This is a genomic window from Curtobacterium citri (genome assembly GCF_030362955.1).
Lineage (GTDB): Bacteria > Actinomycetota > Actinomycetes > Actinomycetales > Microbacteriaceae > Curtobacterium > Curtobacterium citri.
The window spans coordinates 57,672-114,097 of sequence record NZ_JAUCML010000010.1 but is presented as its reverse complement, the minus strand read 5'-3'; the positions used below and the strand labels follow the sequence as shown (position 1 = coordinate 114,097).

Here is a 56,426-nt window from a genome sequence, read left to right as displayed (position 1 = left end):
CGGACGGGAGGCCCGTGGCGGGCCCGCCACGGGCCTCCCGTCCGTCAGTCGGTGACGTCGACGGGCGGATGATCGCGCAGGGCGGCGACCATCCCGCGGAGCAGACGGAACGCCGCTGCGCGTCCCGCCTCGTCGAGGTCCCGGGTCATCCGCAGCTCGACCGCGCGCACGGCGGCGCTCGCCTGCTCGCGCTGCCGTCGGCCGGCGTCGGTGAGGGTCGTCGGCAGGACCCGGCCCGAGGTCGGGGTGGCGGGACGGCTGACGATGCCGTCGCGTTCGAGCTGCTGCAGGAGCGTGTTCATCGACTGCCGGGTCACGAAGGTGCCCCGGGCCAGCTCGGAGTTGGACAGACCGGGACGCTGTGCGAGGAGTTCCAGGCACGAGTAGTGCGTGATCGTCATGCCGAGCGGGCGGAGGGCGTCCTCCATCTCGAGCCGCAGGGCGCTCGCTGCCTCCTTCAGGACGTAGCCGACCGAGCTGTCGAGGTCGATCCGCTCTTGACGCATGTCAGGAGTCTGACACATACTGCTCATGTCAGGAAGCTGACACAGACAGAAGGAGCACACCATGCCCGCCACCGGGATCGACTTCACCTCGCTGCAGGTCCGTGACCTCGACGTCTCGCAGGCGTTCTACGAGCGGTACCTCGGACTCGTCCGCTCCCCCGCCGGCCCGCCGCACGCCGTCGTCTTCCAGACCGAGCCGATCGCGTTCGCGCTCCGCGACCTCGTGCCGGGGACCGACCTGACCGCCGGGCAGCCGGCGCTCGGCGTCGCGCTCTGGTTCCACGCGACCGACGTCCAGGCGGTCCACGACGCACTCGTGGCGGACGGCCACACGATCGTCACCGAGCCGTTCGACGGGCCCTTCGGCCGCACGTTCACGTTCGCCGATCCGGACGGCTACCCGGTGACGCTGCACGACCGGCGCTGAGGGGCGTCCCTTCGCAGGCGCACATCGGTAACGTCAGCGGCATGTCGACCCCATCGGAGACCGCGCCCGCGGACCAGGACGCCCTCCCGACCGAGCAACGGACGGCCGCCGTCGTCTACAACCCGGTCAAGGTGCACCTGGAGACCCTGAAGAGCACCGTCGCGAAGCACGAGCAGGAGGCCGGCTGGGCCGAGACGCTCTGGTTCGAGACCTCGGAGGAGGACCCGGGCGGCGGGATGGCGAAGGCCGCGCTCGAGGCCGGGGCCGACGTCGTCGCCGCGGCCGGTGGCGACGGCACCGTCCGCGCGGTCGCCGAGGTCGTGCACGGCTCCGGCGCCACGCTCGCCCTGCTGCCGAGCGGCACGGGCAACCTGCTCGCCCGCAACATCCCCGCGCCGATCGACGACCTGGGCGCGAGCGTCCGGACGATCTTCCGCGGCGAGGACCGGGCGATCGACTTCGGTGAGCTCGAGATCGAGCGTGCGGGCGGCGACCGCGAGCAGCACGGCTTCCTCGTGATGGCCGGTCTCGGGCTCGACGCCCGGATGCTCGCGAACACCAAGCCGGAGCTCAAGAAGAAGGTCGGCTGGCTCGCCTACGTCGACTCGCTGGTCCGGTCCCTCCGCGACGCCGACGCGTTCGAGTTCAAGTACAAGCTCGACGGCGAGAGCAACCAGTCCGTCCGCGCGCACTCCCTGATCGTCGGCAACTGCGGCATGCTGCAGGCCGGTGCCACCCTGCTGCCCGACGCCGAGATCGACGACGGCGTGTTCGACATCGTCGTGATGCGGCCGCGCGGCTTCTTCGGCTGGGTACGCATCGCCGCCCGCATGCTCTGGGAGAACGCGATCCTGCGCTCGTTCCGCCGCTCGAAGATGGGCCAGACCGCGGTCGGCAAGCGCATCACCACCGCCGCCCGCGAGGAACGCCCGCTGCGCTACATCCGCGGCCAGGAGTTCGTCGCACGCCTGGAGCGGCCGGACGAGTTCGAGATCGACGGCGACCCCGTGGGCGAGGTCGTCGCGTTCCGGGCACGGATCGACGCCGGCGGTCTGACCGTGCGCGTCGCCGGCCCCGACGACCAGACGCGGGCGACGCGCCGGGTCGAGGCCGAGCACAGCTGAGCCGTCCCTTCCTCGCAACACGCAACGAAGGCGGTTCCTCGCAGCGTCATCCCGCTGCGAGGAACCGCCTTCGTTGCGTTCTGCGGAACGTGCGCCAGCAGTCGGGCGGGCGTCAGGCCGGGTCGGGCTCGCCGGAGACGATGGCGCGGAGCCAGTCGCGCGCCTCGACGAACGCCTCGTCCGAGTAGCGCGCGGAGACCTCGGGGCGGAAGCCGTCGGCCCGCGGGTACGAGCCGAGGAACGTCACGCGCGGGCTGAAGCGCCGGAGGCCCAGCAGCGCGTCGGCCACCCGCTCGTCTCGCACGTGCCCGTCGAGGTCGATGACGAACCGGTAGCGACCGAGCTCGTCACCGATCGGGCGCGACGACAGCAGCCCCATGTTGATGCCCCGGGTCGCGAACTGCTCGAGCATGTCGACCAGGGCGCCCGGGTGTTCGCTCGGCAGCTCGACGATGACGCTCGTCTTGTCCGCGCCCGTGCGCTCCGGGATCGCGAGCGTGCGGGACACGAGCACGAAGCGGGTCACGGCCGAGGCGTTGTCCCCGATCGACGACGCGAGCACCGCCAGGTCGTGGTGGTCGGTGATGCCCGGCGGGGCGACCGCAGCATCGGCGACGGGGTGCTCGTCGAGGAGCGCGGTCGCGGCCGCGACGTTCGACGATGCCGGGATGTGCCCGTGCCCGCGGAGGTTCCGCTCGAGCCACCGGTGCGTCTGCGCGTACGCCACGGGGTGGGCGTTCACGGTCCGGACGTCGGCGAGCGCGGTGCCGTGCCGGGCGACCAGCACGAAGTCCACCGGCACGAGGTACTCGCCCACGATCCGCACGCCGGGGATCCGGGCGAGGGCGTCCTGGGTCGCGCTGACCCCGCCGTCGACGCTGTTCTCGATCGCGATGACCGCACCGATCGAGCGGCCGCTCACGACGTCGTCGAGCGCCTCGCCGACGTTGTTGACGCTGCGCCACGGCTTGCCGGCCGCCGCCTCGACGAGCTTGAGCGCCGCCTCGGTGAAGGTGCCGGCGGGTCCGAGGTAGGAGTACGTGTCGGACGGCGTGGCACGGTCGGTCATGCGCCGAGCCTACTGGTGTACCAGCGCTCCACCCGGTGCGGGTCGGAAGCGCACGAGCATGGTGTCCGAGTCGCCGTTCCGCCCGACGGTCCGGAAGCCGACGCGCTCGTAGAGGATGCGCGCGCCGGTGTTGCCGTCCTCGACGCTGAGGCTCACGCCGGGCCAGCCCGCCGTCCGCCCCGCGGCGAGCAGACGGGTCAGCAGCGCGTTGCCGATCCCGCGGCCCCGCCCGCGCGGCTCGACGGCGAGCGTCAGCTCCGGGACGTCCTCGGACACGAAGCCGTAGCCCGGGTCGTCGGCGGGCAGGGAGCGCACCCAGGCGACCCCGACCGGTCCGTCGCCGTCCACCGCGACGACGCCGTGGTCGCGCGACGGGTCGAAGCCGGCGAAGTAGTGGGCGAAGTCGGGACGGTCGAGCTCGGCGTCGGTGAAGGTCGGCGCCTGCCAGTTCATCGCGGCGAGCGTCGCGTGCCGCAGCAGCGCGGTGTCGTCGGCGGTCACCTCGCGGAACAGCACCCCCGTCGGGCCCGCCGCGGCGCCGCCCGCCGGCCCGGCACCCGCGGCCCCGGCCTCCGCACCCGTCAGCCGCGCCTCGCACAGCGCCGGGTCGTCCTCCTCCCGCGGGTAGGTGAGCGCGGCGAAGCGCCCCTCGGGGTCGAGTCGCTCGAGCAGCGCGCGGGTGATGCCGTCGAGCTGGCCGACCTGGTCGTCGTCGAGCGCGTCGATGACGAAGCGGCGTGCGGTGCGGACGTGGTCCGGGGCCGCGGCGACGATGGCGTCGTACCCGGCGTCCGTCAGCCGGACGTCGGTGGCGCGGCGGTCGTCCACGGACGGGCAGCGTGTGACGAGCCCGCGCTTCTCGAGTCGCGACACCACGTGCGACAGCCGCGGCAGGGACGCGTTCGTGGCGGCGGCGAGCGCCGACATCCGCAGGGTCCGGCCGTCCGTCTCGGACAGCATGGCGACCACCATGTAGTCGAAGTGCGTCAGGTCGGCGTCGCGCTGCAGCTGCTGGTCGAGCGCCGCGGGCAGGAGCTCCATGACGGCGACGAGCTTCATCCACGCCCGCAGTTGGTCGCGGGTGAGCCACGGCGTCTCGTCGGTCATGCGCCCATGCTACCCATTGGTTGTCGCTGCAACCAGTGGTCGTGGGGACCGCCGGGCGCGGACGACACCGACGACGAGGGCGACGACCACCACGGCGAGCAGCACCCCCTCGACCACGAGCAGTCGCGTCGTGTAGTCGAACGGCAGCACGGTGGGGTTCTTCTGCCCGTGGTGCCTGGCGGCGATCTCGGGCAGGACGACGAGCGCGAGCACGCTCCCGAGCACCACGGCGGCCTGCACGACGACCAGGACACCCACGCCGAGCCGCCGCCCCGCCCGGCGCAGCAGGAGCCCGACGGCGACGACGAACGGCGAGAGCACCGCGTCGTGCAGCACGACCGCGGCGAGCAGCCACGTCGCCAGCCCCCCGATGCGGTTCGGTCGGACGGTCGCGACGAGCACGTACGCACCGAACGCCATGACGAGCACGCCCAGCACGACGAGCACGATCCTCGTGGCCCTCACCGGATCACCTCGATCTTCCCGATCCACTTCGTCTGCAGCACGCCGGGCCGACCGGGTGCGATCACCCGGGCGGGGAACCCGTGGTCCAGGTCGAGCGTCTGCCCGTTCACCTCGAGCGCCAGGAGCGTCGTCGGGTCGGCGACGTACTCCGCACCCATCTCGGTCACGCGGTAGCCGCCGCTCTGCTCGAGGCTCGTGATCCGCACCGGCGTCTCCGGCTCCGCCTGCACCGAGGCGAGCAGGTCGCGCATCCGGACCCCCCGCCACGAGGCCGTCTGGCTCCACCCCTCGACGCACGAGATCGGCAGGTCGGCGGTCGCGGTCCCGAGGGCGACGAGCTCGGCGCGCGAGAACGTCCGCGTGACGTCCTTCCCGACGACGGTGAGCGTCCAGTCGGCGGCGGTGGCGGTCGCGAGGACCCCGGCGGCGCGCGCGGTCCGGTTCACCGGGAGGGTCTGGGGACCGACGTGCCGCTGGCGCGCCCCGAACACGTTGAGCGGTTCGAGCAGCCGGTTCGACTGCCCCGCGGTCAGGGCGACGACCCCGACGGTCGCGGCGGTGACGGCCGCCACGAACCCGCGTCGGGCGATCCGCTGGCGCGGCCCGCTGGTCGCGGGGTCCGCCTGCCCCGGCCGGGAGGCACGCCCCGCCCCCGCCCCGCCGGTACCGTCCGCGACCCTCGGCTCCGCGGACGGATCCGCGGTCTCGGGACCGCGAAACTGTCCGTCAGCCCGAGTCTCGGGAGCGCCCGCCGGCGCAGCCGGCGCAGCCGGGCCGTCCACCCACCGGAGCAGGCGGCCGGTCAGGCCGCGGGGGTACGAGCCGGCCGTCTGCGCGGCCGCGGCGCGCTCGCCCACCGCGGGGCGGGCCTCCCGGCCGTCCGGCAGCAGCTCGCTGCCCACCGTCGGGTCCGCGACGAACCGCCCCTCGGCGTCGTAGGCGTCCCGCGCCCGCCAGTAGCGCGTGATCACGGGCAGCTTCGACGCGATGTGCACGACGAGCGACCCGATGATGACGTAGGCCATCGCGTTGTGGGTCTGCCGGAACGGGAACGGGAACGGGTACCACTGGTACGTGTTGAGCAGCCCGGTGCCGACCTGCACGATCGACGCCGACACGAGCACGGCGATCGACAGCCGCTCGAGCAGGTGGAGCACCCCGCGCACGGGCGGGACCTGCGCCAGCGCGGGCATGACGACGTTCAGCTTCGCGAGCAGCAGCGGGATGATCGCGATGCCCGCGGTGATGTGCAGGCCCTGTGTGAACTGGTACAGCTGCGCCGGACGCGTCGGGAAGCGCATCCCGGGCAGCGGGTCCTGCAGGAGGTGGCTGTAGACGCCGGTGCCGAAGCAGACGACGAACGCGATGCCGAGCAGCCGACCCCAGACGACGGCCGACCGGGCGTTCCGGTTCGGGGACGCCATGGTCGCCCGTGCGTCCAGCAGGACCCGTCGCACGATCGGTAGCCTCGGGGAACCATGAGCAGACGACCGCGCGCCGCCTCCGTCCCGACGACCGCGGTCGTGTCGACCGTCCTGTCCGTCGTCGGCGTGGTGGCGCTGGCGGGCGTCATCGCCTTCGGCATCACGCATCTGGGGTTCCTCCGTGCCGGTCATCGTGCACCATTCGTTGCCTGGACGCTGATCGCTTGGGCGGTCTTCGCCGGGGCGGTCGTCGCGCTGCGCTTCGTGCCCCGTGGGTGGACGACCCGGATCGTCCTGGGCGGTGCGGTCGTGGTCGGGATCGCGGCGCTCGTCGGTCCGCCGAACACCAGCACCGACTCTGCCCGGTACGCCTGGGACGGGATCGTACAGCACGCCGGTACATCACCGTACGCATACACACCGCAGTCGAACGCGCTCGCCGACCTGCGCCCGGACTGGCTCTTCCCGGACAAGATCGACGGCACGTGCAAGCCCCTCGAACCGCGGATGCGCGGCCTCGGCGACGGCGCCGACGGGCACTGCGTGGCGATCAACCGGCCCGACGTCGTCACCATCTACCCGCCGATGGCGCAGCTGTGGTTCGCCGGGGTGCGGGCGTTCGTGCCCGCGACCGCCCAGTACATGCCGTTCCAGGTCGCCGGGCTCCTCGTGTCGCTCGGCGTCACCGTCGGCCTGGTGATGGTGCTCCGCCGCATCGGCCGTCCCACCTGGTGGGCCGCGCTCTGGGCGTGGTCGCCCCTGGTCGCCTCCGAGGCGGTCACGAACTCGCACGTCGACGTCGTCGGTGCCGCACTCGCCACCGCGGGTGTCGTGCTCGTCGCCTTCGGCCGGCCGGTGTGGGGCGGGATCGCCCTCGGTGCGGCGACCGCGACGAAGCTCATCCCCGCGATCGTGTACCCGCCGCTCCTGAACCGGTGGCGGCACTGGTGGGCGGTCCCGGTCGGCATCGGTGTCTTCGCCCTGCTCTACGTCCCCTACGTGATCACCACCGGCCCGAAGGTGCTCGGGTACCTGCCCGGGTACCTGTCCGAGGAGGGCTACGAGGACGGCTCCCGGTTCGCCCTCGTGTCGTCCGTCGTCCCGGGCGACGCGGCGACCGTCGTCGTCGGGCTGATCGTGCTCCTCGCCGCCGTGGTGTCCTGGCGCCTGGCCGACCCGGCCCGTCCCTGGTCCGCCGAGGTGTTGATGATCGGCGTGACGTTCCTCGCCGTCACCCCGCGCTACCCCTGGTACGCGCTGCTCCTCATCCCGTTCGTCGTGCTCTCGGGCCGCTGGGAGTGGATGGCCCTGAACCTCGCGATCGCCCTGCGCGGGGTGTGGCCGTCGGCGCCCGCCTTCCGCTGGTGGCTCCTGGCCGCGGTGCTCGTCATCCTCGTGGTCACGCTCGTCCGCACCCGCCGTGACGACTGGCTCCGGTGGGGACGGCGACTCGACCCCCGCGGGTGGCGGTCCGCGGACCCCCGCAGCCGCGACCGCGTCGACGCGGGGTAGCATCACCGGGATGACGGCGCGGATCCTGCCCTCGACCGGCCTGCTGCGCCGGGTGCGCAGCGAGTCGCCGGCCCTGCCTCCCCGACCCGGGGACGACCCCGGGCTGGTCGATCGGTTCGCCCGTCGCGCCGTCGACCTGCGGGTGTCGCTCACCGAGCGCTGCAACCTCCGCTGCACCTACTGCATGCCGGCCGAGGGCCTCCCGGTGATCCCCTCGGACGCGCTCATGACCGCGGCCGAGATCGAGCGGCTGGTCGGCCTCGCCGCGGACACGCTCGGCGTCCGGAAGGTCCGCTTCACCGGCGGCGAGCCCCTCCTGCGCGCCGACCTGGTCGACATCGTCCGCCGCTGCTCCGCGCACGACGTCGAGCTGTCGATCACCACGAACGCGATCGGCCTGGCGAACCGGGCGCAGGCCCTGGCGGACGCCGGTCTCCGCCGCGTGAACGTCTCGCTCGACACCGTCGACCCGGACGTCTTCGCCGAGGTCACCCGCCGCCCGTTCCTCGACCGCGTGCTCGAGGGCATCGCCGCGGCGGCCGACGCGGGCCTCGGGGTGAAGGTGAACGCCGTCCTGCTCCGCGGGATCAACGACCACCTGGCGGTCGACCTGCTCGCCTGGTGCCTCGAGCGCGGCCACGAGCTCCGCTTCATCGAGCAGATGCCGCTCGACCCCGGTCACGCGTGGGACGGCGCCACCATGGTCACGGCCGAGGAGACCCGCGCCGTGCTCGGCGAGCGGTTCCGGCTCGAGCCGGACGAGGCACCGCGGGACGGCGCCCCGGCCGAGCGCTACCGCGTCAGCACCCTCGACGGCACCCTGCTCGGCACCGTCGGCATCATCGCGAGCATCACCGAGTCGTTCTGCGCCGACTGCACCCGCACGCGCTTGACGGCCGAGGGGCACGTGCGCTCCTGCCTGTTCTCGGACGACGAGGTCGACCTGCTCGGACCCCTGCGCGCCGGCGCGGACGACGACGTCCTGCTCGACACCTGGCGGCGGGCGATGTGGGCGAAGCCCCGCGACCACGGCGACGACGCGGACGGCATCGTGCACCCCGCCCGCGGCATGAGCGCGATCGGAGGATGACGATGACGACGATGCGGTTCTTCGCGGCGGCCCGTGCGGCCGTCGGACAGGACGAGGTCACGGTCGACGCCGCGACCCTCGACGACGCCCTGCAGCGCGTCCCGGCGACGGACACCGACCGGTGGACGGCCCTGCAGGAGCGGTGCTCCTACCTGGTGGACGGCGTGACCACCCGTGACCGCTCGACGCCGCTGGCGGGCGTCGCGACCGTCGACGTCATGCCGCCCTTCGCCGGGGGCTAGGTCATCGCACCGGCAGGCTCGTAGACGCTGACCTCGTCCGCGTCGACCGCGATGCGCACCGGCAGGCCGGGCGCCAGTCCGACGCCGGCAGCGGTCGCGACGGTCACGTCCACCACCAGGTCGCCGGCGCGCACCCGGACGAGGCCGTCCCGCGGCTCGACCGCGGTCACGACGCGCGCCAGCCCGGCACCGTCACGGCTGATCACGGCTGCCGTCGGGTGGAGTGCGGCGACGGCTGCCCGGCCGGGAGCCACGGTGTGCGCCGCCGACGGCAGCTCGCCCCCGCCGTCGGGCGCGATCCCGGTCGCGGTGGCGGTACCCGGGACGAGCACCAGCCCCGAGAAGGACGCCGAGAACGGCGTGCGCGGTCGTCGCAGGACGGTGTCGGTGGGGCCCTCCTCGACGACGACGCCGTCCTGCAGCACGACGATGCGGTCGGCGAGCGCGACGGCCTCGAGCGGGTCGTGCGTGACCAGGAGCGTCGGTCGGCCGGACCGCGCGGTGCGGAGGGCGTCGCGGACCTCGGCGCGGGCGTCGACGTCGAGCGCCGTGGTCGGTTCGTCGAGGAGCAGGAGCGCCGGGTCGGTGGCGAGCGCCCGGGCGACGGCGACGCGCTGGGCCTGACCGCCGGACAGCGTGTCCGGCGACCGGTCGGCCAGACCGGACGCGCCGACGGCGGCGAGGGCCGCGGCGGACCGGAGTCGCGCCTCCCGGCCGCTCGCACCCGTGGCCCGCGGACCGAAGGCGACGTTGCCGGCGACCGACCGGTGCGCGAACAGGTCGGGGCGCTGCGCGACCAGGCCGACGCGTCGGCGGTGCGTGGGCACGGTGGTGAGGTCGCGGCCGGCCAGCACGACGCTGCCGTCGCGGGTGCCGAGGAGCCCCGCGAGGGCCTCGACCACCGTCGACTTGCCGGCCCCGTTCGGGCCGACCAGGGCGACGCACTCGGCCGGGCCGATGGTCAGGCGGACGTCGACGCCCCGTGACGGCACGACGACGTGGGCGTCGAGGCCGCCCGTGCCCCCGCTCACGCGATCACCGGCCGGTTCCGCAGGGTGGTCGTGCCGATGACGACGAGGGCGACCACGACCAGCACGAGCGCGAGCGCGACCGCCGTGTCCGGGTCGACCTCGCGCTGCAGGTACACCTCGAGCGGGAGCGTGCGCGTGACGCCCTCCAGGCTGCCGGCGAAGGTGAGCGTGGCACCGAACTCCCCGAGGGCGCGCGCACCGCAGAGCACCAGGCCCGACGTGATCCCGGGGAGCACGCGCGGTGTCGTCACGGTGAGGAAGGTCCGTGTCGGACCGGCACCGAGCGTCGCGGCGACCCGTTCGGCACGTCCCCCGCCGGTGCGGAGCGACCCCTCGATCGACGACACCAGGAAGGGCATCGAGACGAACACCTGCGCCATCACGACCGCCGTGGTCGTGAACGCGATGCGCAGGCCGTGCTCGTCGAGGAACGCCCCGAGCACGCCGAGCCGTCCGAAGGCCGCCAGGAGCGCGAGTCCCCCGACGACCGGCGGGAGCACGAGCGGCAGCAGGACGAGGGCACGGAGCACGCCCACCCAGCGGGAGGTCGACCGGGCGAAGAGCACGGCGAGCGGGTAGCCGAGGACGAACGACACCCCCGTCGCGGCGGCGGCGGTGCCGAGGCTCAGCCCGAGCGCGGTGGTCGAGGCGGGCGCGGTCACGAGCGCGACGAAGGACGACCAGTCGACGCGGCCGACCATGGCGAGCACGGGCACGACGACGAACAGGCCGCCGACGACGGCCGGCACGGGCAGCCACCACGGCACCGGGGTGCGCGGGGTCGGGGTGCGCCGGGTCGAGGTGCCCCGGGTCGGGGTGCGCCGTGGCGTGAGCGGGGCGGGCATCGTCAGGGGGCGCCGAACCCCGCGTCGGCGAGGACCTTCCGTCCGGCGTCGGAGCGGACGTAGGCGGCGAAGGACGCCGCGAGCTCCGGGTTCGTCGAATCCTTCAGGACACCGATCGGGTACGTGTTCACGGCCTTCGCGGACTCGGCGAAGGGGACGCCGTCGACCCCGCCACCGGCCCCCTCGACGTCGGTGACGTACACCAGGCCGGCGTCCGCCTCGCCCGACTCGACCTTGCCGAGCACGTCGGTCACGGACTGCTCCTCGCTCACCGGGTGGAGCTCGACACCGGCCGCCTGCTCGACCTCCGCCGTGGCCGCACCGCACGGCACGGGGGTCGCGCACGTGACGACCTGCACGCCGCTCGCGGTGAGGTCCCGCAGCCCGCGGATGTGTTCCGGGTTGCCCGGTGCGACCGCGATCTCGAGCGTGTTCGTGGCGAAGTCCCGCGGCCACCCGCTGGCGAGGTCCGTCGTCGAGAGCTTCGCCATGTTCGCCTCGTCCGCGGACGCGAACACGTCGGCGGGTGCGCCGTTCGTGATCTGGGAGACGAGGTCGCTCGAGCCCGCGAACGAGAACCGGACCGTCGTGCCCGCGTGGTCCTGCTCGTACTGCTTCCCGAGCTCCGTGAAGGTGCGCTGGAGCGACGCCGCCGCGAACACGGTGATCGTGCCGGTCGGCGCGGCCCCGGACGCGCTGCTGTTCGGCGACGCGCTGCTGTTCGGCGACGCGCTGCTGCTCGGCGAACCGGTGCCGCTCGCGGCCGTTCCTCCGGAGGGCGATCCGGCCGAGCAGGCGGCGAGCGTCAGACCGGCGGTCACGACGAGGGCGAGGGTTGCGGAACGCAGCAGCGGCTTCACGTGCTCATCGTAGCCGCACCTGCGGTCACTGCTCCGTCGGGAGCCCCTCGCGCCGCCAGGCGCTGATGCCCCCGTCGAGCACGACGACCGGGGCGGCCCCGCTCGGGCGTGCGGCAGCGGCGGTCCGGGCCCATGCGGTGGCGCGGACACCCGACGCGCAGACGACGACGAGCTCGGCGCTGCCGTCCCCCGCGTCGAGCGCGTCCGGGGTGCGGGACCCCGGCACGACACCGGTCGCGCGTTCCTCGTCGGTGCGGACGTCGACGAGGACCACGCGGTCGCCGTCCTCCCGCATCCGCCGCGCGAGCTCCGCCGGGGCGATGCGGGGCGGTTCGGCGAGGGTCGGCAGCGCCGGACGCACCGATCCCGGTCCGCGCCGCAGCGGACTCTCGGTCCACCGCCACCGGCGCGCGTCCACCGTGAGCACCCGGCCGAGCAGCGGCTCGCCCAGGCCGGCGACGAGCGCGGTCACCTGGGCCGCCATCACCGATCCGACCGCCCCGCAGAGCGCGGGCAGCACACCGTCCGCGGCGCAGGAGCCCTCGTCGGGCAGCGCCTCGGGGTGCAGGTCGTGGAAGTCCACCGGCTCCGCGGCCGCGTCGTGGAAGACCGAGACCTGCCCGTCGTAGCCGAGCGCCGTCCCCCACACGAACGGCACCCCCGCGGCGGCGCAGGCGTCCGACACGGCGCGGGTGACCTCGACGCTGTCCGCCGCGTCGACCACGACGTCGTGCCCGGCGACGTGCTCGGGCCGGAAGCGTTCGGCCAGCGCGACGACCTCGACGACCGGGTCGACGCCGCGGACCCGCTCGGCGGCGCAGACGGCCTTCTGCCGACCGACGTCGGCGGCCGAGAAGAGGGTCTGCCGCGCGAGGTTGGAGGTGTCGACGACGTCGTGGTCGACGATCGTGACGCGACCGAGTCCCGCGCCGGCCAGGTAGGTCAGCACGGGCGCCCCGAGTCCGCCGGCGCCGACGACGAGCACCCGTGCCGCGGCGAGGGCGTCGAGGGCGCGCTGCCCGGCACCGTCGAGCGCGGCCGTGCGGGAGGTCGTGCGGCGACGGGCGTCGAGCGACGCCTGGTCGGGAGCGTCGGCGGTCACTTCGCGCGCTCGGGCGAATCGGGGACCTCGACCGTCACCATGGTGGCCTTGACCGACGCCACCGCGACCGAGCCGACTTCGAGCCCGAGGTCCCGGACCGCCTCGGCCGTCATGAGCGACACCACCCGGTTCGGACCGGCCTGCAGCTCGACCTGGGCGACGACCCCCTCGACGACCAGGTCGGTGACGATGCCGACGAAGCGGTTGCGCGCCGAGCTGCGGACGCCGGACGGGTCGTCGAGCCCGCTGTCGCGCCCGCGGACGTACGCCGCCAGGTCCCGTCCCTCGACCACGGTCCGGCCGGCGGGGTCCTCGGCGCGCGGCAGGGTGCCGGCGTCCACCAGTCGCCGGACGGTGTCGTCGCTGACGCCGAGGTACCGAGCGGCGTCGCGGATGCGGAGTGTCGTCATGGTGTCCGTGACCCTACGGCATCGCGAACTCTCACGGAGGACCCGCTCGGCACGGGGCACCCGCCCAGCCCCGGGCGGTACCGTCGCGGGCGTGACTGCACCCCAGACCGGGACGATCCGTGTCCCCGCCTCGGCCGGCGCGACGCCGGTCCGCACCCGCCTCCGGTCCGCGTCCGCCGCGGCCCGGATCGCCGCCGTGCGGACGCCGGAGCTCACGATCGGCGCGCTCGGCGTGGTCACGGGTGCCCTCTTCGCCTGGGTCCCCTCGCTCTGGTACGACGAGGCCGCCACGGTCACGAGCGCGCAGCGGAGCTGGCCCCAGCTGTGGGCCGAGCTCCACACCGTCGACGCGGTGCACGGTCTCTACTACGCGCTGATCCACGCCTGGTTCTGGCTCGTGGGGTACACGCCGTTCACCCTCCGCTTCCCGAGCGCCCTGGCGATCGGCGTCGCGGCCGGACTGGTCGTCGCCCTCGGTCGGCGCCTCGGCGGTCGTCGGCTCGGGATCACCGCCGGGCTCGTGTTCCTGGCGTTGCCGCGCGTGCAGTGGGCCGGGTCCGAGGGCCGTCCCTACGCCACGATCACCACGCTGGCCGTCTGCCTGACCCTCGTCGGGATCACGGCCGTCCGGCGGACCCGGACGGGCTTCGGCCGACGCTGGTGGGTCGCCTACGGGCTGATCGCCGCGCTCTCCGTCACCTTCAACGTGTACCTCTCGCTGGCGGTCGTCGCGCACGCGGTGACCCTCGGCTGGACGCTCCTGGCGCAGCGGTCGCGGGCGGACGGACGGGCGCCGGTCCTCTCGCGCGCCGTTCTCGTCCGCTGGGTGGTCGCCGCCGGCGCCGCAGCCGTGGTGGTCTCCCCGCTCGTGCTCGTCGTCGTCTCGCAGTCGAAGCAGGTCGGGTGGATCACCGGCATCAGCGAGCGGACCTTCCCCCAGGTGTTCGCCACGTCGTGGTTCGGCGGCATCGACTCCTACGCCGCGGTTGCGTGGGCACTGCTCGTCACCGGGTCCGTCGTGGGCCTGGCGGCCGCCCACCGTCGCTCGCCCTCGGTGCGCGCGGTCCTGCGCGCCCAGGCCGTCCGCGTCGCCCTGCCCCTCGCCCTGCTGCCGACCGCCGCGCTCGTCGGTGCCACCGCGCTCGGCGAGCACCTGTACTCGCCGAAGTACGCGTCGCTCAGCCTGCCGTTCGTCGCACTCCTCATCGCCCTCGCGATCACGCTCGTGCGGCCGCGGGCGGTCCTGGCGGCGGCACTGGCCGTGTTCCTCGTCATCAGCGTGCCGAGCGCGATCGACGTGAAGACCCCCCGCTCGAAGCAGGACTCGACGTGGGCGAACGCCGCGTCGATCATCGAGGCCGAGCGGAGCGCGACCCCGGGTGCGAACGGCGGTGTCGTCTTCGGCAGCGTCTACGGGCACCCCGGCACGACCGCCGAGATCATCCGGGTGTCCTACCCCTGGGCGTTCACCGGGCTGACCGACCTCGGGGTCCGGAAGGACGGTGCCGAGTCCGGCGTGCTGTGGAACCAGAACGGCGACCTCGCGACCACGATCCCCGCCCGCCTCGGCGACATCGACACGGTGTGGTTCGTCGGCGGGACGCCCAAGGCGCGCAACATCCAGCCCGAGACCGCCTCCGTCCTCGCCGAGAACGGGTTCCACGCGGAGCAGCACTGGAAGACCGGCCGCGTCGTCATCACGGAGTACGTCCGCGGCTGACCGCGCCACGGCCGGACCGTTGACGGCCCGGCCGGTCAGTGCACGACGCGCGCGCCGTGCACCGGGCCGGTCGCCCGGAGTGCCACGAGCCCGGCCGCGCTGAGCTCGACCTGGAGCTCCAGTGCGGCGTCGCGGTCGGCGACCAGGAACGCCACCGTCGGACCGCTGCCGGAGACGAGCCCGGCGAGGGCCCCGGCCTTCTCACCGACCTCGAGCGTGGTCGCCAGGGCTGGCTGCAGCCGCATCGCCGGTGCCTGCAGGTCGTTGTGCAGGCAGTCCGCGAGCAGGTCGGGGTCACCGGCGCGCAGGGCCTGCAGCACGTTCGCCTCGACCACCGGGGTCGTCGGCGCGGGCCGGATGTCCGCACGGTACCGCTCCCGGTGCTCGTCGAGAGCTCGGTAGACCGCCGGGGTCGAGAGCCCGGAGTCGCTCAGGGCGAGGACCCAGTGGAACTCCCCCTTCGCCAGGGCCGGGCTGAGCTCGTCGCCCCGCCCGGTGCCGACCGCGGTCCCGCCGGCGAAGGCGAACGGCACGTCGGCGCCGAGACGGGCGGCCAGCCGCAGGAGTTCGTCGCGGCCGAGCGCCGTGCCCCAGAGCGTGTCGCAGGCGAGCAGGGTCGCGGCGGCGTCGGCGGATCCCCCGCCCATGCCGCCGGCGACGGGCACCTGCTTGTCGATCGTGAGCCGGACGCCACCCCGGTGCCCAGCGGCCTCGGCCACCAGCCGGGCGGCCCGGATCGCGAGGTTCGAGCCGTCCGTCGGCACCGCGCTCGTGTCGATCGGCCCGGTGAAGCGCACCGAGAAGTCGTCGGCCGGCTCGGCGGTGACGTCCTCGTACAGGGACACCGCCTGGTAGGCGGTGGCGACGTCGTGGTAGCCGTCGTCCTGCAGCGCGCCGACCGACAGGTACACGTTGATCTTGCCGGGAGCGCGCACCCGCACGCGGGTCGGTGCGGCCAGCGAGGTCATGCTCCCAACCTATCCTCCCCACGGCCGGGTCCTCCCCGCGACGGGTCCGCGCCGGGTCAGGCGCCCGACCGTGCGGCGGCCGCGAACCCCCGGGCGAGGTCGGCGAGGATGTCGTCGACGTGCTCGAGGCCGATCGACAGGCGGATGAGCCCCTCGCCGACGCCGGCCGCGGCACGCTCCTCCGGGGTCATCTGCACGTGCGTCGTCGACGCGGGGTGCACGACGAGGGACCGCACGTCGCCGAGGTTCGACACGTGGTCGAACAGCTCGAGCGCCGCGACGAAGCGCCGACCGGCCTCGACGCCGCCGGCCAGGTCGAACGCGAGCACCGCCGACGGGCCCTTCGGCACGTACCGCTGCTGCAGGTGGTGCCACGGCGAGGACGGCAGCCCCGCGTAGTGCACGTGCTGGACCTGCTCGTGGGCGTCGAGCCACGTCGCCACCGTCGCGGCGTTCGACACGTGCCGGTCCATGCGGAGCGACAGGGTCTGGATGCCCTGCAGCACCAGGAAGGCGTTGAACGGCGCGATCGCGGGACCGAGGTCGGCGGAGAGCTTCGAGCGGGTGCGCTGGATGAACGCGCGCCGACCGAACTTCGCGGCGAAGTCGGTGCCGGCGAACCCGGGATGCTCGACGCTCGTCAGCTGCGGGTACTTCTCCGGGTGCGCGGCCCAGTCGAAGTTGCCGCTGTCGACGATGACGCCCGCGATGGCGCTGCCGTGCCCGGCGAGGTACTTCGTCGCCGAGTGCACGACGATGTCCGCGCCGTGCTCGAACGGCCGGACGAGGTACGGCGTCGCGATGGTGTTGTCGACGATGAGCGGGACGCCGGCCTCGTGCGCCACGCCGGCGACCCCCGCGAAGTCGAGCACGTCGCCGCGCGGGTTCGGGATCGACTCCCCGAAGAAGGCCCGCGTCTCCGGACGCACCGCGGCGCGCCACGCGTCGAGGTCGGTCGGGTCCTGCACGAACGTGAACGTGATGCCGAGGTCGCGCAGCGTCGACGCGAAGAGCGTGTAGGTCGCGCCGTACAACGACGCCGACGCCACGACGTGGTCACCGGCACGGGCGACACCGAGGACGGCGAGCGACGTCGCCGCCTGCCCGGACGCGAGCGCGAGCGCCCCGACGCCCCCCTCGAGGTCCGCGATGCGCCGCTCGAGCGCGGCCGCCGACGGGTTGTTCACGCGCGTGTACGTGTGCCCCGGGGCGTCGAGCATGAACCGCGCCGCGGCGTCCTCGCCGGACGGGTAGACGTAGGCCGCGCTCTGCGCGATCGGCGGCACGTTCGCGCCGAAGCCCGGATCGGCCTTGTAGCCCGCGCGGATCTGCCGGGTCTCGAACGCCCAGTCGTCCTCGGCGGCCATCAGGCGACCGGCTCGGCAGACTCGGACGCGCCGACGGAGGCCCCGGCGGACGGCCGCACCAGCGGGATGACCTGCTCGCCGAAACGCTCCATCTCCTCGGCCTGCGGCGAGAACTGCAGCAGGAGCGTGTCGACCCCGGCGTCCTCGAACTCCCGGATGCGGTCGGCGACCTGCTGCGGCGTGCCGACGAACCCGGGGCGCAGACCGCGGTTCGACACCGAGTAGTCCTCGAGCGACGGCACGTGCTCGAGCTGCGACTTCGAGATGAAGTCCTGGTACGACTCGTACGCCTTGCCGTGCCGGACGTCGGTGATGCGGGCCAGCTCGGCCTGCGCCTCCTCCTCCGTCTCACGGACGATCACGTACGCGGCCATGCCGAAGGCCTCGAAGGGGGCGGCGCCGGCGTCCTCACGACGGCGCTTCATCTCGTCGATCTTCGTGCGGAGCTCGTCGACCGTGCCGCCGTGCGTCAGGTACGCGTCGGCGAAGCGGGTGATCGAGCTCTTGCCCGCCTCGCTCTCGCCGCCGGCGTAGATGCGCGGCGTGACGCGCGGCTTCGGCTCGAGGTGCGTGTTCTGCACGTCGTAGTACTCGCCCGTGAACGAGAACGGCGTCTCGGACCACAGGCCCTTGAGGATCGCGACGAACTCCTCGGTCCGCGCGTAGCGGTCGTCGTGCTCGGAGAAGATGCCGCCGTACTGACGGGCCTCCTCCGCCCACCACGCGCTCACCACGTTGAAGGTGAACCGACCACAGGAGATCTCGTCGATCGTCGCGGCCTGCTTCGCCGTCACCGCCGGCAGGTGGTAGCCCGGACGCATCGCGGCCATGATCTCGAGCCGCTCGGTCGTCGCGGCCAGCGCGGCCGCGAGCGCCCACGCCTCGAGGCTCGGCGCGGCCGTCCCCTTGATGTCGTTGAGGTTGAGCTCCGGCACGAGCGTCAGGTCGAAGCCGATCCGCTCGGCACGCTGCGCCAGCCGCTTCACGTAGTCGAAGGTGACGGGCATGTCCTCGTCCTCGACGTTGCGCAGCCAGCCGCCGAAGAGCGGGGTCCAGTATCCGAATCGCACGAGTGGTTCCTCAGGTGTGTCGTGACGGCCGGGAGGCGCGGGGCGGGCCCGCCCCGCGCCTCCCGGCCGGTGGGTGGTGTCGTCTCAGACCGTGGTCGCCGACGCGGCGTAGGCCTGCTCGAGGAGCGCGCCCGTGAAGCGCGCGATCGCGCGCGGGCCGGAGACCGGCGCAGCCGCCTCGACGGCGGGGTTGTAGTTCGTGTTCGTGTTCACGTCGTAGACGACCGTGCGGCCGTCGGTGGTCTCCATGAACTCGACGCCGGCGACCTGGATGCGCTGGTCGGCGAGGAACGTGCGGAGCTGCTGCACGAGCGGGTGCTCGGCCGTGACCTCGGTGCGCAGGCTGAAGGCCTCGGGAGCACCGGGTGTCTCGGCTCCCGGGACGTCGCAGACGGCGCCGGCGATGACCTGCGGCACCTCGCACGCGTCGGCCGGGCAGAGCTCGAAGCTGCCGGCGCTCGTGTCGACGCGGACCGCGTAGACGAACTCGCCGCCGACGAACTCGGCGCGGGTGATGAACGGCTCGCGGGCGGTCAGCAGCTCCTGGAGCAGCGTGATGCCGTCGACCGGGGCCTCGAACTCGGGGCTGTCGACGTAGGCGTCGAACTCGGCGAGGGTGTCGAAGCGGCGGACGCCGAGGCCCTTGCCGCCCTGGTTGTGCTTCGTGATGAACGGGACGTCCTGCCCGTCGGTGAAGGCCCGCGCGGCGTCCTGCAGGGCGGCCGACCCGAAGACCGCGGTCGTGCGGGGCACGTCGAAGCCGGCGTCGCGGAGGAGCCCGTGCTGGGCGACCTTCGACACCTCGAGCTCGAGCACGTGGCTGCCGTTGACGACCGTCGCACCGGAGCGCTCGAGCCAGCCGAGCAGCGCGCGGGCGTACTCCTTGCTGTGCTCGTTGCCGCGGGTGTGGGAGCTCGCGGACATGCGCGACCAGTAGACGCCCGGGGCCGGCTCGGCGCCCAGGTCGATGCTGCCGAGGGCGCCGCCGTCGGTCAGCAGGAGTTCCTCGACCGGCACGCCCTCCGCCTCGAAGGCAGCGGCGAACGGAGGGAACCACTCGGGGTTCTCGTGGATGACGTACACGCGCGGAGTTGTCACCCGGCCACCCTAGGCACGGTGACCCTGGGGGTGCCAGGTGTGTGACGTGGGGTTGCGCGGAGCGGTGTGCGAGGGTGGAACGCATGTCTAACCCCGTGCACGAGGAGACCCTCCGGCCCGGCCGCACGCTGACCGTCGTCGGGTGGGCCGTGATCGCGACCGCCGTCGGCATCGCGGCGCTCGTGCTCGCGGTGCCGACAGGGTGGCAGGACCAGCCGCCGACGGCGTCGGACGTCGGCGTCCTGGTGGTCACGCTCGCCGTCACGGTCGCGCTCGGCGTCGGCTCGCTGCTGATGCGGATGACGGTCCGTGTCGACGAGGTCCTCGAGGTCCGTGTCCGCCCGTGGTGGTACCGGCGGCGCATCGCCCCGGAACGGATCACCTCGGCCGAGGTCGTGCACGTGACGGGCGGCAACTCCGGCGGGCTGGGCATCCGGCTCGTCCCCGGCGGCACCGCGGTGTTGCTCGACGGTGGTCCCGGGGTGCAGGTCACGATCCGCGGGGCACGCTCGATCAGGTTCCGGTGCAACGATCCGGACGCCCTCGTCGAGGCGCTGCGGGCACGGGGCGCTGCTGTCGACTGACGCTCGGGCCGGGTGCGGGTCAGCGCGCCCGTGACTCGGCGCCGAAGTGCTGCGTGCCGAGGACGCCGAGCAGCTCGAGCTTCTGCGCGTCCTCGCTGCCGGGAGGCGCGGTGAAGAGCAGGAGGGCCTGCGCCTGGTCGTCGGTGTGGAGCACCTGGCAGTCGACGGTGATGCGACCGAGCTCGGGCTGCACGATGGTCTTGTTGTCGGACCACCGCGTGGACACCTCGTGGCGCTCCCACAGCTCCCGGAACGCGGGGCTCCGCTGCTGCAGCGCATCGACGAGCGCGGTCGCCCGACGGTCCCCCGGCCCGGTGAGACCGACCGCGGCCCGGAGCGAGGCGACGACCACCCGTCCGAGCCGCTCGTGCTGCTCGGGCGCGTACTTCGCCTGCTCCGTCCCCGCCACGAACCACCGCCACGCCTGGTAGCGCTCGTTCCCCGGCAGGTCGACCGACGTGCCGAGCAGGGCACGGGCGAGCCGGTTCTCGACGAGGGTCTCGCCGAGGTGGCTCACGACGATCGCCGGGGTGTCCTCGAGCCGGTCGAGCACCCGCAGGATCGCCGGGTCGACGTGGTCGGCACGGTGCATCCGGACCGGCGCGGTGTGCCCGGCGAGGTGGAAGAGGTGGTCCCGCTCGTCGAGGCTGCAGCGGAGCGCCCGAGCGATCGCTGCGACCATCTGCTCGGACGGCTGCGGCCCGCGCTGCTGCTCGAGCCGCGTGTAGTAGTCGACGCTCATGCCGGCGAGCGCGGCGACCTCCTCACGGCGCAGACCCGGCGTCCGGCGACGTGCGCCGTTGCCGAGCCCGACGTCCTCCGGGCGCAGGAGTTCGCGACGGCGGCGGAGGAAGTCGGCGAGGGCGGGGCGGTCCACCCGACCATCGTGCCCGTCCGGACCGGTCGGAGCCAGGGATCGGCGGTCCCCCGATGACCGCGTCCTGGCGACACCGGTGTCCGGGGAGCATCGTCGACGGCATGGACACCACGAACAGCACCGTCTTCGTCTCCGGCGCGACCTCGGGCCTCGGGCTCGCCCTCGCGCAGCGCCTGCAGGCAGCGGGCAGCACCGTCGTCATCGGCGGGCGCCGCCAGGACCGCCTCGACGCGCTCGCTGCCGAGCACGGCTTCGGTACCGTCGCGATCGACGTCGCCGACGCCGACTCGATCGCAGCCGCCGCTACCGACGTGATCGCCCGGTACCCGGAGCTCGACACCGTGGTCACGATGTCCGGGATCATGCGCAACGAGGACCTCCGCGACCCGGGCCACGTCTCGGACGCGCTCGAGACCGTGCAGACGAACCTGGTGGGCACGATCCTGCTCATCGACGCCTTCCTCCCCCACCTGCTGAGCCGACCGGCGGCGACGCTCATCACCGTCTCGTCCGGGCTGGCCTTCGTCCCGCTCACCGCCACCCCCACCTACAGCGCGACGAAGGCCGGCGTGCACTCGTACACGCAGGCGCTCCGCCAGCAGCTCGTGGGCAGCTCCGTCGAGGTGCTGGAGCTCGCGCCGCCGGCGGTGCAGACCGACCTGATGGGCGGTGCGGACTTCGGCGGGATGCCGCTCGACGCCTTCACCGACGAGGTCGTGGAGTTGCTCGACACCGGGGCTGCGCCGGAGATCCTCGTGGAGAACGTGCAGCCGCTGCGGTGGGCCGAGCGGGACGGGACGCACCAGCAGATCCTCGAGGCGATGGCGGGCCGGGGGCACTGAGCCACACCTGACCCGCCCGTCCTCGCGGGACGAGGGTCACCCGGCCTCCCGCAGTCGCCTACTCGACCTCGTCGCCCGCAGCACGCCGGCGGCGGTTCCCGGCCTCCACCGTCCGGTTCAGCGCCCAGAGCCCGAGGACGATCGCCGTGACGACCAGGGCCTCCGCGACGGTCCGGTCGAGCAACCCCCGGAGCACCCAGTACGCACCGCCGCCCAGGATGCCGGCCGTCGCGGCGACGCCCGTGACCGCGACCCGCGGACGACGATCCGCGTCGCCGCCCGACAGCGCGTGGAACCACAGGCCCCACGCCGCGACGGCAGCGCCGAGGACGAGTGCCGCCCACGCGGCGTCGTCTCGGACGTCGTGGACGAGGGCCACGACGGCGAGGACGACGATCGCGGCGCCGACGGCGGCCGCCGCGATCGTGACGACGAGAGCGGTCCGGGAACGAGGTGCGCGCACGGTGGCGAGCCTACGGGTCGCAGCGACCGGCCGAGGCGCCGGGCCGGCAGGCGGAAGCGCCGGGCCGGCGGGCCGGGAGGCGCGTGGGGACCAACCGCGAGCACGTCGCGCCACGCAAGTGCACGGCACGAAGTGCTCGCGGTTGTCCGGGGGCAGGTCGCGCCAGCGCAGCGGCACTCGCGGCACGCGACGCCGTCAGGCTGCGAGGACCGTCCGACCGAGCCGCACGAAGTCGTCCGGCGACAGGGCCTCACCCCGCGCCGTCGGGTCGATCCCGGCGGCGGTGAGCAGCTCGGTCGCGTGCGCACTGCTGCCGAGCACGCCCGACAGGCTCTGGCGCAGCATCTTCCGCCGCTGCTGGAACGCGCCGTCGACGAGCGCGAAGACCTGGGTCCGCAGCGCCTCGTCGCCCGGCTGCTCGTGCCGGTCGAACCCGACGAGCACGCTGTCGACGTTCGGCACCGGCCAGAACACCTGGCGGCTGATCTGTCCGGCGGTCGACCACGACCCGTACCACGCCGCCTTGACGCTCGGTGCGCCGTAGACCTTGCTGCCCGGGCCGGCCGCGATGCGGTAGCCGACCTCGGCCTGCACCATGACGAGCACTCGCTCGATGGTCGGGAAGGTCGCGAGCAGGTGGAGCAGCACCGGCACCGACACGTTGTACGGCAGGTTGGCGACGACGTGCGTCGGCGCCTCGGGCAGCTCGTCGGCGGTCACGGCGAGCGCGTCCTGGTGGACCACCTGCAGCCGGGCGTCGGGCTGCATCGCCGCGACGGTCGCGGGCAGCTGCGCCGCGAGCCGGCCGTCGATCTCGACCGCGGTCACCGAGGCGCCCGTCTCGGTGAGTCCGAGCGTCAGCGAGCCGAGTCCCGGGCCGATCTCGAGCACCCGCGACCCCGGGGTGACGCGGCCGGCCGACACGATGCGTCGGACGGTGTTGCCGTCGTGCACGAAGTTCTGCCCGAGCTTCTTGGTGGGGGTGACGTCGAGCTTCGCCGCGAGGTCCCGGATCTCCGCCGGGCCGAGCAGTGCGCCCACGGCTACTCGTCCACCGTGACGGGCTCGGCGTCCCACGCGCCGTACACGAGCTCGGTGTTCGACGCGATCTGCGCGGCGAGCATCGAGGCATCCGTGCCCAGCGTCTCCGCCATCGACCGGAGCGTGAGCGGGATCAGGTAGGGCGCGTTCGGCCGGCCGCGGTACGGGGTCGGCGTGAGGAACGGCGCGTCCGTCTCGACCATGACCAGGTGGCGCGGGGCGACCCGGAGGGCTTCGCGGAGGGGCTCGGCGTTCTTGAACGTCACGGTGCCGGCGAAGGACATGTACCAACCGCGCTCGGCGCAGAGCCGTGCCAGGTCGGGGCCGCCGGAGAAGCAGTGGAACACGGTCCGCTCGGGTGCGCCGACGCGGTCGAGGACCTCGACCACGGCGTCGTGCGCGTCGCGGTCGTGGATCGTCAGCGCGAGGTCGTGCTCCTTCGCGATGCGGATGTGCTCCTCGAACGACCGGACCTGGGCGGTACGGCCGTCCTCGCCGGTGCGGAAGAAGTCGAGTCCGGTCTCGCCGATCGCCCGGACACGGGGCAGCGCGGCGAGCCGCTCGATCCCGGCGAGGTGCTCGTCGAGCAGGCCCTGCTCGTCGAGGACGGGGGCCTCGTTCGGGTGCAGCGCGACGGCGGCGAGCACGCGGGGTTCGCGGGCCGCGATCTGCGCGGACCACTCCGAGGTCGCCAGGTCGGTGCCGACCTGCACGACACCGCGGACACCGACGCTCGACGCCCGGTCGAGGTGCTCGCGGTAGTCGAGCGGACCGTCGCCGCCCTCGCCGACGCCGTCCGCGATCTCCATGTGCGTGTGGTTGTCGTACACGGGCACGACGAGCGCCTGCGGCAGCGGCGGGTAGCTCAGGTCGCGCTTCGAGCCACCCGACGACCCGTCACCACGCGCCCGCACGTGCGCTGCGTCGGCCGCGTCGGTCACGCTGCGCCCTGCTCGGGCTGCTGCTCGATGCGCGGGAACAGCCCGGACCCGAGCGGCACGACCGTCTCCGCACCCTGCCACTCCCAGGCCCGGTCGACGCGCTGCTCGGCGACGGACCCGCCGGCCCCGATCGACGCCCAGAGCTTCTCGGTGGCCTTCGGCATGACCGGCGACACGAGGACGTTCACGGTACCGAGGCCGCGCAGTGCCGTCGTCAGCACGGTGCCGAGGCGCTCGCGCTGTGCGTCGTCCTTCGCCAGGGCCCACGGCTCCTGCTCGGTGATGTAGCCGTTCAGGGCGTCCACGAGCTCCCACACGGCGGCGATCGCCTCGTGCGGGGCGAAGGCCTCGACCGCTGCGTCCGCACGCTCGGTCACGGACACCGCGAGGGCGTCGATCGCCTCGTCCGACGCGGTGAGCGCCCCGCGCGTCGGGACGGCCCCGTCGAAGTACTTCTGCAGCATCGCGACGAGCCGCGATGCCAGGTTTCCGAAGCCGTTCGCGAGGTCGGCGGCGTACCGGGCGGAGATGTCCTCCCAGCTGAAGTTGCCGTCCTGCCCGAAGGTGACCGCGCGGAGGAAGTAGTAGCGGAACGCGTCCGACCCGAACGTGTCGGTGATCTCGGACGGGGCGATGCCGGTGAGCTTCGACTTCGACATCTTCTCGCCGCCGACGAGCAGCCACCCGTGGCCGAACACACGCTTCGGCACCGGCAGGTCGGCCGCCATGAGCATCGCGGGCCAGATGACCGCGTGGAAGCGGGCGATGTCCTTGCCCACGATGTGGACGCTCGGCCAGAGGCGCTGGAACGCCTCGTCGTCGTCGGAGCCGTAGCCGAGGGCGGTCACGTAGTTGAGGAGCGCGTCGAACCACACGTAGAGCACGTGGTCGTGGTCCCAGGGGATCTGGATGCCCCAGTCGAAGCTCGACCGCGAGATCGACAGGTCGCGCAGGCCCTGCTTCACGAACGAGACGATCTCGTTGCGGACGCTCTCGGGCTGGATGAACTCCGGGTTCGACTCGTACAGGTCGAGCAGGCGCTGCTCGAAGTCGCTCATCCGGAAGAAGTAGTTGCGCTCGGCCAGCACCTCGACCGGGATCGAGTGGATCGCGCAGACCTGCTGCCCCTCGTACGCACCGGTGCCGGGCACCAGGTCGCTCGGCTGCTTGTACTCCTCGCACCCCACGCAGTAGAAGCCCTCGAACTCGCCGGCGTAGATGTAGCCGTCGTCGTACAGCTTCTGCAGGAAGGCCGTGACGCCGCGCTCGTGGCGCTCGTCGGTCGTGCGGATGAAGTCGTCGTTCGCCACGTCGACGGTGTCGAGCAGCGGCTTCCAGGCGTCCGTGACGAGACGGTCCGCCCACTCCTTCGGCGAGACGTCGTTCGCGCTCGCGGTGCGCAGGATCTTCTGGCCGTGCTCGTCGGTGCCGGTCAGGAGCCACGTGTCGTCGCCCCGCTGCCGGTGCCAGCGCGCCGTGAAGTCCGCGGCGACCTCGGTGTAGGCGTGCCCGATGTGTGGCACGTCGTTCACGTAGAAGATCGGCGTGGTGATGCTGAACGAGGACCCGTCGGACATGCGGACCATCCTACGGGCGGCCGGCGAGCGCATGACGCGACCCGTGCCTCCCGGCCGGCGGGTGGTGGCGTCAGCGCGCCGCGAGCGCGCCCTCGTAGAGGTCGCGCTTCGACAGGCCGGTCGCGTCGGCGACCGCCGCAGCGGCCTCCTTCATCCGCGACCCCGCGGCCACCCGCTCGAGCACCAGCCGGACGCCGTCCTCGATGCTCGTCACGTCGAGCGCACCGGTCGAACCCTCGACGACGACGCAGATCTCGCCGCGGACGCCGTCCGCCGCCCACGCGGCGAGCTCGGCGAGCGTGTCGCGACGGACCTCCTCGTGCAGCTTCGTGAGCTCCCGGCAGACCACCGCTCGGCGGTCCTCGCCGAAGCCCGCGGCCATGTCGGCCAGGGTGTCCGCCAGCCGGTGCGGCGACTCGAAGAACACCATCGTGCGCTGCTCCCCCGCGAGCGACGCGAAGAGGCGACGCCGCTCGCCGCCCTTGCGGGTGGGGAACCCCTCGAAGCTGAAGCGGTCCGTCGGCAGACCGGAGACGGCGAGCGCCATGAGCACCGCGGACGGGCCCGGGAGGGCGGTGACCGTGACGCCGGCGGCGGCGGCGGCCTCGACGAGGGGGAAGCCCGGGTCGCTGATCGCGGGCATGCCCGCGTCGGTGAGGACGACGACGTCCTCGTCGCGGGCCAGCTCGACGACCTCGGAGGCCTTCGCCCGCTCGTTGTGCTCGTGCAGGGCGATGAGCCGCGGGCGGTTCTCGATGCCGAGCGCCCGCATGAGGTGGATCGCGGTGCGGGTGTCCTCGGCGGCCACGACGGTCGCGTTGGACAGGGTCTCGACGAGTCGGCGCGACGCGTCGCCGAGGTTGCCGATGGGCGTTGCTGCGAGGACGATCACCTCCCCATTGTGGTGGCAGGTCCCGCCACGGGGCGATCCGTAGGATGCTGCCGATGACCAGCGAGCTGACCGACGACCGCGCCGCCCTCGTCGACGGGCCGGTCGGCTCCCGCCTGGACGACTGGTGGGGCCGGGTCCTGTCGACGTCCCGGCGCGTGGCCGTGTGGCGGTGGACGGGCCCGCTCGCGGTGACGCTGCTCGCCGCCGTGCTGCGGTTGGCCGGCCTCGGTCACCCCCACTCGCTGGTGTTCGACGAGACGTACTACGTCAAGGACGGCTGGTCGATCGTGCACCTCGGCTACGAGGGCACGTGGCCGGCGAACCCGTCCGGCGACGGGGCACCGACCACCGACCAGCGGTTCGCCGACGGTGAGACCGACCTCTACTCGCGGGCGGCCGAGTTCATCGCGCACCCGCCGCTCGGCAAGTACCTCATCGGGCTCGGCATGCTGCTCTTCGGCGCCGACAGCTCGTTCGGCTGGCGCATCACCGTCGCCGTGCTCGGCATCGCGACCGTCTTCCTGACCGCGGTGATCGCGCGCTCGCTCTTCCGGTCGACCGCGGTGGGGACGCTCGCGGGCTTCCTGCTCGCCGTCGACGGGCAGGCGATCGTGCTCTCCCGGGTGACGCTGCTCGACGGCATCGTCACGTTCTTCGTCCTGCTCGGTGCGGGAGCGCTGCTGCTCGACCGCCGGTGGGCGCAGCGACGACTCGACGCCTGGGTGGGACGCCGGGCCGCCGCCGGACGGGACACGCTCTGGGGGCCGGTGCTCCTCTGGCGACCGTGGTTGGTCGCCATGGGGATCGCCCTCGGGCTCGCGTCGGCGACGAAGTGGTCCGGGCTGTACTTCCTGGCGTTCTTCGCGCTGTACTCCGTCCTCAGCGACATGCTGATGCGCCGTCGGGCCGGCGTGGCGTTCTGGTCGTCGAGCGCGTTCCTGCAGCAGGCACCGGTGTCGTTCCTCCTCACGGTGCCGATCGCCGCCGCGACCTACCTGGCCTCGTGGACCGGGTGGTTCCGCACGTCGGGCGGGTGGGACCGCGACTGGATCGCGAGCGGCGGCGAGCGGTGGACCGGTGTGCTCGCGTGGGTGCCGGACTCCCTGCAGAACTGGTGGCACTACCAGTCGGAGATCTACGGCTTCAACATCGGCCTGCACACCCCGCACTCGTACCAGGCGAACCCGCTGCTCTGGCTGCTCATGCAGCGCCCGACCTCGATGTACTACCAGGGCACGGACGCCGGCCAGGACGGCTGCTGGGCGGACCGCTGCGGCGAGGCGATCACCGGCATCGCGAACCCGTTCGTCTGGTACGCGTCGGTGATCGCGGTCGTGGCCCTGCTCGTGCTCTGGATCCTGCGCCGGCGGTGGGAGTACGGCTTCGTCCTGATCGGCGTCGCCGGCGGGTACCTGCCCTGGCTCATGTACACGGACCGGACGGTGTTCCAGTTCTACACGGTCGCCTTCGAGCCCTACATGGTGATGGCGCTCGCGGCGGCGATCGGACTCGTGGCCGGCTCCCGCGACGACCCGCGTCCCCGGCGCACGCGGGCGCTCGTCTGGATCGGCGTGTACCTCGGCGTCGTCGTGCTGGCCTCGGCCTACTGGTACCCCATGTGGACCGGCCTGCAGATGCCGTGGGACTTCGTCCGTTCCCACTACTGGCTGCCGAGCTGGCTCTAGGCGGGTCCGGCTGCCGGACGGGAGGCGCGTCGCGGCGCCGCCACGCGCCTCCCGTCCGGCTCCGCTCAGGTCCCGACGCGCCGCGGCAGCGTCAGGACGGGCCGTGCAGCGCGTGCTCGATCGTCGCGCGGTCCAGCGGCGCACCGAGCATCGGCTGCCGCCCCGTCGGGGGCAGGACGCCCTCGATCACGACCTCGGCGTAGCGCCGCCAGGCGTCCGGGTCGTGGTCGCGCGTCCGGTCCGCCACGGCGCCGACCATGACGGTGAGCATCGGCAGGTCGGACCATGCGAAGCCGGCGCGCACGACGCCCGCGGCGTGCGCCCGCTCGATGATCGCGTTGACCTGGGACTCGAGCCGGTCGCGCTCCTCGACCACCGACGGGCGGGCCTTGCCCGCGCGCACGATGGCGTCGGCGAGGGCGCGGTCACGCGCCCGGAACTCGAAGACGCCCATCAGGTAGACGCGCAGCCCCTCGCGGGGGTCGGACTCCTCCGCGGCACGGGCGGCGGCGGCGTTCATGGCCTCGAACTTGGTGGAGAGCAGCGCCTCGATCAGGGAGTCCTTGTCGGCGAACCGCCGGTACACCGTGCCGACGCCCACACCGGCCTCGTGCGCGATGTCGTTGAGGGTCACCGACAGGCCGCGTTCCGCGAAGCACTTCCGTGCCGTCTGCAGGATCAGCTCGCGGTTGCGCGCGGCATCGGCGCGCAGGGGGCGCTCGAGGTCGGGCGCGGAGTCGGTGGTGCTCACGGACCCGACCGTAGTTGAAGTTTCTGGGAACAAACGGATGCGACGACTCCGTTTCGGTCTACACTGACGACAACCGGATGCGACGCATCCGGTTCCACCTCCTCGCGAAGCGCTCGACGGCGCGTGCTCCGCCACCTCCACCCTTCACCGAAGGAGGCTGCCGTGACGGCAGAACAGACCGTGCCGACCCCCACCGGGGCCGCACCCGCGACGACGAGCCCGACCGGCTCGGGCGCCGCTCCCGAGAAGGCGAACCGCCGGTGGATCGCCCTCGCGGTCATCGCGCTCGCACAGCTCATGGTGGTGCTCGACGCCACCATCGTGAACATCGCCCTGCCCTCGGCCCAGGCCGACCTGGGCTTCGGCAACGACCAGCGGCAGTGGATCGTCACCGCCTACTCGCTGGCGTTCGGCTCCCTCCTGCTCCTCGGCGGGCGCCTCGGCGACCTCTTCGGCCGCAAGAACACGTTCATCGTCGGGCTCGTCGGCTTCGCGGCCGCCTCGGTCCTCGGCGGCCTCGCCGACTCGTTCGGGCTGCTCGTCGCGGCCCGCGCGCTGCAGGGCGTCTTCGGCGCGCTGCTCGCCCCGTCCGCCCTCGGCATGCTGACGACGACCTTCCGCGACCCGAAGGAGCGCGGGCGCGCCTTCGGCATCTTCGGGTCGATCGCCGGCTCGGGTGCGGCCATCGGCCTGCTCCTCGGTGGCGTCCTGACCGAGTACACCTCGTGGCGCTGGTGCCTGTACGTCAACGTCGTGTTCGCGGTGCTCGGCGTGATCGGCGCGCTCGTCTTCATGGCGCGGCCCCCGAAGGTCGAGCGACCCCGCATCGACGTCGCCGGGGTCCTGACGATCACGGCCGGTCTGGTCGGCATCGTCTACGGCTTCTCGAACGCCGAGTCGAACGGCTGGGACGCCCCGCTGACGATCGTCATGCTCACCGCCGGCGTCGTGCTCGTCGCCGCCTTCGTGGTCATCGAGACGCGGGTCGCACACCCGCTGCTCCCCCTGCGCGTCGTCCTCGACCGCGACCGCGGCGGGGCCTTCCTCGCGATCGGCCTGGTGGCGATCGGGATGTTCGGCATCTTCCTGTTCCTGACCTACTACCTCGAGCAGACGCTCGGCTTCAGCTCGCTGCAGACCGGGCTGGCGTTCCTCCCGATGCCGCTGTCGATCATGATCTCGGCGACGCAGATCGGCGGGCGCCTGCTCCCCCGGGTCGGGCCGAAGGTGCTCATCTTCGCCGGCGGCCTGGTCGCCGCGACGGGACTCCTGCTCCTCCTCCGCACCGACGTCGACAGCTCGTACGCGGGGACCGTCCTGCCCGCGCTCATCGTCATCGGTCTCGGCATGGGCACGATCTTCTCGTCCGCGATGAACACGGCGACCACCGGGGTGGCCCGGGCGGACGCCGGCGTGGCCTCGGCGACGGTGAACACGATGCAGCAGATCGGTGGATCGATCGGTACCGCACTGCTGTCGACGATCTTCGCCGACGTCGTGGCGGACAGCCTCTCCGGGCTGTCGGCAGCGCCGACGAAGCTGCAGCAGGCCCAGGCCGTCATCGACGGGTACCACGTGGCGTTCGGCATCTCGGCGGGCGTGCTCGTGCTCGTCGCCCTCGCCGGCGGCCTCCTGATCAACCGGCAGTCGGTGCGGCTCGCCAAGCTCGAGCACGCGTCGAGCGCGACCACGGGCAGCATCCCCGCGGCAGCGCACTAGCCCGGTCTCGCGGCGGGGCGACCGTCCTGCGACATCCCACGCGTCGATCGATGCGTGGGATGTCGTCGTTCCAGCCCCCTGCGCGCCAGATGACCGCGCCGTCGGGACAGTGGCGTTGCGCCCCGTGTCGGACACCCTCGCTCGCGTCAGGGGTGGCGGATATCGTGACGGCCATGGCCCCCGTCCTGACCTCGCCGCTCGTGTCGACGCAGTGGCTCGCCGACCACCTCGGCGCCGACGACCTCGTGGTCGTCGACGCCTCGGTGCGGACCGAGGGCACGGGGACCGCGACGCGCTGGCAGGGCGCCCACGACGCGTACGAGCAGCACGGGCACGTGCCCGGCGCGCGGTACGCCGACCTGCTCCACGACTTCTCGGCGCCCGACGCCGACCTGCCGTTCACCCGTCCGGGCGCCGAGCACTTCGAGGCCGCCGCACGGGCACTCGGGGTCACCGCGGCGAGCACGGTCGTGGTCTACGACGACGGCGTCGGCGAGTGGGCCGCACGCCTGTGGTGGATATTCCGCGCGTTCGGCTTCGACACCGCCGCGGTGCTGGACGGCGGCTTCACCAAGTGGCGGGACGAAGGGCGCCCCGTCCGGGTCGGACCCGTGCGCACGACGCCCGCCACCACCGGCGCGGACCCGTTCCTGGCCGGGGAGGAACGGCCGGTCTGGGCGGACCACGACCGCGTCCTGCGCGCCGTGCACGGCGAGGAACCGGCGGCGGTGGTGCTCGCCGCGCCCGCGTCCTCGCTCGGCACCGACCACCCGGGCATCGTGCCGGGCAGCACGGTCATCACCACGGACGACGTCGTCGACCCGGTGTCGAACACGCTCCGACGACGTCCGGCCCTCGCCGAGGTGTTCGCTTCCGTGCTCGGCGCCGACGAGGTCGTGACGTACTGCGGGGTGGGCAGCGCCGCGTGCGTGGACGCACTCGCCCTGACGGTGCTCGGGCACGACCGGGTGCAGGTGTACGACGGGTCCCTGGCGGAGTGGTGGCGGCTCGAGCCGGAGCTGCTCGCGTCCTGACGCTCCCACCGGGGACACCGCCGCGCACTAGCGTGGGCACCATGAGCAGCAGACGCGCGGTCGTCCTCGGCGGTACCGGCGGCATCGGTTCGGCGGTGGTCCGCGACCTGCTCGACGTCTCGGGTCGCGGCGGTGACGACTGGCAGGTGGACGTGCTCGCGCGCCGCGGCGGTCCCGCTGCCGACGCCCTGACCGCGGCGGGCGCGACCTTCGTCCCCGGCGACCGACGGGACACCACGGCGCTCCGTGACCTGCTGCGGCCCGGCGCCGACCTGCTCGTCGACACCGTGGGACTGACACGTGACGACGCCCTGCAGCTCCGCCCGTTCCTCGACGACGTCGGCTCGACGGTGTTCGTGTCCTCGAAGGCCGTGTACGTGGACGACCGGGGGCGGCACGCGAACTCCGTCGACCGTCCCGTGTTCGGCGGCCCCGTCTCCGAGCTCCAGCCCACCGTGACGGCCGGCGACGGCGACCCGACCACGCGCGACGGGTACGGCGCGGCGAAGGTCGCCGCCGAGCAGGTCCTCCTCGACCACGGCGCACCGGTCACCGTGCTGCGACCCTCGAAGGTCCACGGCGTCGGCATCGGGCGTCCGCGCGAGTGGTTCGTGGTGCGGCGTGCGCTCGACGGTCGGGAGCGCATCCTGCTCGCCGACCACGGCCGCGGCGTCGACCACACGACCGCGGCCAGCGGCATGGCGTCCCTCGTCCGGCTCGTCGCCGACGCACCGGACCGCCGCATCCTCAACGTCGCGGACGAGACCGCGCCGGACGTCCTCGAGATCGTCCGCACCCTCGCCGGGCTCGCCGACCACCGCTTCGACGAGGTGCTGCTCGACCAGGACGCCCCCGCGTTCGTCGGGACGACGCCGTGGAGCTCCCCGTCCCCGTTCGTCCTCGACACCACGGCGGCGCGGGCGCTCGGGTGGCAGCCGCCCCGGTACGCCGATGCCGTGCGCCCCACGGTCGAGTGGCTGCTCGAGACCGCCCACGCGGTCCCCGCCGGCGGCGACGTCCCCTGGGCCGAGGACCCGTTCTGGGACCGCATGTTCGACTACGGCCCCGAGGACGCCGCGCTGGCGCTCCTCTCCCTCGGCCGGGACTGAGGCGGGGATCGAGCCGGTGCCCCGGTCGGAGGTGCTGTTCGTCGGCGGCCGGTCGGGCGTCGGGAAGTCGACCGCGGCCGAGGCGCTCCACGACCTGCTCGTCGCCGCGGACGTGCCGCACGCCGTCGTCGAGGGCGACCTCCTCGACCTCGCGCACCCCGCACCGCACGTCGCGCACCCCGCTGCACACCTGGCGGAGCGGAACCTCTCGGCGATGTGGGCCGCCTACCGCGAGCTCGGGCACCACCGGCTCGTCGTCACGAACACCGTGTCCGTGCTGCGGACCGCCGAGCTCGCCGCGGCGATGGGCGACGACCCGCTGGTCACCGCCGTCCTGCTCCGCGCCTCCGACACCACCACCGCCGGACGGCTCGCCCGTCGCGCGGGTGGTGCCGTCCCGCAGGCGCAACTGGCCCACAGCACGGCGACGGCCGGGAGGCTCGACTCAGCCGTAGCGGACACGGTCACCCGGGTGGACACCGACGGGCGCACGCCGGCTGAGGTCGCGCGCGTGCTCGGTGCACTGACCGGCTGGTTGCCCGCCTGAGACTCCGTAGCCCGTGGCCCGTGGTCTGTGGCCGGTGGACTGTGTACGGCGTCGCTCCGTCCACGGATCCACACGCCGGGACCACCGTCCAGCGCGACCGGGGCAGGCTGGACGCATGAACGACAACCGGCTCGGGACCGCGGTCAGTCCGTACCTCCGCCTGCACGCCGACAACCCGGTGGACTGGCGGGAGTGGGGACCGGAGGCCTTCGCCGAGGCGCGGGAGCGTGACGTCCCCGTCCTCGTGTCGGTCGGATACGCGACCTGCCACTGGTGCCACGTGATGGCGCGCGAGAGCTTCTCCGACCCGGAGATCGCCGAGCTCCTGCGGCGTGACTTCGTCGCCGTCAAGGTCGACCGCGAGGAACGTCCCGACGTGGACGCCAGCCTGATGGCCTCGGCGAGCGCGTTCACGCAGCAGCTCGGTTGGCCGCTCACGGCCTTCGCCACGCCGGAGGGCCGCGTCTTCTTCGCCGGCACCTACTACCCGCCGACGCCGGTCGGACAGGTCGGCTCGTTCCGCCAGGTGCTCGCGGCGGTGCTCGACGCCTGGACGGAGCGTCGGCACGAGGTCGACGCGAACGCCGGTGCCATCGCGTCGGCGATCCGGCAGGGTGCCGAGGCGGACGCAGCCGCCCAGGGCGGCGAGGTGACCGCGCGGGTCGAGCCGCGCCTCCCGTCCGTCGGCGCGGTCCAGGGCGTCACCGCGCAGCTCGCCACGGCGGAGGACACGACCTACGGCGGGTTCGGTGGCGCGCCGAAGTTCCCCAGCGCACCGCTGCTCGAGTTCCTCGCCGACGTGGCGGCCGACGACACCGCCGATGCCGACGCCGACGTCGAGCGCGTCGCTGCCGGCCTGCTCGACCGGAGCCTGCACGCGATCCGGTCGACCGAGCTGACCGACGCCGACGGCGGCGTGTTCCGGTACGCGACCAAGCGGGACTGGAGCGTGCCGCACTACGAGCGGATGCTGTACGACAACGCGGGCCTGCTCGCGGTCGCCGACCGCGACCAGGCGAGGGGCATCGCGGACTTCCTCCGGGAAACCCTGCGGCGCCCCGACGGTGCGTTCGTCGCCGCACAGGACAGCGAGTCCACCATCGAAGGCCGCCGGGTCGAGGGCGAGTGGTACCGGCTGCCGCTCGACCAGCGGGGCCGGTACGCGCCGCCTCCCCTCGACGACCAGGTGCTCACCGGCTGGAACGGCCTGGCGATCCGGGGACTCGCCGTCGCCGGGGCGCGGCACGACGACGCGGAGGTGATCGCGCTGGCCCGCGCCGCCGCCGACGCCGTCCTCACCGCGCACGTGCGGGACGACCACGTCGTCGTCCGCTCGAGCACGGCCCACGGAACGTCGTCCGCACCGCCCACCATCGAGGACGTCGGACTGCTGGCGGAGGGGCTCCTCGAACTCGCACTCGTCACGGGTGCGGTCGGGTACGCCGTCACCGCCCGGAGCCTCGTCGACGACGGGCTCGCCGGGCGGTTCGAGGCCGATGCCGTCCTGGCGGCCGCCGGGACCGCGACGGGCGAACAGCCGCAGACCGCGATGCGCTCGGGGACCGTGGCGCTGGCGTCGACGGCCGCGGTGCTCGCGGCGCTCACCGGGGACCAGGACCTGCGGACGGCGGCGGCCTCCCTCGTGGCCGACCGCGCACGGACGGGGACGGAACGGCCGCTCGGGCACGCGGACGCCCTCGGACTGGCGCTCGCGCTGCAGCGCCCGTCGCGCGAGGTCGTCGTCGTGGCCGCCGTCGACGATCCCCTCCGCCGGACCGCGCGGCACGCCCGCCGACCCGGCACGGTGGTGGCGACCGTGACCCCGGAGCAGGCCCGCGCGTGGGCCGACGCCGGGTTCTCCTTGTTCGCCGGTCGCGACGGCACCGCTCCCGCCGCGTACGTCTGCCACGACCACGTCTGCGCCCTGCCGGCACACACGGACGCCGAGCTCGCCGACCAGCTCCGCTGATCGTCCCCGCTGGCCGACTCCGCTGGCCGACTCCGCTGGCCGTCCCCGCTGGCCGACTCCGCTGCCGGCGGACGACGATCCCACCGACGCCACTCGCTCCGCTATCCTGGAATGCTCATGTCTGCCACGCCCGTCATCACGTACCCGCCCGAACTGCCGGTGTCGCAGCGGCGGGACGACATCGCCGCCGCGATCCGCGACCACCAGGTCGTGATCGTCGCGGGTGCCACCGGCTCGGGCAAGACGACGCAGCTGCCGAAGATCTGCCTCGAGCTGGGGCGCGAGTCCATCGGGCACACGCAGCCCCGGCGGATCGCCGCCCGGACCATCGCCGAGCGCGTGTCCGAGGAGCTCGGCGGCGAACTCGGCGACCTCGTGGGCTACCAGGTGCGGTTCACCGACAAGGTGAGCGTGAACACCCGGATCAAGCTCATGACCGACGGGATCCTGCTCAACGAGATCCACTTCGACCGCGACCTGAAGCGCTACGACACGATCATCATCGACGAGGCGCACGAGCGGTCCCTCACGATCGACTTCCTGCTCGGGTACATCAAGCGGCTCCTCCCCCGCCGGCCCGACCTCAAGGTGATCATCACCTCCGCGACGATCGACCCCGAGTCGTTCTCGCAGCACTTCGGCGGTGCTCCGATCATCGAAGTGTCCGGCCGCACCTACCCGGTCGAGGTCCGCTACCGACCGCTCGTGGCCGAGGACGCCGGCGACGACACCACCGACGAGACCGATCCGCGCACGGACGACAGCGGCGACGGCGGGAACGCCGACGACCGCGACGTGCTGCAGGGCATCACCGACGCGCTCGACGAGCTGGCGCGCGAGGACCCGGGCGACGTCCTCGTGTTCCTCTCCGGCGAGAACGAGATCCGTGACGCGCAGGACGCCATCGAGGGCAGGCGCTACCCGGGCACCGAGGTCCTGCCGCTCTACGGTCGGCTCTCCGCGGCGGACCAGCACCGCGTCTTCGACAAGCGCACCACGCCGGGCGTCCGACGTCGCGTCGTCCTCGCGACCAACGTCGCGGAGACGAGCCTCACCGTCCCGGGCATCAAGTACGTCGTCGACACCGGCACCGCCCGCATCTCCCGGTACTCCCCGCGGGCCAAGGTGCAGCGCCTGCCGATCGAGGCGATCAGCCAGGCGAGCGCGAACCAGCGGTCCGGCCGCGCGGGCCGCACGAGCGCGGGCATCGCGATCCGGCTGTACTCCGAGCAGGACTTCGACCGGCGCCCGGAGTACACCGACCCCGAGATCCTCCGCACGAACCTGGCGGCGGTCATCCTGCAGATGATCTCGCTCGGGTTCGGCGACATCGAGTCGTTCCCGTTCCTCCAGCCGCCGGACTCCCGGGGCGTCAAGGACGGCCTCGACCTGCTCCGCGAGCTCCGTGCGGTCGACGCCGACGGCCGGATCACGAAGTCCGGCCGCCAGCTGACCCGCCTGCCGATCGACCCCCGCCTCGGTCGGATGGTGCTCGAGGCCGGCCGACAGGGCGTCGGGCGCGAGGTCATCGCGATCGTCAGCGCCCTGAGCATCCAGGACCCGCGCGAACGGCCCCTCGAGAAGCGTGCGCACGCCGACCAGCTGCACGCGCGCTTCGCCGACCCCACGAGCGACTTCCTGACGCTGCTCAACCTCTGGAACCACATCGAGGACAAGCAGGACGAGATGTCGTCGAGCGCGTTCCGGCGGCTCTGCAAGGCCGAGTTCCTGAACCACCTGCGCATCCGCGAGTGGCAGGACCTGTACCGCCAGCTCTCCCGCGCCGCGAAGCAGGTCGACGTCCGCGTGGGGCAGTCCCGCTCCGAGGACGGCGACGCCGTGCACCGGTCGCTCCTCGCCGGGCTCCTCAGCCAGATCGGGCTCCGCGACAAGGAGAAGCGCGACTATCTCGGCTCGCGGAACACCCGGTTCGTGGTGTTCCCGGGCAGCGTCCTGGCGAAGAAGCAGCCGGACGCCGTGATGGCCGCCGAGCTCGTCGAGACGAGCCGCCTGTTCGCGCGCACGGTCGCCAGGATCGACCCCGCCTGGGTGGAGCCGCTCGCCGGTGACCTCCTCAAGCGCACCTACGGCGAACCGCACTGGGAGAAGAAGCAGGGCGCGGTGGTCGCGTACGAGCGGGTGACCTTGTTCGGCGTCCCGATCGTGCAGCGCCGGCGCGTGCAGTACAAGCGCGTGGACCCGGAGCACTCGCGCGAGCTGTTCATCCGGCACGCCCTCGTCGAGGGCGAGTGGGACGCGCAGCAGGCCTTCGACCGGGCGAACCGGAAGCTCCGCCGCGAACTCGAACAGCTCGAGGAACGCACCCGTCGCCGCGACATCCTGTTCGACGACGAACGCGTGTACGAGTTCTACGACGCCCGTGTCCCCGCCGACGTCGCCACCACCCGCGACTTCGAGGGGTGGTGGCGCCAGGCGCGACGCGAGCAGCCCGACCTGCTCACGATGCGCCGGACGGACCTGCTCGACGAGGACGCCGCGGAAGCAGCGCAGGACCAGCAGGAGTACCCGACGCAGTGGCGCTCCGGCGACCAGCGCCTGGCGATCAAGTACCGCTTCGAGCCGGGCGCGCAGGACGACGGTGTGAGCGTCCAGGTGCCGCTCGCGCTGCTCCCCCGGATGCGCGAGGAGGGCTTCGACTGGCAGGTCCGCGGGCTCCGGAAGGAGCTCGTCACCGCGCTCATCAAGTCGCTGCCGAAGCAGATCCGCAAGAACGTCGTCCCCGCAGCGGACTGGGCCGAGAAGATCGTCGCCGAACTGCCCGACGACGCCCCCACCGAGCCGACGGAGTCGTTCCGCGCGACGCTCGCCCGGGCCATCCAGCGGATGACCTACGTGTCCGTCAGCGAGTCCGACTTCGACCTCGGTCGCGTCCCGGCGCACCTGCTGCCGACGTGGGCCGTCGTCGACGAGCGCGGCCGCCGGGTGGAGACCGGCAAGGACCTCTCGGCGCTGCAGACGAAGCTCAAGGACCGGACCCAGCAGAGCGTCGCCTCCGCGACGGTGCAGGCGGCGGCACGGCCGGGAGGCGCGGCACGCGTCGCCGGGGCGGCCTCCGGCGCGCAGGTGGAACGGTCCGGCCTCACCGCCTGGCCGTCCCAGGACCTGCCGCAGGTCCTCGACACGAAGCAGGCGGGCGGCGTGATCCGCGCCTACCCGTCGTTGGTCGAGGAGGGCGAGGGCCCGAAGGCGACCGTCGGCGTGCAGCTCCTCGCGACCCCCGGCGACCGGACCGTGCGGATGCCCGCCGGTGTCCGACGGCTCGTCATGCACGCGGTGCCGTCCCCGGTGTCGTACGTGCAGTCGCACCTGACCGCGCAGGAGAAGCTCGCCCTGGCGGCGAGCCCCTACCCCTCGACGGCGGCACTGTTCGACGACGTCCTCGCGGCGGTCGTCGACGCCGGCATCCGACGGCTGCACCCGGACGGGCTGGTGTTCACGAAGGCGGAGTTCGAGGCCGTCCGCGACGCCGTGTCCGCGACGGTGGTCGACACGATGTTCACCGCCGTGTCCGAGGTCGCGGCCGTCCTCACCGCGCAACGCGCCGCCGACAAGTCGATGAAGCAGGCGAACTCGATGGCGCTGCTCCCGGCACTCACCGACATGCGCCAGCAGACCGAGCGCCTGGTCTTCCCGGGCTTCGTCGCGGTCGCCGGGCTCGACCGGCTCCGGCGGATCCGGGTGTACCTGCAGGGCGTCGACGCACGCGTGCAGAAGCTCCTGCAGAACCCGGGGCGCGACGCGACGTGGATGCGCGAGGTCACCGTGGCGACCGACCGCTACACGGACGCGGGCGGCACCTTCCCGCCGGCAGTCGGGGCGCACCCGGAGCTCGTGCACGCCCGGTGGATGCTCGAGGAGTTCCGGCTCAGCCTGTTCGCGCAGGAGCTCGGCACCGCCGAGACCGTCTCGCTGCAGCGCATCACGAAGGCCCTGGCCGCCGCCCGCTGATCGGGCTCAGCCGGCGTCGGTGGCCAACCCCTCGGTCGCCAGGCCCTCGACGACGGTGACGTTCGGCAGGGCCGCCGCCAGGACCCTGCCCGGCAGGAAGACCTTCGCCCCGCGCAGGCCCGCGCCGATGACGACCTCCGGGGCCTCGAGCACGCGGGCGTCGACGTACACCGGCCAGTCCGCGGGGAGCCCTATCGGGGTGATCCCGCCGAACTCCATGCCGGTCAGCTCCACGGCCTGGTCCATCGGCGCGAAGCTCGCCTTCCGGACGTCGAGCAGCCGCTTGACGACCCGGTTCACGTCGAGCTTCGTCGACGCGAGCACCACGCACGCCGCGTAGCGGACCTCGTCGCCGCGCTTGCCGGCGACGACGATGCAGTTCGCCCCGCCTTCGAGCGGGTACCCGTAGGCGTCGGAGAACGCGGCCGTGTCCGCCAGGTCAGGGTCGATCGGCGCTGCCTCGATCCGGGCGAGCAGGTCGCTCGGCAGCCCGACCAGGGCCTGGGCGACGGGGATCGCCAGGAACCCGGTGGCGACGAGTACGGGGGAACGGTCGAGCGTGGGCATGCGTCCGACCGTAGCCAGGCCCGTCCGGTGCCATGATCAGGTGTGCAGCTCCACGACTTCCCCGTCCCGGACACGGCCGCGGCGCGCGCGGCTGCGACGCTCGCCGACGCGTACCAGTCCCCCGCCCTCACCGCGCACGCCGTCCGGTCCTGGTACTGGGCCGAGGGCTTCGCCGCCGTCGACGGCATCACGGCGGTCGACCACGAACTCCTCTACGTCGCCGCGCTGCTGCACGACATCGGCACCGTCCCGGAGTTCGACAACATCCGCAGCTCGTACGAGCACGCCGGCGGCCACGTGGCGATCGCCCTCACCACGGGCGCGGGCTGGAGCGGAGCCCGACGCCAGCGCGTCCTCGACGTGATCGTCCGGCACAACTGGCCGAGCGTCGACGTGTCCCTCGACGTCGAGGGACACCTGCTCGAGCGGGCGACCGGGCTCGACATCAGCGGGGTAGACGCCGACGGGCTCCCCGTCGACTACCTGCGCGAGGTCGTCCGCGCGTTCCCCCGCGGGTCGATCGCGGCCGAGTTCGGCGCCGGCGTCGTCGACCAGGCCGACCGGAAGCCCGACACGGCTGCGCGGCGGATCGTGGACGCGGGGGTCGTCGAGAAGCTCCGGCACAACCCGCTCGAGCGGCTCGGCTGAGGCCGACCGGCACGGTCGGGAGGGTGCCGGCGATCAGGCGCGCTCGTCGATCGACCGCGCTCCGGGCACCGGCGGGGCCGGATCGTCCGTCGCCTCGGGGTCGTCCGCCCGCGCCCACTTCACCGTCCAGCGCACCAGCGGCTGGACGCGGTCCCACGCCGCGGTGACGTCGTCGAGCGGACTCTCGAGCGGCAGGTGCACGAGGGCGGCGTAGTGCTGCATCCGGAGCAGGTCGATGCGCGGGTGGTCGGCGTCGTACCCGCGCGGGGCGGTCTTCAGCGGCGGACCGGCCAGTTCGTAGCCGGCGTCCGTCAGGGCGTCGAGCTCCCGACGGAGGGCGGCCGCAGCCCGGGGGTGCTCGTCGATCGCGGTGCGCGCGGCGTGCAGCTGATCGCGCGACGGTTCGTAGAGTCCACCGCCGACCTGCAGCCCGTCGGCCCCGGCGCTCAGGTACATGCCGCCCGCGGTGAGCCCGGTGTCCTCGCGGTACGGGCGCTTGTCCGGCGTGAACCGCAGGTCGCGGTGCTGGCGGAGCACCCGTCCGGGACCGTAGCGCCGCTCGGCCTCCTGCAGCAGCGCCTCCATGGGGTCGCGGACGTGCCGCTCCCAGTCCTCCCGGTGGTCCTCGAACCACGACTTCTCGTTGTGGGCGGCGAGCCCGCGGAAGAACGTCGCCAGCGCGGGCGAGAACGGCGTCTCGGTCATGTCCCGAGTGAACCGCCCCGGGGTGCACGGTCGTCGGCAGCCCGGGGTACGAGACTGGCCCGGTGAACGAACTCCGACCGATCGACCTCGACACCTGGCCGCGGCGCGAGCACTTCGCGCACTACCGCCGGGAGCCGTGCGCATGGGAGCTGACCGTGGACGTGGACGTCACCGCGTTCGTCGCTGCGGTGCGAGCGGCCGGTGTGAAGACCTACCCGTCCCAGATCTGGGCGATCTCCACGGACGTGAACCGGCACGCCGAGTTCCGGATGCAGCTCACCCCCGACGGGCAGCCCGCCGTGTGGGACGTCGTCCACCCGACCTTCACGGTGTTCCACCCCGACACGGAGACGTTCTCGGTGCTCGTGGTCGAGCACGACGACGACCCGCGGACGTTCCACGACGCGGTGGTCACGACGACGGCGACGTACCGGGACGACCACCGGATGTTCCCGCAGGGCACGGGCCGCACGGACACGTTCGACGTGTCGACCCTCCCCCGCACGTCGTTCACCGGCTTCGCCCTGCACCTGACCGGTGCCGAGGACCACCTGCTGCCGATCGTCACGCTCGGCCGCTACCGGCAGCAGGGCGACCGCACCCTGATGCCGCTCGCGCTGCGGGTGAACCACGCGGCGGTGGACGGCTTCCACGCCTCCCGGTTCGTCACCGAGCTCGAGGAGCTGTTCGCCGACCCGTCCTGGCTCGGCTGACCGCTCCGTCCCCCGGTCGCACACCGCCCGGGAGCACCGTGGTCGGCATGCACGACGACGAACTCACCGCCCTCGCGGTCTCCCGCGCCCTCGACAACGTCGCCGACGGTGGCAAGCCCTTCGCCTGCCTGCTCGTCCGCGACGGCGAGGTCGTGGTCGAGGCCGTCAACCACGTCGCCCAGACCGGCGACCCGACGGCGCACGCCGAGATCCGCGCGATCCGCGCCGCCGCCGAGCAGGGCATCACAGACCTGACCGGCCACGACGTGTTCGTCACCGCGTACCCGTGCCCGATGTGCCTCGGCGCGCTGTACTACGCCCAGCCCGACCGCGTGGTCTTCGCGGCGACCCGCGAGCAGGAGGGCGAGCACTACGAGGACGGCAACCGCCTGATGACGCTGGCGACCTTCTACGACGAGTACGCGAAGCCGGTCGAGGACCGCGCCCTGCCGACCGAGCAGGGTCGGGTCGAGGACCCGACGGCGCCGTTCCGCGAGTGGACCGCCCGCCACCCGTCCTGACCGGACGCCACCGCTCGCCGGGCGTGACCACGGGACGGACGGGAGGCTCGTCACGGCGCCGCCACCCGCCTCCCGTCCGTGGCAGGGCCGGGTCTCAGGGAGCCGGCGTCAGCCGGTAGAGCACCTGCGGGCGGCCGCGACGGCCGTACCGGTGCGCCAGGTCGATGGCGCCCGTCGCGACGAGGTGGTCGAGGTAGCGGCGCGCGGTGGCGCGTGAGGTGCCGGTGGCCCCGGCGACCTCGTCGGCCGAGCGGGCGACCACCGGGTCGAGGGCCGCGACGACGCGACCGAGCGTGGTCGCGCTGACGCCCTTCGGCAGGGCGCCCTCGGAGGTGTCGCCCGAGGCGCGGGCGGGGGTGACCACGCGCACCGAGCCCGTGGCGAGCAAGCGGTCGACGTCGCCCTGCCCCATCGGCACGTCGCGGTGCGCGTCGTCGCGTGACCGGCGCTCGACGGCGTAGGCGCGCAACCGGTCCTGCAGGGCCTCGCGGTCGAACGGCTTGAGCAGGTACCCGACCGGGTGCGCGGCGAGCGCCTGCCGCACGGTGACCTGGTCGCGCGAGGAGCTGACGACGAGCACGTCGGTCCGGTCGACACCGGCGACGTGCATGCGGTGCAGCACCTCGATGCCGCTGATGTCGGGCAGACGCATGTCGAGGAGTACGAGGTCGACCCCGCGCTCGACCGAGGCCAGCGCGGCGCCGCCGGACGCGACCGCCCCGACGACCGCGAAGCCCTCGGTCGCGGCGACCCACCGGGAGTGGAGTGCGCGGGCGCCCGCGTCGTCGTCGACCACGAGCACCCGCAGCGGTGCGGGCCCGGACGCCGTCACGACCCCGCCGCTATCTCGACGTCGAGCCGGGCTCCGCCGAGCGCTGCCGAGCGCCCGACGACCACGGATCCGCCGCGGTCGGTGGCGGTGCGCCGGACGACCGCCAGGCCGATGCCCCGCCCGAGCCCGGTCTCGTCGGCCTTCGACGACCAGCCGCGGGTCAGCACACGGTGGGCGTCGGCCGGGTCGATGCCCGGGCCGTCGTCCTCCACCGTGACCGTGGTGCGCCCGTCCCGGGTCGCGACGGTGCAGGCGACGTTGGTCGCCCCGGCCTCGGCGGCGTTGCGGCACAGGTTCGCGACGACGAGCAGCACCGCGTCGTCGAGCACGACGTCGTCGGCGACCCGGAGGTCGAGCGTGGCACCGGCCGCGGCGAGCTCGGACCGCACCGCCGCGACCGACGCCGTCGCCACCGCACCCCGCCGCGGCGACCCGGCACCACCGCCGCTGGTGAGCCCGGGCGCGACGGCGTCGATGTAGGCCATCGCGTCCTCGTCGTCCCCCTGCTCGACGAGCCCGCGCACCACGTGCAGCCGGGTGCCGAACTCGTGGGCCTGCTCGCGCAGCGCCTCCGTCGTCCAGCGCACCTGCCGGCTCTCCGCGTCGACCGCGTCGGCCCGGCGCAACCGGCGCGCGATCACGAGCGACAGGAGCACGCTCGCGAGCGTCGCGGTGACGAGTGCACCGGTGCTCCACGGCAGCAGGGTGCCGAGGGCCCGCTCCCGGTCGGCCGCGATGGTCGACTCGAGCACGCCGACCGCGACGACGCCGACGACCTCGCCTCCGTCGTCGCGGATCGGCACCTTGGCGCGGAGCGTCGCGCCGGTCGGGCCGGTCTCGGTGCCGACGAACCGCGCACCGCCGAGCACGGGTGCGATCGTCGTCTCCACGGGCTCGCCGCGTTCCGCGGGGTCCGGGTGGGTGATGCGGACGCCCTCGTCGTCGGTGACCACGACGTAGGAGACGCCGGAGGCGCCCTCGACGAGCGTCGCGATGGGTTGCAGCGCCGCGGTGGCCGACGCGAGGTCGTGGGCGTCGGCGAGCGCCCCTGGGGTGCCCCGGTCGGCGGCCGACGACACCGCGTCACGCACCTCGGGCAGGTCCGCCAGGCTCGCGGCGACACCCGACACCCGGTCGACGACGGAGCTCCGGATGCTGCGCTCCTGCACCACGGCGGCGACCCCGGTCGTGACGCCGGTCGCCGCGAGCACGATGACGCTCGGGAGCGCGAGGACCGCGATCCGCCGCAGCCGTCCGGGACGTGCCCTGGTCACCGTGGCGTCCTCCTCCGGCCGCGACGCCGTGAGCGTCAATGAGCACATCTCCGCCGCCGGCTGCTCGTCCGGTCGGCGGCTGCCATCGTACTTCTCGACCTGCGGCACGACGACGTGCGCAGGAGGGAGACATCGATGCCAGAGCAGTCAGTGCCGGAGCAGTCAGTGCCGGCGCAGTCCGGACCAGGGCAGGCCGTGCCGGGGCAGTCCGTGCCGACGGGGTCGCCGACCGGGCCGCGTGTCCGTCGTCCCGTCGCCCGCGTGGTGGGTGCGGCCGTCGCCGCGGTGTCCATCGCGGTCGCCGCCTTCGGGTCCGTCACGTCGGCAGCGGCCGGCGGGGACCCCACCCGGTCCGTGACCCTCGTCGCACCCGCGGCTGCCGGCGGTGGCTGGGACGGTGTCGCCCGGTCGATGCAGCAGGCCCAGCGCGCGAACGGGATCGTGAACGCCGTCCAGGTCGTGAACATGCCGGGCGCCGGCGGCACCATCGCGCTCGGCAACGTCGCGCGGCTCGCGGGGCAGACCGACACGCTGCTCGTCGGCGGGACGGGACTGCTCGCCGCGGAGATCCAGTTCGGCTCCGCCGTCACCCACGACGACATCACGCCGCTCGCGGTCACCGTCGAGGAGTACGACGTGATCGTCGTCCCCGCCGACTCGCCCTACGAGACGCTCGACGACCTCGTCGCAGCGTGGCGCGAGCGCCCCGGCTCGGTGCCGTGGACGGGCGGCGGTTCGTTCGACCAGCTCGTCGTCACCGACCTCGCCGTCTCGGCCGGGATCGACCCGACGGACACGAACTACATCCCCTCGGACGGCGGCGGCGAGGCGATCCAGGCGCTCCTCAACGGCACGGCCGCCGCGGCGTCGGGCGGGTACCCGGACAACATCGACCAGATCGAGTCCGGTCGGCTGCGGGCACTCGCGCTCGTCGCTGCGGAGCCGGTCGACGGCATCGACATCCCCACCGCGGTCGAGCAGGGGCACGACGTCACGCTGACCAACTGGCGCATGATCGCCGCGCCGGGCGGGCTCGACGACGACCAGCGGACGCAGCTCACCGACATCGTCCTCGACACGGTCCGCACCCCCGAGTGGGCGGACGCGATGCAGCGGTACCACTGGACCGAGCGGATCATCACCGGCGGGGACCTCGACGCGTTCATCGACGAGGAACGCGAGCGGATCCAGGGACTGTACGAGGAGCTGGGCCGGTGAGCCGTCCGAGCAACCCCACGTCGTCGTCCGCGGTCGTCGGGCAGCGGCTCACGCTCCGGGCCGACCCGGGCCGGGTCGCCGCGGTCGCGAAGGAGCTGACCACCCCGGCGCTCTTCACCGCGTTCGCGGTCTACCTCGTCGTCGGCATCGTCACGATGGAGGTCCCCGCCGGCACCGCGTTCCCCGGGCCGGCGGTCTTCCCCGGACTCGTCGCCGCGGCGCTCCTGCTGCTCGCCGCCCTGCTGGTCGTGCGGTCCGTCCGGGCCGCGCGCGGCCGACGGGTCGGGTCCGACGGCACACCGCCGGAGGCCCGCACCGACGCCGCCCGACGCGCCGACACGCACACCGCCACCGCCACCGACACCGACACGACCGGCACCTCGGTCGAGCAGCGCTCGGTCCGCGTCGACTGGCGCTCCCTGGCCTGGGTCGTCCTGTCCTTCGCGGGCTTCGCGCTGCTGCTCGGCGTGCTCGGGTGGATCGTCGGCGCCGGGCTGCTGTTCCTCGGCGTCGCGAAGGGGCTCGGCGCGCCCGGTTGGCTGCGTCCGCTCGTCGTCGGGCTGACGGTGAGCGCGATCAGCTACATCGCCTTCGACATGCTGCTCGACCTGTCGCTGCCCTCGGGCATCGTCGGATGGGAGTTCTGACGTGGACGTCCTCGGTCTCCTCGGCGACGGCTTCGCCGGTGCCCTGACCCCCGCCAACCTGCTCTGGGTCGTCGTCGGGTGCCTGCTCGGCACCGCCGTCGGCGTCCTCCCCGGCCTCGGTTCGTCGATGGCGGTGGCGCTGCTGCTGCCCGTGACCTTCTCGCTCGACCCGACGGCGGCGTTCATCATGTTCGCCGGCGTCTACTTCGGCGGGCTCTTCGGCGACTCGACGATGGGCATCCTGATGAACACGCCGGGCCAGGCCTCGGCGATCGCCTCGACGTTCGAGGGCCACAAGATGGCGCTGAACGGACGAGCGGCCCAGGCACTCGCGACGGCCGCGATCGGCGCGTTCGTCGGCGGCATGATCGCCTCGGTCCTGGTCGTGTTCCTCGCACCGGCGCTCGCATCGTTCTCGTCGAGCTTCGGACCGGCGGAGTTCTTCGCCCTCGCACTCTTCGCGTTCGTCACGACCTCGTCGGTCGTCACCGACGACGCGCTGAAGGGCCTCGGGTCGCTGTGCCTCGGGCTCGGCATCGCGGTCATCGGCGTCGACGGCATCTCGGGTGCACCGCGCTTCACGATGGGCGTGCCGGAGCTCTTCGACGGCATCTCGCTCGTCACGGTGACGGTCGCGGTCCTCGCGCTCGGCGAGGTCATCTACGTCGCGTGCCTGGCCCGACACCTGAAGGACGGCCGGATGGTGCGGGCAACCGGTCGCCCGTGGCTCTCGAAGCGGGAACTCCGCGAGGCGGCACCCGCGTGGCTGCGCGGCACAGCGATCGGGCTGCCCTTCGGCGTGGTCCCCGCCGGCGGGTCCGAGATCCCGACCTTCCTGGCCTTCGGGCTCGAGAAGCGACTCGACGCACGCCGGAAGCACCCGCAGTTCGGCACGGGAGCGATCCGCGGTCTGGCGGCGCCCGAGGCCGCGGGCAACTCGACGACCGGCATGGCGATGGGCGCCCTGCTGTCCCTCGGTCTGCCGGTGTCGGCGACCGCCGCGATCATGCTCGCCGCGTTCCGCCAGTACGGCCTGCAGCCGGGCCCGCTGCTGTTCGACCGCTCCCCCGACCTGGTCTGGGCGCTGCTGGCGTCGTTCTTCATCGCGATGGTCGTGCTGCTCGTCATCAACCTGCCGTTCGCGATGCTCTGGGCGAAGCTGCTGCGCATCCCGCGGGCCTACCTGTACGCCGGCATCGCGGTCTTCTGCGGACTCGGCATCTACGCCACGAGCGGTTCGGTGTTCGACCTGCTCATGCTGCTCGGCATCGGTCTCGTCGGGTTCCTCATGCGGGCGCTCGACGTGCCGCTCGCGCCGCTCATCATCGGCATGGTGCTCGGGCCCCTCGCCGAGACGAGCCTGCGCGACGCGGCGCTGAGCGCCGACGGTGACTTCTCGGTCCTGGTGGCCGGGCCGATCCCGATCGTGCTGTACGCCGTGCTGGCGGTCGTGGTCGCGGTCACCGTGACCAGCCGCGTCCGGGCGCGGCGGGCTGCGCGCCGCGAGCTGGTCGACGCCTAGCGGCGCCGGAGCGGCGCCGAGCCGGCACCGCGACGGACGGGAGGCACGTGGCGGCCCCGCACCGCGCCTCCCGTCCGCAGGTGGCGCGCTACGCTCGGCGGATGCGCGCGACCGTGCGGGACGTGGCGGCCCTCGCCGGGGTCTCCCCGAAGACCGTCTCCAACGTGGTGAACGGCGGTGTACCCGTGCGGGCCGCGACACGGGAGCGCGTCGAGCGTGCGGTGGCCGAGCTCGGCTACGTGCCGAACCTCTCCGCCCGCGGACTCCGGAACGGTCGCTCGGGCGCGATCGCCCTGACGCTGCCGGAGCTCGGCAACGCCTACTCGGCCGAGCTCGCGCAGTGGTTCGTCGAGCTCGCCCGCGAGCGCGGGTGGACGGTGCAGCTCGACCAGACCGGTCACGACCCGGGCCGCGAGCGCGAACTCGTCTCCCGGGCCCGCGCACACCTCGTGGACGGACTCGTGCTCAACCCGGTGTCCCTCAGCGCGAGTGTCCTGGCCGAGACCGAGGGGCTCCCGCCGACCGTCGTCATCGGCGAGGTCGAGCCCGAGCACGTCGACCAGGTGCACGTGGACAGCCGGCGCGCCGCACGCGAGGTCACGACCCACCTGCTCGACCGCGGGCACCGTCGGATCGCCGTGGTCGGAGCGGCGCGCCCCACGGACGCCACCGCCACGAGCGAGCTGCGCGACCGGGGTCACGCGGACGCGCTCGGCGCGGTCGGCCTCGAGGTCGACCCGTCCCTCCGCGTCCCGCTGCCGGCGTGGACGACGAGTGCCGCCGCCACCGGGTTCGCCGCGTGGCTCGACGCGAACCCGCTGCCGGACGCGGTGTTCGCCTACACGGACTCGATCGCGTTCGGCGTGCTCCACGTCCTGGCAGCGCGGGGCGTCCGCGTCCCGGAGCAGGTCAGCGTCGTCGGGTTCGACGACGTGGACGCGGCCGCCTTCGCGATCCCGGCGCTCACGACGGTGTCGTTCGACCGGCGGGCGTTCGCGACCGCCGCGCTCGACCTGCTCACGCAGCGGATCGCGGACCCCGAGGCGCCCCCGTCGACCGTCGTCGTGCCGCACCGGATCGTCGAGCGCGCGAGCGTCGCCACGCGCTGACCAGCGACGCTGTACCACCACGGTCGCATCGCCGTGCAGCCGCCGTGCGCGGACCGCGGTCGGCTCGTCCCCGGGCGCGGTACCGTGCGCGGCATGAGCGCCGACGACCCCGCGATGCCCGTCCTGACCGCGACCGTGCTGCAGTCCCCCGACCCGGTGCGCCTCGCACGGTTCTGGGGTGCGCTCACCGGCTGGGTCGTGCACGAGGACGGGCCGACGTGGCTCCGCGTGCGCCCGGCGGACGGCGGGGTCGGGCTCTCCGTGCAGTACGACGACGCCTGGACGGCGCCGACCTGGCCACCGACCCCTGGCACGCAGGGCATGCAGTTGCACCTCGACCTGCAGGTCGAGGACCTCGGCGCCGCGACCGCCCGTGCGCTCGAGCTCGGTGCGACCGAGGCGGCCTTCCAGCCGCAGGACGACGTCCGCGTGCTGCTCGACCCCGACGGGCACCCCTTCTGCCTGTTCCTGCCCGGCGCCTGAGCGCGGCGGGGGCGCGGCACCGGCGCGAGACTCGGCCAGGCGGACGAGACTCGTGCGCCCTGGGGGCGAAAGTGTCCGTCAGCGCGAGTCTCGGGCCGGGCCGCTCGCGGCCCCGCGTCAGTCCGCGGTGGCCTGGAGCACCACGTCACGCGTCTGCTGCGCCCCGAGGATGCGGAAGTGCCCGCCGACGGGCACCCGCACGTTGGTGGCCCCGGCGAGCTCGCTGCCGCCCGGGATGAGCGTGTCGAACACGCCCCACACCGAGGTGATCCGCGCGTTCACCGCCAGGTCGCGTCCGAGCGCGGCGATCACCGGGTCCGCCGCCCGGAAGGCCCGGAGGTGCGGGACGGGTGCGAGCCGCGCGTAGACGGACCCGCCGAAGGGCGTCGACACCGCGACCATCCGGTCGATGCGCTCCCCCTCGGGCAGCGTCATCGCGTACTTGCCGATGAGGCCGCCCTTGCTGTGGGCCAGCACGAGGACGTCGCGCAGGTCGTGCTCGTCGAGGTACGCGAGGACCTCGCGCGCCGACTCCGGGACGGGACGCAGGTTGTGCCGCAGCACGGGCAGCACGTGGACGGGGTGTCCGGCGTCGTGCACGGCGTCCATGAGGGGGCGCATGAAGTGCCAGGTCTCGTAGACCCCGGGCACGACCACGACCGGCTGCCCGGCACCCGACCGGTAGTCGTCGGCGGTCGTCGGGCCGGCGCTGCGGAGCTGCCACCGTGCCGCGTACCACCAGTCGAGGGCGGCCCACCAGGCGCGTCGCAGCAGCGACACCCGGACGGGAGGCCCGTCCCCCGTCGCCGGGACCGCTCCGGTCCCCGGGGTGGTCGCCCCGGTCACCGCGCGTCACCCGTCGTCGCTCCACCGGCGGGCGCACCACCGGTCAGGGCGTCCTCGGTCGTCTGCACCCGGCGGAACTCGTCGACCAGCCGCGCGAACGCGACCGGCTGGCGGTCCTGCACGTGGTGCCCGCCGGGCAGTTCGACGAGGGCACCCCGGCGCGCCGACGCGGCGAGTGCGGCCGCCCAGTCCCGCCGACCGATGGGATCGCGGTCGCCACGGACGACGAGCACCGGCTGCACGAGGGCCGGGACGACGTCCTCGGTCCGGTAGCGCAGCATCGGTCCGAGCTGCCGGACGTACTGGCGGAGGCTCCGCAGGTAGTCGGTGAGGACGACGGCGTTCATGCGGGCGTCCTCGACGAACCCGTCACGGGCGAGGTCGAGTGCCTGCTGCACGAGCGTCCGTCGAGCAGGGTCGACGACCGGGCCGACCAGGACGACCGCGGACACGACGTCGGGGTGGCGGAGTGCGGCCTCCACGACGACCTGGGTCCCCATCGACTGCCCGACGAGCACCAGGTCGCCGGCTCCGCGCGAGCGGACGGCCCGGACCACGAGGTCGCCGAGCTCCTCGAACGGCACCGTCCGGCCGACCGGCGGGAGCCCGCCGAAGCCGGGCAGGTCGACGGCGACCGTACGGTGGGTGCGCGCGAGGTGCCGCTGCGTCCGGGCGAAGGACCGGTGCGACATGCCGATGCCGTGCACGAGCACGACCGTCGGTGCCAGCGTGTCGCGCAGACGACCGGCCGGGGCGAGGGTCCGGAGCCGCACGGGCAGCCCCTCGATCTCGATGGTCCTCACCTGTGCGCGCACGCTGCGAACCTACCCGTGGGCCCGCGGCGCGGGATCAGTCTCGACGCCGCGTGCCCCGCAGCCCTATGCTCCGCAGCATGCGCAAGGTGACCTCGGGGCTGTTCGCATCGGTCGACGGTGTGGTGCAGGACCCGTACGAGTACCAGTACGACTCGTTCGACGCCGAGCTCGGCACCGCCATGACGGCGTGGATGGAGCGCACCGAGACGGTCCTGCTCGGCAAGCAGAGCTACCTGGAGTGGTCCGAGTGGTGGCCCCGGCACGAGGACGACCCCTTCGGCCGGTGGATCAACCCGATCGAGAAGCACGTCGCGTCGACGACCCTCGGCGACGACCTGTCGTGGCAGAACGCGCACCGCATCCAGGGCGACGTCGACGACTTCGTGCGCGAGCTCCGCAATGGCGACGGCGGCGACGTCGCGGTCACCGGGAGCGTCACCCTGGTGCGCCACCTGCTCTTCGCCGGGCTGCTCGACGAACTCCAGCTCATGACCCACCCGGCGATCGCCGGTGCCGGACGGCGGCTCTTCGAGCCGACCGACCCGCCCACGCGGCTCCGGCTCGTGCGGAGCGTGGTGACCAGCAAGGGGAACGTCCTGAGCACCTACGCGCCGTTCGCCGGCTGACGGGGGCGAGCCGGGCCTCCAGGCCGACCCGGGAGGACCGCTCCATCGGCAGCGGGACGGGCGGGTGGACCGACGGGGTCCCGGACCGGCGTACCCTTCTGGGTGGCCGTCGACCGCACCACCAGGAGGACACCATGTCCGAGGACACCCGCCCGCACGTCGTCATCGTCGGTGGTGGCTTCGCGGGCATCGCCGCCATGCGTGAGCTCGCCGACGCACCGGTGCGGGTGACGCTCGTCGACCGGCACGTCTACAACATGTTCCAGCCGCTCATGTACCAGGTCGCGACCGGCGGCCTGAACGCCGGCGACGTGACCTACTTCCTGCGGAGCCTGCGCGCCAAGCAGGCCAACGCGGACTTCCGGCACGGGCTGCTCACGGGCATCGACACGGAGCACCGCGTCGCGGAGATGTCCGACGGCGAGCACCTGCACTACGACTGGCTGATCCTCGCCAACGGCGTCAACACGAGCTACTTCGGCACCCCCGGCGCCTACGAGTACGCGTACTCGATGTACTCCCGCTCGCAGGCCCTCCGCATCCGCGACGAGCTGTTCACCCGGCTCGAGCAGGCCGCAGCGAAGCAGGGACCGGACGAGATCCGCGTGGTGATCGTCGGTGGCGGCGCGACCGGCGTCGAGATGGCAGGGGCCCTCGCCGAACTGCGCGACCAGGCGCTCGTGGGCGCCTACCCGGAGATCGAGCGGGGCAACATCTCGATCACGCTCGTGCACCGCAGCGGCGAGCTGCTCAAGCCGTTCGCGCCCCGGCTCCGTCGGTACGCCGCGAAGATCCTCCGGAAGCGCGGGGTCGTCCTCCGGTTGAACACCGGTGTCGCCGAGGTCAAGCCGGACGGTGTCGTGACGGCGTCGGGCGAGTTCATCCCGGCCTCGCAGGTCATCTGGGCGACCGGCGTCGCCGCGCACAAGGAGGTCTCGGGCTGGGGCCTGCCGCAGACGCACGGCGGACGCATCCAGGTGAACGACGACCTCAGCGTCAAGGGCGTCGAGGGCATCTTCTCCGCCGGCGACATCGCCGCGCAGGACGACGCCCTCGCCCAGCTCGCGCAGCCGGCGCTCCAGGGCGGCAAGCACGCCGCACGGCAGGTCGTCCGCCTGCTCGAGGGCAAGCCGACCGAGCACCTGCGGTACTTCGACAAGGGCACGATGGCGACGATCGGCACGAACGCCGCGGTCGCCCAGCTGCGCGGCGGCATCACGATGGTGGGGCCGGTCGCGTGGATCGCCTGGGTCGGGGTGCACATCGCGTCGCTCCTCGGCAACGGCAACCGGCTGTCGACCCTGTCCCACTTCTTCGTCCGCTACATGTGGTTCATGCGGAAGCGGTCGATCCCGATCGTCGGCGACGTCCGTCCCGTGCGCCCGAACGGCGACCGCGAACCCGAGCCCTGGCAGATGCAGAAGGCCGAGTAGCGCGCCGCGCCGAGGCTCGCGCAGACGGACACTTTCGCGACCATCGGGCCGCGAAAGTGTCCGCCGGGCCGAGCCTCGGCGCCGCCGGCAGGCCGACACGCCGACACGCCGTCAGCGACGGGCCACGTGCGCGTACGCCCCGGCGGCGATGTCCTCGAGCAGCGTCGGTCCGGTGGGCTCCCACCCGAGCAGCTCGCGGGTGGCCCCGGAGGTCCCGGCCATCTCCATCGCGAAGAACCCGCCGATGAACCCGAAGTGCTCGGCAGCGTCCGCCGGGTCGATGCTCGCGACCGGCACGCCGAACGCCTCGCCGATCGCGGCCGCGATGTCGCGCGTCGCGATGCCCTGCTCAGCCACCGCGTGCAGCCGGGTGCCGGCAGGCGCCTGCTCGAGCCCGAGCCGGACGAGGCGCGCTGCGTCGGTGACGTGCACGGCCGCCCAGTGGTTCGTGCCCTCGCCGACGTAGCCGGAGACGCCGCGGTCGAGCGCGACGCCGGCAAGGTACGCGATGAACCCGTGGTCCCTCACGCCGTGCGTGGTGGGACTGAAGCGCGCCGCGATGCTGCGGACGCCCTGGTCGACGAAGTCGAAGGCACGGTTCTCGCTGCCCCCGCGCGGACTGTCGACGCCGGTGAACGGCGACGCGTCGCCCTCGTCCGCCGGGCGGTCGGGTGCGAGTGCGGCGATGCCCGAGGCGACGACGAGGGGGCGGTCGGTCCCGGCCAGGGCGGTGCCGAGCGTCTCGACCGCCGCGCGCTCGGCGGCGTTCGTCGCGGCCTGGTCCGACCAGTCGTGCTTGTTGGCGAGGTGCAGGACCCCGTCCGACCCGTCGGCCCCGCGGCGGAGGGCGTCGAGGTCGTCGAGGTCGCCCCGGAGGACCGTGACCCCCTTCGCCTCGAGAGCGGCGGCCGAGGCGTCGGACCGGGCGAGACCGGTGACGTCGTGTCCGGCGGCGAGCAGCTCGTCGACGGTGTGGGAGCCGATCCAGCCGGAGGCTCCGGTGACGAACACGTGCATGTGAGTTCCCTTCACAGGTGTCCGCGGCCTGATGTCACGGACTGACATCACCGTAGCACTCCATGTCAGTCACTGTCATCAGTAGACTCCTCTCCATGGTGCGATGGCAACCGGGGACCCGTGAACGACTCCAGGGCACGGCCCTGCAGCTCTTCTCGGAGCACGGCTACGACGAGACGACCGTGGCGGAGATCGCCGCGGCCGCCGACGTCACGGAGCGCACCTTCTTCCGGCACTTCGCCGACAAGCGGGAGGTCCTGTTCGCCGGGCAGGACGACTTCCTCGGCATGTTCAGCGCGCCGGTCGAGGACGCCCCCGCCGGCACGCCGCCCTTCGAGCTGGTCCGGCGCGCCCTCGACGCCGCCGCCGCCTTCTTCCCCGACGACCGCCGGGCGTGGTCGCGGACGCGGCAGCGGGTCATCGACGCCGTCCCCGCGCTCGGCGAGCGGGAGCTCGGCAAGCTCGCGAACCTGAAGGTGCACCTGGGTGCCACCCTGCGGACGCACGGGGTTGCCGAACCGGCCGCCACGATCGCCGCGGAGACGGCGGTGACCGTGTTCCACCTGTCCTTCGCCCGGTGGATCGCGGAGGACGAGGACCGCGACTTCGGGACCATCGTGCACGAGCGCCTGGACGCCCTCGCCGAGGTCGTGCACCCCGGTCGTTGAGCGTCCTCTTACCCGGAGGGAGCACGCTGATCGTCATCCGTACGAACGATCCTCGCAGGGAGGAACCGTGGCGACGAACACCCTCGCGCCCGAGCACGTCCGCACGACCGGCAGCAGCACGCCGGTCGGACGCGGGTCCGGCGCTGCCCGGACGACACCGCCGCCGCCGCTGACCCGCCGTGCGCCGGCCCTCGACGGCCTGCGCACGATCGCCATCGCGATGGTGATCCTCTACCACCTGCACGTCCCGCAGTTCGAAGGCGGCTTCATCGGCGTCACCGTCTTCTTCGCCCTGTCCGGCTTCCTCATCACGACGCTGCTGCTCGGCGAGCACCGGAGGACCGGCCGTATCCGCCTCGGGTCCTTCTGGCTGAAGCGTCTGCTCCGCCTGTACCCGGCGCTGCTCGCGCTCGTCGCCGTCGGCCTGCTCCTGTGGAACTGGGTCGGCGACTACAAGGGTGCGTCGTTCGGCCCCGGTGAGGCCGCGTTCATCGCCCTCACCTACACGGGCAACCTCTTCCGGTCGTTCTGGGACACGACGCAGGGCGTCTTCGCGCACACCTGGTCCCTCTCCATGGAGGAGCAGTTCTACCTGGTCTGGCCGCCCGTCCTCGTGCTGCTGTTCCTGGTCCGGTCGCGTCGGCGCTGGCTGCTCGCCGGCCTCGGCGCGGTGATCGTCGGGTGCTCGGTGGCCGCCGGGCTGGTCTACCGGACACCGAACAGCGGTGCGACGCCCGACGTCTACTTCTCCCCCGTGCTCGGCGTCGTCCCCCTCGCGACGGGGTGCCTGCTCGCCCTGCTGCTCGACGACGAGCGGATCCGGACGTGGGCCGCGGGTCTCGCCGGCCACGTCGCGACCTGGGCCGGCCTCGCCCTGCTCGTCGGGACGATGCTGTGGATCGGCGACGACTGGGCGCAGCACGCATGGACCTTCAGCGTCGTCCTCCCGCTGACCGGGGTCGTCTCCGCCGTGCTCATCGCCGGACTCGTCTCGGTGCGCAGCCCGCTCTCGGTCGCGTTCGCGTGGACACCGGTGTCGTGGTTCGGCCGCCGGGTCTCGTACGCCGCGTACCTCTGGCACCCCCTCGTCATCGCGCTGCTCGACCCGTTCGCGGTCGGACCCTGGGGGAAGGTCGGGCTCGTCGGCGCCTCGGTCCTCGTGGCGATCGGTGCTGCCTACGCCGTCGAGGTGCCGGTCGAGAAGGCCCAGCGTCGCTTCCGCGAGGCGCGGCGCCTGGTCGCCGCCGACCGCGCGGCACGCGACTCCGCCACGACCTGACGCGACGGGTCCCGTGTGCGGGTCGCAGATCCGGACCACGACCGGACACCGGACAGGAGGCGCGTG

At 73.4% G+C, this 56,426-nt stretch carries 55 protein-coding genes; 27 read left to right on the top strand and 28 right to left on the bottom strand.

The window, feature by feature from the left end; translation table 11 throughout:
- Positions 1-44 precede the first annotated feature (44 nt).
- Positions 45-506 carry a MarR family winged helix-turn-helix transcriptional regulator gene (locus tag QUG92_RS14340; RefSeq protein WP_289459601.1) on the bottom strand — a complete coding sequence of 154 codons (462 nt, stop codon included), beginning with the start codon at positions 504-506 and terminating at the stop codon, positions 45-47.
- A gap of 61 nt (positions 507-567) precedes the next feature.
- Here QUG92_RS14340 and QUG92_RS14335 point away from each other — a divergent pair, with 61 nt between their 5' ends.
- Together QUG92_RS14335 and QUG92_RS14330 are read left to right on the top strand one after the other, a co-directional pair.
- Positions 568-933, top strand: a complete 366-nt coding sequence (locus QUG92_RS14335; protein WP_289459599.1) for a VOC family protein — start codon at positions 568-570, stop codon at positions 931-933.
- Between the two features lie 41 nt (positions 934-974).
- Complete coding sequence (locus tag QUG92_RS14330) at positions 975-2,057, top strand: diacylglycerol/lipid kinase family protein (protein WP_289459598.1); 1,083 nt, start codon at positions 975-977, stop codon at positions 2,055-2,057.
- A gap of 112 nt (positions 2,058-2,169) precedes the next feature.
- Here the strand turns inward: QUG92_RS14330 and pheA are convergent, their stop codons facing one another.
- From pheA to QUG92_RS14305, 4 genes are read right to left on the bottom strand one after another with little or no spacing between them, the layout of a single operon-like run.
- Positions 2,170-3,126 (bottom strand): prephenate dehydratase, encoded by a 957-nt coding sequence (gene pheA, locus QUG92_RS14325; RefSeq protein ID WP_289459597.1) that lies wholly within the window; start codon positions 3,124-3,126, stop codon positions 2,170-2,172.
- 9 nt (positions 3,127-3,135) lie between these two features.
- Entirely contained in the window at positions 3,136-4,233 is a 1,098-nt protein-coding gene (locus QUG92_RS17140) for a GNAT family N-acetyltransferase (protein WP_353063242.1), read from the bottom strand.
- A 9-nt stretch (positions 4,234-4,242) separates the two neighbouring features.
- Positions 4,243-4,698 carry a hypothetical protein gene (locus tag QUG92_RS14310; protein ID WP_289459596.1) on the bottom strand — a complete coding sequence of 152 codons (456 nt, stop codon included), beginning with the start codon at positions 4,696-4,698 and terminating at the stop codon, positions 4,243-4,245.
- The gene (locus QUG92_RS14305) at positions 4,695-6,155 is read right to left on the bottom strand and encodes a molybdopterin-dependent oxidoreductase (protein WP_289459595.1); all 1,461 of its coding nucleotides are present in this window, start codon (positions 6,153-6,155) and stop codon (positions 4,695-4,697) included. Before QUG92_RS14305 ends, QUG92_RS14310 begins: the two co-directional genes overlap by 4 nt.
- Positions 6,156-6,176: 21 nt before the next feature.
- On the opposite strand from QUG92_RS14305, the gene QUG92_RS14300 reads away from it, so the two are divergent.
- The 3 genes from QUG92_RS14300 to QUG92_RS14290 are packed head-to-tail and all read left to right on the top strand — an operon-like array spanning position 6,177 to position 8,966.
- A complete protein-coding gene (locus tag QUG92_RS14300; protein WP_289459594.1) occupies positions 6,177-7,634 on the top strand; it encodes a glycosyltransferase family 87 protein in 1,458 nt (485 codons plus the stop codon).
- 10 nt (positions 7,635-7,644) lie between these two features.
- The gene (gene moaA, locus QUG92_RS14295; RefSeq protein WP_083264031.1) at positions 7,645-8,724 is read left to right on the top strand and encodes a GTP 3',8-cyclase MoaA; all 1,080 of its coding nucleotides are present in this window, start codon (positions 7,645-7,647) and stop codon (positions 8,722-8,724) included.
- Positions 8,725-8,726: 2 nt separating this feature from the next.
- Complete coding sequence (locus QUG92_RS14290; RefSeq protein WP_289459592.1) at positions 8,727-8,966, top strand: MoaD/ThiS family protein; 240 nt, start codon at positions 8,727-8,729, stop codon at positions 8,964-8,966.
- Here QUG92_RS14290 and QUG92_RS14285 read toward each other — a convergent pair.
- The 5 genes from QUG92_RS14285 to QUG92_RS14265 are packed head-to-tail and all read right to left on the bottom strand — an operon-like array spanning position 8,963 to position 13,214.
- Entirely contained in the window at positions 8,963-9,997 is a 1,035-nt protein-coding gene (locus tag QUG92_RS14285) for an ABC transporter ATP-binding protein (protein WP_289459591.1), read from the bottom strand. The genes QUG92_RS14290 and QUG92_RS14285 overlap by 4 nt on opposite strands.
- Positions 9,994-10,842 (bottom strand): ABC transporter permease, encoded by an 849-nt coding sequence (locus QUG92_RS14280; protein ID WP_182046992.1) that lies wholly within the window; start codon positions 10,840-10,842, stop codon positions 9,994-9,996. Before QUG92_RS14280 ends, QUG92_RS14285 begins: the two co-directional genes overlap by 4 nt.
- 2 nt (positions 10,843-10,844) lie before the next feature.
- Positions 10,845-11,702: a molybdate ABC transporter substrate-binding protein gene (gene modA, locus QUG92_RS14275; RefSeq protein ID WP_289459588.1), complete on the bottom strand. Its 858-nt coding sequence runs from the start codon at positions 11,700-11,702 to the stop codon at positions 10,845-10,847.
- 25 nt (positions 11,703-11,727) lie between these two features.
- Positions 11,728-12,804: a ThiF family adenylyltransferase gene (locus tag QUG92_RS14270; protein WP_289459587.1), complete on the bottom strand. Its 1,077-nt coding sequence runs from the start codon at positions 12,802-12,804 to the stop codon at positions 11,728-11,730.
- A complete protein-coding gene (locus QUG92_RS14265; protein ID WP_289459586.1) occupies positions 12,801-13,214 on the bottom strand; it encodes a TOBE domain-containing protein in 414 nt (137 codons plus the stop codon). The genes QUG92_RS14270 and QUG92_RS14265 overlap by 4 nt, the downstream gene beginning before the upstream one ends.
- A 91-nt stretch (positions 13,215-13,305) precedes the next feature.
- Between QUG92_RS14265 and QUG92_RS14260 the strand changes: the two genes are divergently transcribed.
- Positions 13,306-14,934, top strand: coding sequence for a glycosyltransferase family 39 protein (locus QUG92_RS14260; RefSeq protein WP_289459584.1), 1,629 nt, complete (start codon positions 13,306-13,308; stop codon positions 14,932-14,934).
- A gap of 35 nt (positions 14,935-14,969) precedes the next feature.
- Here QUG92_RS14260 and QUG92_RS14255 read toward each other — a convergent pair whose 3' ends face one another.
- The 4 genes from QUG92_RS14255 to QUG92_RS14240 all read right to left on the bottom strand — a co-directional run bounded on the left by QUG92_RS14255 (position 14,970) and on the right by QUG92_RS14240 (position 19,437).
- Positions 14,970-15,902 carry a 4-(cytidine 5'-diphospho)-2-C-methyl-D-erythritol kinase gene (locus QUG92_RS14255; protein ID WP_182046997.1) on the bottom strand — a complete coding sequence of 311 codons (933 nt, stop codon included), beginning with the start codon at positions 15,900-15,902 and terminating at the stop codon, positions 14,970-14,972.
- A gap of 56 nt (positions 15,903-15,958) precedes the next feature.
- On the bottom strand, positions 15,959-17,269 hold the full coding sequence (locus tag QUG92_RS14250; RefSeq protein ID WP_289459582.1) for an O-acetylhomoserine aminocarboxypropyltransferase/cysteine synthase family protein: 1,311 nt from the start codon (positions 17,267-17,269) through the stop codon (positions 15,959-15,961).
- On the bottom strand, positions 17,269-18,339 hold the full coding sequence (locus QUG92_RS14245) for an LLM class flavin-dependent oxidoreductase (protein WP_069713445.1): 1,071 nt from the start codon (positions 18,337-18,339) through the stop codon (positions 17,269-17,271). The genes QUG92_RS14250 and QUG92_RS14245 overlap by 1 nt, the downstream gene beginning before the upstream one ends.
- A gap of 84 nt (positions 18,340-18,423) precedes the next feature.
- Positions 18,424-19,437 (bottom strand): ATP-grasp domain-containing protein, encoded by a 1,014-nt coding sequence (locus tag QUG92_RS14240; protein ID WP_289459580.1) that lies wholly within the window; start codon positions 19,435-19,437, stop codon positions 18,424-18,426.
- 83 nt (positions 19,438-19,520) lie between these two features.
- On the opposite strand from QUG92_RS14240, the gene QUG92_RS14235 reads away from it, so the two are divergent.
- Positions 19,521-20,021 (top strand): hypothetical protein, encoded by a 501-nt coding sequence (locus QUG92_RS14235; RefSeq protein WP_289459578.1) that lies wholly within the window; start codon positions 19,521-19,523, stop codon positions 20,019-20,021.
- Between the two features lie 19 nt (positions 20,022-20,040).
- Here the strand turns inward: QUG92_RS14235 and QUG92_RS14230 are convergent, their stop codons facing one another.
- Complete coding sequence (locus QUG92_RS14230; RefSeq protein WP_182047001.1) at positions 20,041-20,898, bottom strand: helix-turn-helix transcriptional regulator; 858 nt, start codon at positions 20,896-20,898, stop codon at positions 20,041-20,043.
- A 101-nt stretch (positions 20,899-20,999) separates the two neighbouring features.
- Between QUG92_RS14230 and QUG92_RS14225 the strand changes: the two genes are divergently transcribed.
- Positions 21,000-21,740 (top strand): SDR family oxidoreductase, encoded by a 741-nt coding sequence (locus tag QUG92_RS14225; RefSeq protein ID WP_289459577.1) that lies wholly within the window; start codon positions 21,000-21,002, stop codon positions 21,738-21,740.
- A gap of 58 nt (positions 21,741-21,798) precedes the next feature.
- On the opposite strand, the gene QUG92_RS14220 is transcribed toward QUG92_RS14225, so the two are convergent.
- The 5 genes from QUG92_RS14220 to rsmI form a co-directional block, all read right to left on the bottom strand.
- Entirely contained in the window at positions 21,799-22,203 is a 405-nt protein-coding gene (locus tag QUG92_RS14220; RefSeq protein WP_289459576.1) for a hypothetical protein, read from the bottom strand.
- Between the two features lie 195 nt (positions 22,204-22,398).
- Positions 22,399-23,244, bottom strand: a complete 846-nt coding sequence (gene rsmA / locus QUG92_RS14215) for a 16S rRNA (adenine(1518)-N(6)/adenine(1519)-N(6))-dimethyltransferase RsmA (protein ID WP_289459574.1) — start codon at positions 23,242-23,244, stop codon at positions 22,399-22,401.
- Positions 23,245-23,246: 2 nt separating this feature from the next.
- Complete coding sequence (locus QUG92_RS14210; protein WP_289459573.1) at positions 23,247-24,185, bottom strand: TatD family hydrolase; 939 nt, start codon at positions 24,183-24,185, stop codon at positions 23,247-23,249.
- Complete coding sequence (gene metG, locus QUG92_RS14205) at positions 24,182-25,762, bottom strand: methionine--tRNA ligase (RefSeq protein ID WP_289459572.1); 1,581 nt, start codon at positions 25,760-25,762, stop codon at positions 24,182-24,184. Before metG ends, QUG92_RS14210 begins: the two co-directional genes overlap by 4 nt.
- A gap of 70 nt (positions 25,763-25,832) precedes the next feature.
- On the bottom strand, positions 25,833-26,654 hold the full coding sequence (gene rsmI / locus QUG92_RS14200) for a 16S rRNA (cytidine(1402)-2'-O)-methyltransferase (protein ID WP_289459571.1): 822 nt from the start codon (positions 26,652-26,654) through the stop codon (positions 25,833-25,835).
- A gap of 53 nt (positions 26,655-26,707) precedes the next feature.
- On the opposite strand from rsmI, the gene QUG92_RS14195 reads away from it, so the two are divergent.
- Positions 26,708-28,339 carry a dolichyl-phosphate-mannose--protein mannosyltransferase gene (locus QUG92_RS14195; RefSeq protein ID WP_289459570.1) on the top strand — a complete coding sequence of 544 codons (1,632 nt, stop codon included), beginning with the start codon at positions 26,708-26,710 and terminating at the stop codon, positions 28,337-28,339.
- Between the two features lie 91 nt (positions 28,340-28,430).
- Here QUG92_RS14195 and QUG92_RS14190 read toward each other — a convergent pair whose 3' ends face one another.
- Positions 28,431-29,090 carry a TetR/AcrR family transcriptional regulator gene (locus QUG92_RS14190; RefSeq protein WP_182047127.1) on the bottom strand — a complete coding sequence of 220 codons (660 nt, stop codon included), beginning with the start codon at positions 29,088-29,090 and terminating at the stop codon, positions 28,431-28,433.
- A 162-nt stretch (positions 29,091-29,252) separates the two neighbouring features.
- On the opposite strand from QUG92_RS14190, the gene QUG92_RS14185 reads away from it, so the two are divergent.
- The 6 genes from QUG92_RS14185 to hrpA all read left to right on the top strand — a co-directional run bounded on the left by QUG92_RS14185 (position 29,253) and on the right by hrpA (position 39,437).
- Positions 29,253-30,809 (top strand): MFS transporter, encoded by a 1,557-nt coding sequence (locus QUG92_RS14185; RefSeq protein ID WP_289459567.1) that lies wholly within the window; start codon positions 29,253-29,255, stop codon positions 30,807-30,809.
- A 173-nt stretch (positions 30,810-30,982) separates the two neighbouring features.
- Positions 30,983-31,843 carry a sulfurtransferase gene (locus tag QUG92_RS14180; protein ID WP_289459565.1) on the top strand — a complete coding sequence of 287 codons (861 nt, stop codon included), beginning with the start codon at positions 30,983-30,985 and terminating at the stop codon, positions 31,841-31,843.
- 41 nt (positions 31,844-31,884) lie between these two features.
- Positions 31,885-32,952 (top strand): NAD-dependent epimerase/dehydratase family protein, encoded by a 1,068-nt coding sequence (locus QUG92_RS14175; protein ID WP_289459563.1) that lies wholly within the window; start codon positions 31,885-31,887, stop codon positions 32,950-32,952.
- Positions 32,953-32,968: 16 nt separating this feature from the next.
- Complete coding sequence (locus QUG92_RS14170; protein WP_289459561.1) at positions 32,969-33,499, top strand: ATPase; 531 nt, start codon at positions 32,969-32,971, stop codon at positions 33,497-33,499.
- 115 nt (positions 33,500-33,614) lie between these two features.
- Positions 33,615-35,468, top strand: coding sequence for a thioredoxin domain-containing protein (locus QUG92_RS14165; RefSeq protein WP_289459548.1), 1,854 nt, complete (start codon positions 33,615-33,617; stop codon positions 35,466-35,468).
- 117 nt (positions 35,469-35,585) lie between these two features.
- A complete protein-coding gene (gene hrpA, locus QUG92_RS14160) occupies positions 35,586-39,437 on the top strand; it encodes an ATP-dependent RNA helicase HrpA (protein WP_289459547.1) in 3,852 nt (1,283 codons plus the stop codon).
- A gap of 6 nt (positions 39,438-39,443) precedes the next feature.
- Here hrpA and QUG92_RS14155 read toward each other — a convergent pair whose 3' ends face one another.
- A complete protein-coding gene (locus QUG92_RS14155; RefSeq protein ID WP_289459546.1) occupies positions 39,444-40,004 on the bottom strand; it encodes a YbaK/EbsC family protein in 561 nt (186 codons plus the stop codon).
- 42 nt (positions 40,005-40,046) lie between these two features.
- Between QUG92_RS14155 and QUG92_RS14150 the strand changes: the two genes are divergently transcribed.
- Positions 40,047-40,652 carry an HD domain-containing protein gene (locus QUG92_RS14150; RefSeq protein ID WP_289459544.1) on the top strand — a complete coding sequence of 202 codons (606 nt, stop codon included), beginning with the start codon at positions 40,047-40,049 and terminating at the stop codon, positions 40,650-40,652.
- A 33-nt stretch (positions 40,653-40,685) separates the two neighbouring features.
- Here QUG92_RS14150 and QUG92_RS14145 read toward each other — a convergent pair whose 3' ends face one another.
- Entirely contained in the window at positions 40,686-41,357 is a 672-nt protein-coding gene (locus tag QUG92_RS14145; protein WP_289459542.1) for a DUF2461 domain-containing protein, read from the bottom strand.
- 62 nt (positions 41,358-41,419) lie between these two features.
- On the opposite strand from QUG92_RS14145, the gene QUG92_RS14140 reads away from it, so the two are divergent.
- Entirely contained in the window at positions 41,420-42,070 is a 651-nt protein-coding gene (locus QUG92_RS14140; protein WP_289459541.1) for a CatA-like O-acetyltransferase, read from the top strand.
- 47 nt (positions 42,071-42,117) lie between these two features.
- Positions 42,118-42,591 (top strand): nucleoside deaminase, encoded by a 474-nt coding sequence (locus QUG92_RS14135; RefSeq protein WP_289459538.1) that lies wholly within the window; start codon positions 42,118-42,120, stop codon positions 42,589-42,591.
- Positions 42,592-42,685: 94 nt separating this feature from the next.
- On the opposite strand, the gene QUG92_RS14130 is transcribed toward QUG92_RS14135, so the two are convergent.
- Together QUG92_RS14130 and QUG92_RS14125 are read right to left on the bottom strand one after the other, a co-directional pair.
- Complete coding sequence (locus QUG92_RS14130; RefSeq protein WP_182047115.1) at positions 42,686-43,423, bottom strand: response regulator; 738 nt, start codon at positions 43,421-43,423, stop codon at positions 42,686-42,688.
- Positions 43,420-44,697: an ATP-binding protein gene (locus QUG92_RS14125; RefSeq protein ID WP_289459536.1), complete on the bottom strand. Its 1,278-nt coding sequence runs from the start codon at positions 44,695-44,697 to the stop codon at positions 43,420-43,422. Before QUG92_RS14125 ends, QUG92_RS14130 begins: the two co-directional genes overlap by 4 nt.
- 135 nt (positions 44,698-44,832) lie before the next feature.
- On the opposite strand from QUG92_RS14125, the gene QUG92_RS14120 reads away from it, so the two are divergent.
- From QUG92_RS14120 to QUG92_RS14100, 5 genes are all read left to right on the top strand, one after another.
- A complete protein-coding gene (locus QUG92_RS14120; protein ID WP_182047114.1) occupies positions 44,833-45,915 on the top strand; it encodes a tripartite tricarboxylate transporter substrate binding protein in 1,083 nt (360 codons plus the stop codon).
- Positions 45,912-46,562 (top strand): tripartite tricarboxylate transporter TctB family protein, encoded by a 651-nt coding sequence (locus tag QUG92_RS14115; RefSeq protein ID WP_182047113.1) that lies wholly within the window; start codon positions 45,912-45,914, stop codon positions 46,560-46,562. The genes QUG92_RS14120 and QUG92_RS14115 overlap by 4 nt, the downstream gene beginning before the upstream one ends.
- A 1-nt stretch (position 46,563) precedes the next feature.
- Positions 46,564-48,084 carry a tripartite tricarboxylate transporter permease gene (locus QUG92_RS14110; protein WP_182047112.1) on the top strand — a complete coding sequence of 507 codons (1,521 nt, stop codon included), beginning with the start codon at positions 46,564-46,566 and terminating at the stop codon, positions 48,082-48,084.
- 101 nt (positions 48,085-48,185) lie between these two features.
- Positions 48,186-49,193: a LacI family DNA-binding transcriptional regulator gene (locus tag QUG92_RS14105; RefSeq protein WP_289459535.1), complete on the top strand. Its 1,008-nt coding sequence runs from the start codon at positions 48,186-48,188 to the stop codon at positions 49,191-49,193.
- Between the two features lie 93 nt (positions 49,194-49,286).
- A complete protein-coding gene (locus tag QUG92_RS14100; protein WP_289459533.1) occupies positions 49,287-49,676 on the top strand; it encodes a VOC family protein in 390 nt (129 codons plus the stop codon).
- Positions 49,677-49,793: 117 nt separating this feature from the next.
- On the opposite strand, the gene QUG92_RS14095 is transcribed toward QUG92_RS14100, so the two are convergent.
- Complete coding sequence (locus tag QUG92_RS14095; protein ID WP_289459532.1) at positions 49,794-50,522, bottom strand: esterase/lipase family protein; 729 nt, start codon at positions 50,520-50,522, stop codon at positions 49,794-49,796.
- Positions 50,519-51,337 carry an alpha/beta fold hydrolase gene (locus QUG92_RS14090; RefSeq protein ID WP_289459530.1) on the bottom strand — a complete coding sequence of 273 codons (819 nt, stop codon included), beginning with the start codon at positions 51,335-51,337 and terminating at the stop codon, positions 50,519-50,521. The genes QUG92_RS14095 and QUG92_RS14090 overlap by 4 nt, the downstream gene beginning before the upstream one ends.
- A gap of 77 nt (positions 51,338-51,414) precedes the next feature.
- On the opposite strand from QUG92_RS14090, the gene QUG92_RS14085 reads away from it, so the two are divergent.
- Together QUG92_RS14085 and QUG92_RS14080 are read left to right on the top strand one after the other, a co-directional pair.
- Positions 51,415-51,963: a dihydrofolate reductase family protein gene (locus tag QUG92_RS14085; protein WP_289459529.1), complete on the top strand. Its 549-nt coding sequence runs from the start codon at positions 51,415-51,417 to the stop codon at positions 51,961-51,963.
- A 134-nt stretch (positions 51,964-52,097) separates the two neighbouring features.
- Positions 52,098-53,396 carry an NAD(P)/FAD-dependent oxidoreductase gene (locus tag QUG92_RS14080; RefSeq protein WP_289459528.1) on the top strand — a complete coding sequence of 433 codons (1,299 nt, stop codon included), beginning with the start codon at positions 52,098-52,100 and terminating at the stop codon, positions 53,394-53,396.
- A gap of 111 nt (positions 53,397-53,507) precedes the next feature.
- On the opposite strand, the gene QUG92_RS14075 is transcribed toward QUG92_RS14080, so the two are convergent.
- Entirely contained in the window at positions 53,508-54,413 is a 906-nt protein-coding gene (locus tag QUG92_RS14075; RefSeq protein WP_289459526.1) for an SDR family oxidoreductase, read from the bottom strand.
- A 95-nt stretch (positions 54,414-54,508) separates the two neighbouring features.
- On the opposite strand from QUG92_RS14075, the gene QUG92_RS14070 reads away from it, so the two are divergent.
- Together QUG92_RS14070 and QUG92_RS14065 are read left to right on the top strand one after the other, a co-directional pair.
- The gene (locus QUG92_RS14070; RefSeq protein ID WP_182047107.1) at positions 54,509-55,081 is read left to right on the top strand and encodes a TetR/AcrR family transcriptional regulator; all 573 of its coding nucleotides are present in this window, start codon (positions 54,509-54,511) and stop codon (positions 55,079-55,081) included.
- A gap of 67 nt (positions 55,082-55,148) precedes the next feature.
- Positions 55,149-56,360 carry an acyltransferase family protein gene (locus QUG92_RS14065; protein WP_182047106.1) on the top strand — a complete coding sequence of 404 codons (1,212 nt, stop codon included), beginning with the start codon at positions 55,149-55,151 and terminating at the stop codon, positions 56,358-56,360.
- The last annotated feature ends 66 nt before the right edge of the window (positions 56,361-56,426 follow it).

Excerpts from the sequence above, each read along its gene's own strand:
- QUG92_RS14340 (WP_289459601.1), bottom strand. The coding sequence starts at position 506 with ATGCGTCAAGAGCGGATCGACCTCGACAGCTCGGTCGGCTACGTCCTG.
- QUG92_RS14335 (WP_289459599.1), top strand. The coding sequence starts at position 568 with ATGCCCGCCACCGGGATCGACTTCACCTCGCTGCAGGTCCGTGACCTC.
- QUG92_RS14330 (WP_289459598.1), top strand. The coding sequence starts at position 975 with ATGTCGACCCCATCGGAGACCGCGCCCGCGGACCAGGACGCCCTCCCG.
- pheA (WP_289459597.1), bottom strand. The coding sequence starts at position 3,126 with ATGACCGACCGTGCCACGCCGTCCGACACGTACTCCTACCTCGGACCC.
- QUG92_RS17140 (WP_353063242.1), bottom strand. The coding sequence starts at position 4,233 with ATGACCGACGAGACGCCGTGGCTCACCCGCGACCAACTGCGGGCGTGG.
- QUG92_RS14300 (WP_289459594.1), top strand. The coding sequence starts at position 6,177 with ATGAGCAGACGACCGCGCGCCGCCTCCGTCCCGACGACCGCGGTCGTG.
- moaA (WP_083264031.1), top strand. The coding sequence starts at position 7,645 with ATGACGGCGCGGATCCTGCCCTCGACCGGCCTGCTGCGCCGGGTGCGC.
- QUG92_RS14290 (WP_289459592.1), top strand. The coding sequence starts at position 8,727 with ATGACGACGATGCGGTTCTTCGCGGCGGCCCGTGCGGCCGTCGGACAG.
- QUG92_RS14280 (WP_182046992.1), bottom strand. The coding sequence starts at position 10,842 with ATGCCCGCCCCGCTCACGCCACGGCGCACCCCGACCCGGGGCACCTCG.
- QUG92_RS14265 (WP_289459586.1), bottom strand. The coding sequence starts at position 13,214 with ATGACGACACTCCGCATCCGCGACGCCGCTCGGTACCTCGGCGTCAGC.
- QUG92_RS14255 (WP_182046997.1), bottom strand. The coding sequence starts at position 15,902 with ATGACCTCGCTGGCCGCACCGACCCGCGTGCGGGTGCGCGCTCCCGGC.
- QUG92_RS14250 (WP_289459582.1), bottom strand. The coding sequence starts at position 17,269 with ATGGCCGCCGAGGACGACTGGGCGTTCGAGACCCGGCAGATCCGCGCG.
- QUG92_RS14235 (WP_289459578.1), top strand. The coding sequence starts at position 19,521 with ATGTCTAACCCCGTGCACGAGGAGACCCTCCGGCCCGGCCGCACGCTG.
- QUG92_RS14225 (WP_289459577.1), top strand. The coding sequence starts at position 21,000 with ATGGACACCACGAACAGCACCGTCTTCGTCTCCGGCGCGACCTCGGGC.
- metG (WP_289459572.1), bottom strand. The coding sequence starts at position 25,762 with ATGTCCGACGGGTCCTCGTTCAGCATCACCACGCCGATCTTCTACGTG.
- QUG92_RS14195 (WP_289459570.1), top strand. The coding sequence starts at position 26,708 with ATGACCAGCGAGCTGACCGACGACCGCGCCGCCCTCGTCGACGGGCCG.
- QUG92_RS14180 (WP_289459565.1), top strand. The coding sequence starts at position 30,983 with ATGGCCCCCGTCCTGACCTCGCCGCTCGTGTCGACGCAGTGGCTCGCC.
- QUG92_RS14175 (WP_289459563.1), top strand. The coding sequence starts at position 31,885 with ATGAGCAGCAGACGCGCGGTCGTCCTCGGCGGTACCGGCGGCATCGGT.
- QUG92_RS14165 (WP_289459548.1), top strand. The coding sequence starts at position 33,615 with ATGAACGACAACCGGCTCGGGACCGCGGTCAGTCCGTACCTCCGCCTG.
- hrpA (WP_289459547.1), top strand. The coding sequence starts at position 35,586 with ATGTCTGCCACGCCCGTCATCACGTACCCGCCCGAACTGCCGGTGTCG.
- QUG92_RS14155 (WP_289459546.1), bottom strand. The coding sequence starts at position 40,004 with ATGCCCACGCTCGACCGTTCCCCCGTACTCGTCGCCACCGGGTTCCTG.
- QUG92_RS14145 (WP_289459542.1), bottom strand. The coding sequence starts at position 41,357 with ATGACCGAGACGCCGTTCTCGCCCGCGCTGGCGACGTTCTTCCGCGGG.
- QUG92_RS14135 (WP_289459538.1), top strand. The coding sequence starts at position 42,118 with ATGCACGACGACGAACTCACCGCCCTCGCGGTCTCCCGCGCCCTCGAC.
- QUG92_RS14120 (WP_182047114.1), top strand. The coding sequence starts at position 44,833 with ATGCCAGAGCAGTCAGTGCCGGAGCAGTCAGTGCCGGCGCAGTCCGGA.
- QUG92_RS14105 (WP_289459535.1), top strand. The coding sequence starts at position 48,186 with ATGCGCGCGACCGTGCGGGACGTGGCGGCCCTCGCCGGGGTCTCCCCG.
- QUG92_RS14100 (WP_289459533.1), top strand. The coding sequence starts at position 49,287 with ATGAGCGCCGACGACCCCGCGATGCCCGTCCTGACCGCGACCGTGCTG.
- QUG92_RS14085 (WP_289459529.1), top strand. The coding sequence starts at position 51,415 with ATGCGCAAGGTGACCTCGGGGCTGTTCGCATCGGTCGACGGTGTGGTG.
- QUG92_RS14080 (WP_289459528.1), top strand. The coding sequence starts at position 52,098 with ATGTCCGAGGACACCCGCCCGCACGTCGTCATCGTCGGTGGTGGCTTC.
- QUG92_RS14075 (WP_289459526.1), bottom strand. The coding sequence starts at position 54,413 with ATGCACGTGTTCGTCACCGGAGCCTCCGGCTGGATCGGCTCCCACACC.
- QUG92_RS14070 (WP_182047107.1), top strand. The coding sequence starts at position 54,509 with ATGGTGCGATGGCAACCGGGGACCCGTGAACGACTCCAGGGCACGGCC.